Here is a 54,297-nt window from a genome sequence, read left to right as displayed (position 1 = left end):
GCCGCTGCGGAACCGGCTGCCTGGGTCACAGCGCTTGCTGCACCACCGACCACACTGGCACCGGCCTGAACGCCACCGCTGATCACGCTGCTGACCGAACCGACCACCAGAATCGCGGTCACCAGTGTGGCCACGCACCACGCCAGGAACCCATGAGCGGTGTCGCGGAAATACACTTCGTCACCGTGCATGTTCGCCCATTTCACTCGCAGGCGACCGGCAATATAGCCACCCAGACCGGAAGCAATGATTTGCGTCGCCGCCAGCCAGACAATCGTCGTAATACCCAAGCCCTTGGCGCTGATGCCCTCACCGGCCCATGGTGAAACCGCAGAGAATCCCAAACCGAAGCCGAGCAGCACCAAAATCATCGACAGTGCTGCAGCCGCCGCCGCACCGGCGAAGATCGCCCCCCAGGACACGCCTGAGACGTTGCTCGACTCTCCTTCGTAGGCAGGATAAAACCCATCAGAGGATCTATTCATTGTTGTAGTGCTCCAGGCATGAAAAATGGTGTTACAACTCGTCGAAACATGAATTGCAGTGACCGTGCCAGTCGCCAAGAATTAATAAGTCATTAAATTTCAACCAGTTATAAAAGATGAACTTCTTAGGACGTTGCAATTTGCAAAGTGCAGCCGATTTCAGCGGGTTTTATGCATTGGCATCGATTGCAGCAGGCGTCGACATTTGCGTGTGCCATAGCCCGAAGATGAAAGTTAATTTAAAGCGTCGCGGAAAATTCTTGGCAAAATGCTGCCATTCCGTTTGAACCGATCAAGGCCTGCCCTATGACTCGCATATTGACCATCGAAGACGACGCCGTGACCGCCCGGGAAATCGTCGCCGAACTCAGCAGCCACGGCCTCGACGTGGATTGGGTCGACAATGGCCGCGAAGGCCTCGACCGTGCCGTGAGCGGCAACTACGACCTGATTACCCTCGACCGCATGTTGCCGGAGCTCGATGGTCTGGCCATCGTCACCACCCTGCGCACCATGGGCGTGGCGACGCCGATCCTGATGATCAGCGCCCTCTCCGATGTCGACGAGCGCGTGCGCGGCTTGCGTGCCGGTGGCGACGATTACCTGACCAAACCCTTTGCCACCGACGAGATGGCCGCGCGGGTCGAAGTGTTGCTGCGCCGGCAGAACAGCGGCGCCACTCAAGCGACGACGTTGCGGGTGGCGGATCTTGAGCTGGATCTGATCAGCCACGAAGCACGCCGCGCCGAGCAGGTGCTGACGCTGCTGCCGACCGAATACAAATTGCTGGAATTCCTGATGCGCAACAGCGGACAGATTCTGTCGCGGATGATGATTTTCGAAGAAGTCTGGGGTTATCACTTCGACCCCGGCACCAACCTGATCGACGTGCACATCGGCCGTTTGCGCAAGAAGATAGACGCGGCGGGCAACGTTCCGCTGATCCGCACGGTACGGGGCTCGGGTTATGTCATTGCCGAACCCGTCTGACGGCTGGCGCTCCTCCAGCAGCCGCTTGCTGGCGCTGTACAGTTCGCTGTTCGTGGCGTGGAGCGCGATCCTCATGGGGGTCATGTACTACGAGGTTTCCGGCTACCTCGACAACCTCGCCAAACATTCGCTGATGCAACGTCAGCACCTGTTTTCGCACTTTCGCGGCCAGCAACTCGATGAAGCGCTCGCCGCGAGCATGACCTTCGATATTCGCGGCATCGACGCTTACGGTCTGTTCGACGCTGAGGACCGCTACCTCGGCGGCGCCTTGCAACAACTGCCGGAAGGCCTGCCGCTGGACGGCAAGATCCACATGCTTTCCGAATGCGCCGACTCCGATGATCCGACCCTGCCCGCCGACAGCTGCGATGCCGTCGCGACGCAAACCCGCGATGGTCGCTGGCTGGTGCTGCTGCGCGATAACGGCTCGCTGTTCGCCGTGACGCGGATCATTTTGCATGCGTTGTTCTGGGGCGTGTCGCTGACCATTCTTCCGGGGATCGCCGGTTGGCATCTGCTGCGGCGCCGCCCGTTGCGGCGCATTCGTGCGATTCAGGACAGAGCGCAAGCCATTGTGGCCGGCGACCTGACCCAGCGTTTGCCGCTATCCAACCGCCGCGATGAACTGGACATGCTCGCCGCCATCGTCAACGCGATGCTGGAGCGCATCGAGCGCCTGATGAATGAGGTCAAAGGCGTCTGCGACAACATCGCCCATGATCTGCGTACCCCGCTGACTCGCTTGCGCGCGCAGTTATATCGCATGCAGCAACAGGCCGGTGAAGGTTCGCAGGAAGCCGCGCAACTGGATCTGGTGCTGGCCGAGGCGGATACGCTGATGGCGCGGTTTCGGGGTTTGTTGCGGATTTCCGAGCTGGAGGATCGTCAGCGCCGTTCAGGGTTTGTCGAACTGGACCCCGTGTTGCTGCTCGAAGAACTTCACGAGTTTTACCTGCCGCTGGCCGAGGAAGGCGAGCTGCGCTTCGAACTGAACATGCCGGAGACCTTGCCGCCGCTCAATGGTGATCGGGCGTTGTTGTTCGAGGCCTTGGCGAATCTGCTGAGCAACTCGATCAAATTCACGCCCGCCGGCGGCACGGTGATTTTGCGTGGAGTGAATGATGCCGGGCACACGCGGATTGAAGTACACGACTCAGGCCCGGGGATTCCCGAAGCCGAACGCGAGGCCGTATTCCAGCGTTTCTATCGTGCCGAGGGCGGGCAGCCGCAAGGTGGTTTTGGCCTGGGATTGTCGATTGTCGCGGCGATTGTCAGCTTGCACGGCTTCAGCCTGGAAGTGCGCAGCAGTGACTTGGGTGGGGCGAAACTGGTGCTGGATTGTCGGCAGAGCCTGATCGCCAACACCTGACCGCTCCTTGGAATGCAATCCCTGTAGGAGTGAGCCTGCTCGCGATAACGGTGTATCAGTCAAAGAAGATATCGACTGACCATGCGCCATCGCGAGCAGGCTCGCTCCTACATTGGATTGTGGCGTTCTTCAGGCCGGGTAATTGGCCCGCAGTGCCTCTAGACCGCCCTGGTAGATGCCGCTGAACAACGCCACCACTTCCTCATCGCTCACGCCTTTGGCGGTGAAACGCCCCGACCACGTGACCCGTGCCCCCTGCCCTTGGGCTTCAACCTTGATCGTCGCCAGGTAGTCGGTGGCCGGGAACGGTGCCTGTTCAATCGAATAGCTGTAGGTCCTGGCGGCGTTGTCGAACGTTTGCAGACGTTCAATCACCACGGCACCATCGGCGGTTTGCAGGGTGCGTACACGCCCGCCGTCGCTGAGTTCGCTGTTGGGAATGAACGGCAGCCAGTCCGGCAGCGTGTTGAAGCCGCCGATCAATTGCCAGACCTGATCGGCCGAAGCCGGGATATCGATGGTTGCGGATGCAGTTGCCATAAAAACGTCTCTCGTAAGGAATTCAGATTGTCAGGCTGTCGACCACACCACCGTCGACCCGCAAAGCGGCGCCGGTCGTGGCCGAGGACAGCGGTGAAGCGATGTAGGTCACCAGATGTGCGACCTCTTCGACATCGGCCACGCGCTGGATGATCGAGGTCGGACGCGCCTTGCGCACAAAGGCATCGGCCTCATCGCGCAGGTTGCGACCGGACTCGGCAGCGGCGTCCTTGAGCATCTCCTCCAGGCCATCGGTGAAGGTCGGCCCCGGCAGAATCGCATTGACCGTCACGCCAGTGCCAGCCAGACGTTTGGCCAAGCCATGGGACACCGCCAGATTGGCGCTTTTGGTCACGCCATAATTGATCATGTCGGCCGGCGTCGCCACCCCGGATTCCGAAGACAGGAAAATCACCCGGCCCCAGCCCTGCTCGACCATCGCCGGCACATAATGCCGCGACAGACGCACACCGGAAATCACGTTGACCTCATAGAAGCGCGCCCACTCGCTGTCCGGCGCGTCGAAGAAGTCGACGTCATTAAAGATGCCGAGGTTATTCACCAGAATGTCGGCTTTCGGTTCTGCGGCGAAGAGTTTCTCCGCGCCTTCGGCGGTGCCCAGATCCGCCGTCAAACCGCGCAACTGGGCGCCAGGCACCTTCTGACGAATGCTCGCCAGTGCCTGCTCGACCTTGGCCGTGTCGCGGCCGATCACTACCACCGTAGCGCCGGATTCAGCCAGCGACTGGCTGATGCCCAAACCGATACCAGCGGTGCTGCCGCTGACAATGGCGAGTTTTCCACTCAGATCAATCTTCATGCTTTCACCTCATCGATTGGCAATGGTGCACGTTCGGACACCAGTTGCGCGTCACGCATGGCCTGCCAGAAACCAGCAGGAATGGTCGCCGACAGTGCGGCCACGTCTTCGGCGATGCGACCCGGTTTGCTCGCACCGGGAATCACCGCTGCAACCGCTGGATGAGCCAGCGAAAATTGCAGGGCAGCGGCTTTCACATCGACGTTGTAAGCCGCAGCGATGCGTTTGATCTGTTCAACCCGGGCGACGATTTCAGGGTTGGCCTTCTGGTATTCGAAGTGCGCACCGCCGGCCAGGATTCCTGAGCTGTAAGGGCCGCCAACGACAATCTCAACGTTTTGCGCCAGCGCCGCCTCCATCAGGCGTTGCAATGGACGTTCGTGGTCGAGCAGCGTGTAGCGCCCCGCGAGCAGGAAACCGTCCGGCTGCGCCTCGGTCAGATCCAGCGTCAACTCGCACGGCTCGACCTTGTTCACGCCCAGGCCCCAGCCCTTGATCACGCCTTCTTCACGCAAACGGGTCAGCACTTTGAACGCGCCGGTGCGGGCCTGATTGAAATATTCCAGCCATTGATCGCCGTAGAAGTCCTGAGCAATGTCGTGCACCCAGACGATGTCGAGACGGTCGGTTTGCAGGCGTTTGAGGCTGTCCTCGATTGAACGCAGGGTTGCGTCGGCGCTGTAGTCGTTGACGATCTTGTTCGGGCGACCGTGTTCGAACACCCCGCTCTTCTCGCCCAGATCGCGGGCAGCGGCGTCTTCGACTTCATCGAGAATCACCCGGCCGACCTTGCTGCTCAGCACATAGTCGTCGCGCTTGTATTGTTTCAGTGCTTCACCGAGGCGGATCTCCGACAAACCCGAGCCGTAGAACGGCGCGGTGTCGAAGTAGCGCACACCGGCATCCCACGCGGCATGCACGGTGGCCTGCGCTTCTGCTTCGGGGATGGCGCGGAACATGTTGCCCAGTGGGGCGGTGCCGAAGCCCAGTTGGCCGGGCAGTTTGTCTTTCAAGCTCATTGGATTGTCCTCATTCGTTGCGTGGTCTGCGTGACCGTTGAGCAGATCCTAGATTGCGACACCGAGACCGTCCAAGACATAATGCGCAGTACTTGAGTCCCTAGAGGTCTGACATGATCGACATTCGCCAATTGCGCTACTTCGTCGCCGTCGCCGAGGAAGAGCACGTCGGCCGTGCTGCCGAGCGGTTGCATATTTCCCAGTCACCGCTGAGCCGGCAGATCGCCCAGCTCGAAGAGCGCCTGGGCCTGACGCTGTTCGAGCGCAGCCAGCAACGCATTCGTCTGACCCGCGATGGCCAGACCTTCCTCGCTGAAACCCGCGCCCTGCTGACCCACGCCAATCGCCTGGAATCCCTCGGCAAGCGACTGGGCCGGGGCGAAGAAGGCGGGTTGTGCATCGGCTACATCGAAAACGCCATGCACGCCGGCGTCCTGCCCAATGCCCTTCGCGTGCTGCGGGTGGAACGGCCGAACGTACATGTCGCGCTGTACAACCTCAGTTCCGCCGAGCAACTGGAAGGCTTGCGACAGCGTAGTCTCGATATTGCCTTGGTGAGTGAGCCGCCGACCGATGACGATCCGGATCTGCTCGGATTTCAGGTACTCGATGATCCGATGCTGTTGGCGTTGCCGGAACAGCATCCGTTAGCTGGCAAGGTCTCATTGAGTCCAGAGGATCTGGCCGATCAGGAATGGATCGGCGTGCAGCCAAGGCAGGATGCGAGCGATGAGTTCGTCAGCGCGTGCATCCGTGCAGGCTTTACCCCGGATGTGCGGATGCAGGCGACCGAGCCGTTTACCGCGCTGGGGCTGGTGGCGTCGGGGTTGGGGATTGCCATGATCCAGAAGGGTTTGAGCCATAACGCCCCACCGGGGGTGGTGCTGCGCGAGGTGCCGTGGCTGGCGTTTACTACTCCGCTGTGGGCGGCGTGGCACCGGATCAATTTGCGGCCGTTGGTGGAGACGTTTCGCAAAGTGCTGACAGGCACCGCCCCCTGACTTCAGGAATGACTGGTTTCACTACACTGAAGAATCCGCACATCGGAGGCTTTGGGCATGAACCGTAACGACCTGCGCCGCGTCGACATGAACCTGTTGGTGATTTTCGAAACGCTGATGTTCGAAAAGAACCTGACCCGCGCCGGGGAAAAACTGTTCCTCGGCCAACCGGCGGTCAGCGCTTCCCTCGCCCGTCTGCGCGATCTGTTCGACGATCCGCTGCTGGTGCGCAACGGCCGCACCCTCGAACCCACGCAACGGGCGCTGGCGATCCTCAAGGAGCTGCAACCGGCGATGGACACCATCTCGGGTGCCGTCAGCCGCGCCAAGGATTTCGACCCGCTGGCCAGCCGTGACGTGTTTCGCATCGGTCTGTCCGACGACGCGGAATTCGGCCTGCTGCCGCCGCTGCTCAAACAGCTGCGCGAAGAAGCACCGAACGTGGTGGTGGTGATCCGCCGGGTGAATTTTCTGTTGATGTCGTCAATGCTCGCCACCGGGGAAATCTCCGTGGGCGTCAGTTACACCACCGAACTGCCGGCCAACGCCAAGCGGAAAAAGCTGCGCGATTTACGCTGCAAGATCCTCCGTGCCGACGACCGTCCCGGTGCGCTGACCCTCGACGATTACTGCGAGCGCCCGCATGCGCTGGTGTCGTTTTCCGGGGACCTGGGCGGGGCCATCGACAACGATCTGGCGCGGGTCAATCGCAGCCGTCGCGTGGTGCTGGCGGTGCCGCAATTCGCCGGGTTACGGGCGATTCTCGCCGGCACCGACATGCTCGCCACCGTGCCGGACTTTGCGGCGTGTGCACTGGTTGAAGGCAGCAAGGGTTTGCGTGCCGACGACCCGCCGTTCGACATCGTCCCCTCGGAGCTGTCGATGGTCTGGAACGGTGTTAACGACAACGACCCTGCGGAACGTTGGTTGCGCTCGCTGATTGCCCATCACATGTCGGCTCCGCTGCCGCTGGAGGCGCACTGAACGCTTTGAAATTCGGGTCGACCTCGCGCAGATACACCGGCAGATCGGTCATCGGCGGCATCTGCGGAATCTCGAAATACATCTGGATCACCCAGCCACGGTGATAGCTGTTGTGGTTGATCACATGCAGGAAAATCGCCCCGGCGTTCATGCTGCCGCCGTCGCCGGAGACGAACTTGAAATCGATCTCGCGATTGAGTGAAGCCTCGGTCTGTTGCTGGCTCCAGGTGCTATACCAGCGATCGACGTCCTGCTGGGCCTGGCGCAATTCGCCGAGATCGGCGTGCACCAGATCATGGGAAGACTGAAAGCCATGGTCTCGCCCCTCAAGGTGCGCCTGCCAGATGCGGTCAACCACGTAGATGTGGTTCAAGGTGCCGATCAGGTTCTTGAAGATCGTTTTGCGCTCCTTGGTGATTTCCTCAGGAGGCAGTGCTTGGAGGCTGTCGAACAGGCGTTGATTGGCCCAGGATTTGTAATCAGCGAACAGGTGGGCAGTGGCCAGGTTGATCATCATGAGGCTCCGCAGGCACAAAAAGGCTGAGCCTAGGATAGCCCGAGTTGGCGCGGGCGCCGTGGGGCCTGATCGTCGGTCACGATCTACCCCACAGCAATCGTGGTGTGTCAGGCCTTGTGCAGGTGAAGCTGACCGGCACTGTCGACTTTGACGCAGATCGCCTCGTAACTGGCCAATGTCGCATGCGACGTTTCGAGTGGATGCTGGTGCGTCGTGGTGATGATCATCAGCGGCGCGCCGGCGGCTTCGGCGGCCTGGATGCCGACAGTAGCGTCTTCGAAAATCAGGCAGTCGCGCGGCTCAAGTCCCAGGCGTTTGGCGGCCAGAATATAACCGGACGGATCGGGTTTGCCGGCCTTCACATCCTCGGCAGTGATCATCACCGCAGGCTCGGGAATGCCCGCCGCTGCCATCCGCCGCAAGGCCAGATCCCGCGGCGCCGAAGTGACCATGGCCCAGCGCTCGTTGGGCAGGCGCTTGAGAAACGCTGCCGCACCGGGAATCTCGACAATGCCTTCAACGTCGCCGATTTCCGCCTCGGTGATGAACGCCGCTTGTTCTTCGGCATTCACTCCCGGCAAGTTCAGGCGATTGATGGTGTCGATGGCCCGCGCGCCATGAATGGTCGGCAAAAACGATTCGACGTCCACGCCATGCCGCACGGCCCAGGCTGACCAGATCCGCTCGGCGGCGGCGATGGAATTGAGGACGGTGCCGTCCATGTCGAACAGGAACGCGCCGAACGCGCGGTCAAAAACACAATCGTGAGCAGACAAAGGGTCGCATCCTCTGGCAATGGCAGTCAGGTTGGCCGGGCAATGTAGCATCTGCCTGACCGACGAACCCAGTGCTTCAGTGCAGAAGCGGCGCCTTGGACTTCAGCGCACCTACCACGCAGTCGAGCAATTGACCGATGGCCCAGGGCTTTTTGATAAACGCCACGGGGTACTTGACCCCGGACGTCTCCGGCGTTTCATAGCCGGACATGACCATCACCGGTTTGTCCGGCCAGCGGTCGCCAACCAGATTGGCCAGATCCGCACCATTGAGGGTGCCGGGCATGGTGATATCGGTCAGCAGCAACGCCACTTCCGGCGCATGCTCCTCCAAATATTGTGATGCGGCGTCAGCACTGGTCTGCGGCGCAACCCTGAAACCTTCCTCCTGAAGAATTTCGCAGAGAAACTCCAGAATCAACGGATCATCCTCAACCACCAGAATCAATCCGTCAGGAAGGTGCGTGTCCGCCGTCGGTGTTGGGCACATGGAACTGCACTCCCTGAATTGCATTAACGATTTAGCGGCTTGAATCCGCTGCTTATCTGGTATGAGCGGCGGGTTCTGCAGAAATTCATTTTTGATACAGGTGTTTTCCGAATAGTCGTTTTTGTCCATTGGCGACAGGCGTTCGCGAGGGCGTAATTGTGGTTAAAATGCCCGCCCTTTTGCTTGCCGACCGTGACCGATGAACCCTGAAGCCCTCGCCACCCTCCACGCCCATTTGCTGCCCGCGCTCGCGGCGGCACCGAGCGAGACCCGCCGCCTGTTCCACGGTCGCGGACGTTGCTGGCCGGGGCTGGAGCAGTTGACCGTGGACTGGCTGCAAGGCGTGGTGCTGGTGTCGTTGTTCAAGGAGCCGGCGCCTGAACAGCTTGAAGACCTCAAGCGCTTGCTGCTGGACATCAGTGGTTCGAATGAGTGGCAACAGGCCGGCGCGCATACCTTGTTGATTCAGCACCGTTACCTGCCGCAGAGCACCGCACAATGGCTGGTCGGTGAAGAGATCGACGAAATGACCGTCGTCGAAGGCGGCTTGCAATACCGCGTCGATCTCGGTCGCAAGCAGAACGCCGGGCTGTTTCTCGACATGCGTTACGGGCGCAATTGGGTGCGCGAACAGGCAGACGGCAAGCGCGTGCTGAACCTGTTTGCCTACACCTGCGGTTTTTCCGTGGCGGCTATCGAGGGGGGCGCCAGCCATGTGGTCAACCTGGACATGTCGCGCGCAGCGTTGAGCCGTGGACGCGACAATCATCGGTTGAACGGGCATGACCTGAGCAAAGTCAGCTTCCTTGGCCACGACCTGTTCAAGTCCTGGGGCAAGGTGATCAACAGCGGCCCGTATGACCTGGTGATCATCGACCCGCCGTCGTTCCAGAAAGGCAGTTTTCTGCTGACCAAGGATTACCAGCGCGTGCTGCGCCGTTTGCCGGAACTGCTGACCGCTGACGGTGTGGTGCTGGCGTGCATGAATGATCCGGCGTTCGGTTCAGACTTCTTGATTGATGGCGTGACGCAGGAAGCGCCGAGTCTGCGCTTCGAGCAGCGGTTGGAGAACCCGCCGGAATTTCCTGACATAGATCCCGAAAGCGGCCTGAAGGCCCTGGTTTTCCAACGCACTCACTGACACAACAATATCCCCTGTAAAAGCTGCCGCAGGCCCGAGCCTTCGGCAGCTTTTACAGAGGTTACTTGGCCATTTGGGTGCCGAGTTCTCGGGCGACATTCAGTTGCTGCCCGGGATCACGCAACTCCGACTCCGGCAGCAACGTCGAAGTCAGCACCGTCGCCCCGCAGTAATCGAAAATCCCGTGTTCGATCTGCGCCTTCATCGCCGCGCCATAGCCATGACGCTCATAGGTGCGCGCATCCGCCCCGGCGAGTTGGACCAGATGCACGCGCATGCGCTGAAGCAGCTTCACATGGCTGAGGTCGCCGCCGAAATCAAACGCCCAGCCATTGCTGAAAACCCGGTCGATCCAGCCCTTGAGCAGCGCCGGCATCGACCACCAATACACCGGGTACACCAGCACCAATGTGTCGGCGCGATCAATGCGTGTCTGTTCGGCCAGCACATCTGCAGGCGGCTGAGCCTCGCGGTGATGCACGGCAAAATCCGAAGCGCCGAAGCGGGGTTCGAAGCCTTCAGCGTATAGGTCGGCGAATTCGAAGGTGTTGGCTGGATCAGCCAGTGTCAGGCCTTCGGCGATCTGCGCCGCCACGCCATGAGTCAATGAGCGAGGATCGTGATGCGCGATAACAATCAATGCGTGCATGGGAAATCTCCTGTTGGTGAAGACAGACCAAGGCTTATATACTCTTGGTAAGTTACGGAAAGTAAGTTACGTTTGGTATATAGCGATGTCAACCCACGAAATGTCCGAAGAGAATTCCCCCGCCCAACCGCGCCGGCGTCTGTCCCGTGAAGACCGCCTGCGCCAGTTGCTCGACGTTGCCTGGCAGATCATCCGAGTCGAAGGCACCGATGCCCTGACCCTCGGTTACTTGGCCGAGAAGGCTGGCGTGACCAAGCCGGTGGTCTACGACCACTTCGTCACGCGTGCAGGATTGCTGGCGGCGCTGTACCGGGATTTCGATGCCCGTCAGACCGTGGTGATGGATGCCGCTATTGCTAACTGCGAGCCGTCGTTGGTCGGCACCGCGTCAGTGATCGCAAGTGCGTATGTCGATTGCGTATTGCTGCAAGGCAACGAAATTCCCGGGGTGATTGCCGCGCTGGCCAGCACTCCGGAACTTGAGAAGATCAAGCGTGAGTACGAGGCGATCTTCCTTGAAAAGTGTCGGAGCGTCCTTGCGCCTTTTGCCAATGGCGGGCAGATCACCCAAGCGGGACTGCGGGCGATGCTCGGCGCCGCCGAAGCGCTTTCCCATGCGGCAGCCAACCGCGAAATCAGCGCCGAAGAAGCCAGCGACGAGCTTTTCGCAACGATCATTGCGCTGGTTGAAAGAGCGGCCGCCCGCGCGACTATTGCTACTTGAGCCCCCCGGCGCTTGAGCCTTACGGGCTCCACTTCCTCCCCATCAAAGAGCTTTGCGGCTCTTTTTTTGTCTGCGTAAATCAGCGCTAAGGTTCGTTGTCACTGCGAATAGACTGCCACGCCGCTTGCGCCAGCAACTCGCGATACGCCGTTGGACTGCCCTTCACCCTTCCTGCCAACCAGGCTCGGCAATAACTGTCGGCCTGGCCGATGATCAGCGACGGCAACAGTTCGGCAGGCAGCGCCTTGAGTTCAGCGGCGCGCCCGGACTCGGCCAGCCACTCACGCAGACGCACATTGCGCGTCTTGTTGCGCTCGGCCAATTCTGCCTTGAACGGGCCCTTGGTCACGGCAAACCGCGCGTGATACTGAAACCGCGCCCATTCCGGTTGGCGCTCGACCCAATCGACATAGCTGAACACCAGCGCCTGCACGCCTTCTTCCGTGGTGTTTGCCGCGTCCAGATAGGCGTCACGCAGGCGCGCCTGATCTTCAAGGGCGGTAAAGAACAGCGCCGCCACCAGGCCTTCCTTGTTGCCGAAATGGTGGTAGATCGCACCGACGCTGGTATCGCATTCGGCGCGGATCATGTCGATGGTGGTGGCTTCGATGCCCTGCTCGTTGAACAGGCTCAGGGCCTTGCGAAAAATATCGCGCTTGAGTTCGGCCCGGCGGCCCGGGTAGCTGCGTTCAAGTAAATCTGCGGTGTCCATGCGGCTCAAGCCTGAAATATGGAGTTGAAAAGGCACGCCGTGCCTATGGCAAAAACGCGCCTAGGTTGACAGATTTCCCACAGACAGAATACCGTTCCGTTACAGAACGATATTCTGTAACGGAACATAATTCCGTAAAACGCTTCCATTGAGGTTTCTCCATGAGCCAGTTTCTCAGCATGTTCAATAGCGCAGGCCCTCAGGCCTTCAGCCAGATGGCCTGCCAGGTTGCACCGTACTTCAGCAGCATCAACCCGCTGGTGACCGAGTTGCGCGCGAATGCCGCGACAGTGCAAGTGCCGTTTCGCCGCGAGATCACCAATCATTTGGGCACCGTGCATGCGATCGCCATGTGCAATGCGGCGGAACTCGCGGCCGGGATGATGACTGACGTCTCGATCCCAGCCGGCGCCCGCTGGATTCCCAAGGGCATGACCGTGGAATACCTGGCCAAGGCGAAAACCGATGTGACGGCCGTGGCCACTGGCGACGGCGTCGATTGGCAGAGCGAAGGCGACAAGATCGTCACCGTGGACATTCACGATACCGAGGGCAAACACGTGTTCACGGCGCGGATCACCATGAACGTGAAACTTGCCTGAACACTGCGGCCACAAAAAAGCCCCTGCTGCCGGACTCGCAACAAGGGCTTTCGGGATGCCTATGGCTGATCAGTGAACGGTCAGCCGTTGGCGGACAAATTCCTCGGTGTGACGGGTGGTTTGATCGAGATGCCTGTCGCGCTGCTTCTCGGCATCGAGCATGGCGCGCTTGCCGTTTTTCTGTAGCAGATAGGTGTGGATCTGCTGCACCTCCAGCGAACGGTAGATCGGCATGGTGTCGATGAACCCATGCAAGCCGTTGCTGCGGTAATGCCGCGTACTCATCAGCACTTGCGTCTCGCGCTGGCCGATCACCTCAAAGCCCAGTGCCTCGAAATACGGGACTTTGCCGACAGTGCAGGCCAGTTCGGCGTGGGGATAACGCCCGACCATTTCACTGATCATTGCCCGCGCCACGCCCTGACGCCGATGCCCTTCGCGCACGGCCATGTAAGCGACGCTGCACGCCTCCCAATCGCCCTGCACCGGCAGGTACAAAAGGAAACCGACGACTTGCTCCGGGTCGTCGTCATCGGTGGCAACCAGCAATTCCACATCAGTACCCTTCTCGCCATTCAACGCTTCCAGATACAGATGCACCTCATAGCCGACCGCGTACTGATAGACGTTGTACAGCAGATTGCTCGGGCCAAGGCCCACGGCGCTGATGTCGGTCAGGTAGTCGACGACCATCTGCAGAATCTGGCTGTTGACGCCTTCGGGGCATGGGGTTTTGTAGTGGGTGATGCGTGGCATGGCGAGCGACCTCCGGCGGAAAACCGCGACATCATACCTTGTGCGCCTCGTGGCCTATATTCGTGCTGATTGAACACGCTCACTTGATCCGATAGTGAAAGGTATTGCGCACCGCCGGCACTGACACGGCGACGCCGTCGATGATCCGCGGCTGATAACGGAAGGTTTGCGCCGCGGCCATCGATGGGCGAATAAACAATGGATGGCAGCCGTCCAGCACCTTGGGGTTTTCGACCCGGCCTTGCGGGTTGACCGTGTATTCCACGGAGCAATCACCTTCGATGTTTTTATCCAGTGCCCGCTCCGGATATTCCGGCGCTTCTTTGCTCAGCGGCAGGTATTGGCGGCTGTCGGCCAGCGCTTGCTGGCGCGCACGTTCGGCCTGCTGCGCCTGCTGTTGAGCCTGGGCGGCCTGTTGCTGCGCAGCCTGTTGCTGCGCCAGACGTTGTCGGGCGGCGTCGTCTTCACGCTTGCGCGCTTGCTCGCGTTGTTGCTCGGCCAGTTGCTCGCGTTTGCGCTCTTCCACTCGCTTGCGCGCCAAGGCCGCTTGTTCGATTTTTTGCGTTTGCGGTGCTGGCTCGACCTTTGGCTTGACGGGTTCGACCGGCGCCGCCGCGACCGGCTCTATGACCGGTGCAGGCGTCGGTTCAGGCGCGGGAGGTTGCGCGACGGGCGGTGCCACCATCACTAATTGCGTGGTCAGCACCCGAGGTGGCGGAACCTGCGGGATCGGCGGCGACCAGGCGTTGATCAGCAGCACCAGCACCACGACGTGCAAGGCCACCGCCAGCGTCGCCGCGAGGCTGTGTTGCCAGAAAGGGTTGCGCGGCATCGGCGCTGAAATCGTTGCAGGACTGTGCATGATCATCGCCGTCATTGCGGGGCCTCGGTCACCAGCCCGAGGTTAGTGACACCACCCTGTTGCAACGCCGCCATGGCCGCCACAACACTGCCGTAACCGGCGTCCTTGTCGGCGCGGATGTACACCTGCGTGTCAGCACGCTGCGCGACGATCTGCTCGACCTTGGCGCGCATTTCATCAAGGGCCACGGCACTGTCGGTCTGATGTTGGGTGTCGAGTTCGCCGCCCAGATTCCAGTAATAACCACCCTCGGCTTTCATCGACAACGTCAGGATTTGCTGGCGCGTGTCGGTAGCCAGGGCTTCGCTGGCGATCTTCGGCAGCTCGACCTTCACGCCCTGCGTGAGCACTGGCGCGGTGACCATGAAAATCACCAGCAGTACCAGCATCACGTCGATGTACGGCACCACGTTCATTTCGGCCTTTGGCCCGTGCTTGCGTTGCGGCCTGACTAGCATCGTGTTTCTCCTTTCAAGCCGCAGCGGCGAGGTTCAACGGCGAGCCGTGCAATTGCCGATGCAGGCGCACTTGCAGCTCGTTGCCAAAGGCGTAGTAGCGGGTGAGCAAAGTCTGGCTGCGTGCCGAAAAGCGGTTGTAGGCGATGACCGCCGGGATCGCCGCGAACAGGCCGATGGCCGTGGCGATCAACGCTTCGGCAATGCCCGGCGCCACCGTCGACAGCGTCGCTTGCTGCACCTGAGACAAACCAAGAAACGAATTCATGATCCCCCACACGGTGCCGAACAGACCGATGTAAGGGCTGACCGAACCGACCGTGGCGAGAAACTGCAAACCCTTTTCCAGTTGCACTTCCTGCTCGCTGATGGCGACGTGCAGCGCGCGTTCCACGCCTTCCTGCACCGCATCGGCGTTGCCGTCAGCGTGCCGGTTCAGGTGATTGAACTCGGCAAATCCGGCATTGAAAATCGGCTCGATCCCGGCCTCGGCCACCGCCACCTGCGCCGACTCGCGATACAGCGGCAACAACTCCGGGGTGTGGCGGAAACGCTGGACGAAATCATTCAGGCGTCGCTCGCGTTGTTGCAGCACGCGACTGCGCAGCACGATCAGATACCAACTGAGCATCGACGCCAGCAGCAGAATCAGCATCACGGCCTTGACCAACAGGCTCGCATCGCTGATCAGCCCCCAGATTGTCATGTGTTCGAGTGTGGCCTGCATGGTGAAACTCCTTGTGGGCAATGGCGGTCGTCGCCAGAGACGTCGACCGCGTCGCTATTCGATGGAAAACAAATGACCGATTGATGACAGATCAGGGCAACTTCAGCGCCTGGGTGACGTCATCCCACGGCACGAACTTGAAGTTCTGACTTTGCTCGGGCATACGCTTGCGGCCGTCCTGCACCACCAGCAAGCCTTTGCCCCACGGCCCGCCGAGGTTGGCTGAAGTGACTTCCAGACCGTCGGTTTCCGAGGCACCGTCTATCCCTGCATCCGCGTTGAGGCCAACCCGGAACGCACCGCGCACGGCGAATGGCGGTTCGGCATCCAGCAGCAGATAGCTGTCGTTGCCCTGGCTGGACACCACCAGATAGTCGCGCGCCGCGCTCTGATACAGCGCCAGACCTTCGACATCGGCATGCAACGGGCCACCGACCTTGATCACACTGGCGAGGGTCGCAGGCTGATCGGCGCGGGCATCCACGGCCCAGACGCCGACGTCCTCTTCACCGAGAAACAGGCGCTGACGCTGGTCGTCGGCGACACACCCTTCGGGCTGGCTGTCGACTTTGAACTGGCGCACCAACTCACCCTGCACCTTGCCGTTCGGCGCAGCGAGGCGGTATTGCAGGAAGGTGCCGTCCTTGTCGTTGGCGATCGCGTAGATCTCGCCGCTGGCGGGCTGGAACAGGCAAATGCCGTAGATGTCTTTGAGTGGCGTTGGCACTTCGCCGATGTCGCGCAACTCGCCACTGCGGCGGTCGATGGCGAACAGGCTGAGGCTGTTGTGATCGCGATGGCTGGCCACCGCCAGATCGACGGTCTGCTCGCCGAGTTTGAAGTTCGGTCGCACGTCGACGTTGTTCAAACGCCCGACCGGCAACTCCTGCACCAATTTGCCTTGCAGGTCATACACCAGCAGACCTTGCTTCTTGTTGGTGCCGAGCACGCGGCTGAGGGATGGCTGCTGCGGATGCACCCAGATCGCCGGATCGTCCGCCGCATCGCCCTGGCGTGCCACCGGGTCGCTCTGCACTTGCGCCGCGACGCTCGGCAGCACTGGCGGCAATGCCAACGGTGTCGCGCGCCAGTCGAGGTCGCCTTGATAGACACGGCCATCATCATCGTCGCGGATCAACACTTGCAGGCCTTTGACGGTTTCGCGCAGGGCGAGGTTTTCCGGTTCTTTAAGGCCAGGCACAGGCAACGTTGCCTGCACCGTCCAGCGCTCACCCTGTTGCTGAAACAGATGCAATTGCGCAGCTTTCGGATCGAGGCCGACAATGCCGCCAGGCACCAGCGCGACGGCACCCGCCTCACCTTTGATCTGGCCGAACGGTTCGCGCATGGCCACTGGCGAACGCGTTACATCGCCTTCAGCCTGCGCCGGGTAAGCCCACCAGCCGACATTCTCTTCGTTGACCACCAGTTGATGCGCGGCGTCATCGACCCGGCAGAACTTCGCCGACGGTGGCAGCGGCAAACCGCGCACCCGTTGCGCCTCCGCGTTCAGCTTCGCGCCCTTGCCCACCAGCCATTGCTCGCCCTTGCCCTCCTCGCCCACCAGAAACACGAACAAGTTGTCGGCGTCATCGCGATACAGGCACACGCCGTTGACCGCAAAATCCCGCGCGGGCAAATGCAGCGGCGTGCCCCAGGTGCGCTTGGCCGGATCAAGTCCGACCACCAGTGCCTGCTGGTTGGCGTTGTCGAGGCTGGCCACCCACACCCGGCGATCATCGGCGCGGCTGTCCAGACTGCTGAAAGAACCCTTCAGGTGCGCCAGTTCCGCGCCTTGGTCATCGAGTAACAACAGGCCGTTGACGGGACTGACGCCCAGGCGCAGGTCACCCGGTAAAAAACTCAGTTCTTCAAGCTTCAGTTTCGGCGCCCAAGGGGTGAGCGTCAGGCTTGGTGTGGCGGCCAGCGTCTGGCCGGCAGCCAGCGCGATCAGTGCGCCCAACAGCCAATTTTTATGTCGCAGAGAAATACTCATGAACCGGCAGAATCCTTGTCGTGCATGGATCGACGGCGGCACCCGGCCGCCCTCCGAGGCTTAGAAGTGGGTGAAGGTCAGGCCGAGCTTGTAGGTCGGGCCGTACTCTTCGTACTGGCCGTTGTAGGAGCGGTGGCCGGTGGATACGAAGTACGGCTCGTCAGTGAGGTTTTGCGCCTCGAAGCTCAGTTGCAGGTTTTTGCTCAGCGAATAGCGCGCGCTGAAATCGACAAAGGTTTGCGCATCGACGTGCAGGTCGTGGGCCTTGTCGTTAATCGAGGCCAATTCGTAGAGGTAGTCGGATTTGTAGTTCGCCGACAGGCGCAGGCTGACCTTGTCGTTCTCCCAGCCGAGCATCAGGTTGCCCACGGTGTCGGACTGGCTCGGCAGATCAATGCTGCGTTTGCGGTTGCGCCCGCTGGCCGCGTCGAAGCCTTCGATCTCGGCGTCAGAGCGGCTGAAGGTGGTGTTGGCACCCAGCAGCAGGCCGTTCCACGGCGCCGGCAGCCAGTCGAATTTCTGTGAGTAGGCCAACTCCAGGCCATAGAGTTTGGCGCTGTCGCCGTTGGCAAAGGTGTTCGCTTCGGAGAAATCGGTCCAGGCGCCCGTGCCGGCCAGGTCGGTGTTGTAGACGAAGTTCTTGATGTCTTTGTAGAACACGAACGCCGACACCGTACCGGCATGCCCCATGTAGTGTTCGATACCGAGGTCGAGGTTGCTCGACTCCAGCGGTTTGAGGTCCGGGTTGCCGAACGTTGCCTCGTCGTCATCAATGACAAAACCCGGCGCCAGTTGACCGAAGGTCGGGCGCACCACGGATTTGGTCCACGCCGCGCGAACCTGGGTGTTTTTGTCCAGTTGATAGCGCGCGTGCAGGCCCGGCAGCCAGTGGTGGTAACGACGCTTGGTTTCGGTGGCCTCGAAGTCGCCGTCAGTGGCGCCAGTGCCTTTGGCTTCGAACTCGGTGCCCTCGTAACGCAGACCTGCGATGAAGCGCCAGTCGTCGATGTCGATCGTGTTCATCAGGTAGCCGGCGTTGATGTCCTCACGCATCTTGAAGTCGTTGACGGTCGATTCGGTCTCGTCATAGAAGTCGTCGCGGTTGAGCCCGCCGATCAGGTTCTTGATCGCGCTGCCGCTGATGCCCGGCCCGAACTGGCCGAGACGGTAATCCACCGAGCCCTTGGCGAAGCGGCTGAGGTTGAGTTGATCGTCGCTAAAGCCGAGGTCATCGAAGTCCTCGTAGACCCAGGCGTCGAGGTCGTTGTCCTTGTTGCGGCGGCTGACTTTGCCGCCGAACTTGACCTGAGACGCATAGCCGCTCAAGTCATAGTCACGGGCCAGATCCAGGCGCAGATTTTTCTCGGTGTCCTTGGTGTTCTGCTTTTCCCAGTCGACCTTGTCGAGGCTGAAGTTGTTGGCGTCGTAGAAGCCTTGGCCAATGATCGGCCGTGGCTTGTCGTTGCTGTAGAAACCGCTGTCGCTGAAATCGTCATTGCCCGCGAACGCCGCATTGGCGATGTGGCCGGGGCTGTCTTCGCTGGAGCGGCTGTAACCGGCCTGGCCGCTGAGGGTCCACAGACCGAACATGCGCTCGCCGCCGAACACGTAGGACTGAATTTCCTGGGTTTCTTCGCGCTGCTTGAGCTTGCGTGAGCCTTCGGCATCGCCCAGTACACCGGCGGCTTGCGGCTCGGCGAATTCGATGCTGGTGGAGTTGCGGGTTTCGCTGTCCTTGTAGCGGCTGTAGAGGGTGCGCAGGTAATAGCTGCTCAGGTCGTCGGGCTTGTAATCGAAGTTCAGACCGCCGCCGGTGCGTTCGCGGCTGATGTCGTAGTCACGCTGTTCGAACTCTTCCAATTGCGCACCGCGCTGGAAATCCCAGGCGCCGCCGGTTTCGACGTTGTCGGAACCGAAATCGCGCTTTTGCCAGCTCAGCGCGGCAGCCACACCGAAGTTGTCGATGCCGTCACCGAGGCTGAAACGGTCACTGATTGCGCCGGAAAATTTCGGGCTGGTCTGGTGGCTGTTCTTGTCGTAGCTGGCTTCGGTGCCGCCGGTATAGAACAGGCCTTTGTGATCGAAGGCCGAGAGGCTTCTGACGTCGACCGTGCCACCCAGCGAATTGGCGTCCATGTCCGGGGTCAGGGTTTTGATAACTGACAGCGACTGCACCAGCTCCGAGGGCAACACATCGAGGGCTACGGCGCGGCGCTCGCTTTCCGGCGACGGCACCAGCGTGCCGTTGATGGTCACGCTGTTCAGGTCCGGCCCCAGGCCGCGCACGCTGACAAAACGTCCTTCACCCTGATCACGTTCAACGCTGATGCCCGGCAAACGCTGCGCCGCTTCAGCGACGTTTTCGTCCGGCAACTGCGCCACGCCGTCGGCATGCACCACGCTTTCGATGCTGTCGGAGCGGCGCTGCTGCTTGAGCGCCGAGTCAATGCTGGCGGCCTGGCCGACGACTTCGACGTGCTCGACATTGGCGGTGGCGTCGGCGGCGTGCAGGCGCTCACTGGCCATCGCCATGGCCAATGCGGTCAGGGCGAAACTGAAAAGCCCGACGGTGCCGCTGCGCGGATGACTGCTGCGCTGGTACATGATTGTTCTCCCCCAAAGAGTCCGGTCAGGCCAGGCAAACGGCCCGGCAACTGAGAGGGCAAGCTAGGGGCGGCGGATGACGCTTCTGTGACAGGGTTGACGGTCGAGCCTTGTAAACCGGGCATTTGCTGCGGTTTGTCTGTGCAAATGAGCTGAAATGACCTCTTCCACTCACCACGGCACTTTTAGGAGTGAGCCTGCTCGCGATTGCGTTTTTCCAGTCACCATTAATATTGGCTGACTTGACGCTATCGCGAGCAGGCTCACTCCTACAGGGGACGTGGTGTTCTTGAAGAAATATTGCACTGGCCGATGAGCTGATTCGACCTCCCCACGCCGTCACCCGGCTGTCACAAACATCTGCTGTGCTGACGCGCATTGCTTCTTCGCCAAAGGATCGCGGCCATGTTCTCAGTGCTCAAACCTCACCGTTGGAAACTCGCTGCACTGCTGCTGGCGGCCAACCTCGGTCTGCTTCTGCATCTGGCCTGCGGCGACCTGAAGTCATTCAGTGAATGGGTCTGGCTGGACATCATCGGCGAAGGCGGCTCGGCGCTGTTGGCACTGGTCTGGCTGGGGCTGGTACTGAAAAGCCGTCCGGCCGGGCGCGTGACCAATTATCTGGCGCTGGGCCTGAGCTGCATCTTCTTTTCCTGGTGGATCGACAGCCTCGACGAATTCATCCGCCTGCCTGACAGCATCACCTGGGATCACTGGCTGGAGTCGGGGCCGATGCCGGTGGGCATGATTCTGCTGACCATCGGCATCTATCACTGGCACCGCGAACAACTGGCGATCAGCGCGCAAATGGAAAAACGCGAGCGGCTGTTCCGCGAGCATCGGCTGTTCGACAAGCTCACCCCGCTGGGCGGTGCCGACTATCTCAAGCGGCAACTGGCCGACAGCCTTGGCGAGAGCATCGCGCACCAGCAACCGCTGTCATTGCTGGTGCTGGATCTGGACAACTTTGCCGCGATCAATCAGGCCTACGGACATGCCGAGGGGGACGCGGTGTTGCAGGCCCTCAGCCATTTGCTGCTGCTCAATCTGCGCCGTCAGGATTTGCTCTGCCGATTGGCCGGTGATCGCTTTGTGGTGTTGCTGCCAAACACCGGCGAGCGTCAGGCGCAACTGCTCGCGCAAGAGCTGCAAGCCGCCGTACACGCCCTGGCGCACAAGACCCGACAGCATGGCGAACGCCTGCAACTGGCGGCCAGCACGGCGGCGGTCATGGCCCTGGACGAGACGCCCGAAGTGCTGCTCAAACGCCTAAACCTGGCACTGGCCCGCGCCAAGTCGCCCTTAGCCAAAAGCGCCTGAGGCCGACCATGACCGTTAAATCCACTTGGTACGAAGCCGACAGTCGCTTCATCCCCGGGCATTACCAACCCGCGACATTGATCGATCTGGCCCTGTCTCGCGATATCGACAGCCATCGTCTTTTGCGCGGTACAGGCCTGTTCCACGAAGACATTCTGGCCGGTCAGACGCGCCTCAGCCCGCAGCAGTTTCTCGGCCTGATCGACAACAGCCGCCGCTTGCTCGACGCCGATGACAGCAGCTTCCTCTTCGGCCAGCGCTTGCTGCCCGGTCACTACGGCGCCGCCAGCCACGCCTTGCGTCACGCGCAAAACCTGCATCAGGCGCTCGATACGCTGGTCCAGCAACAAGCCCTGCTCAGTCCGCTGATGACGCCGCGCCTGCTGCTGGATGAGCGCTTTGCGTACGTCTATTGGCTGGACAGTTGCGGTGCCGGCGAACAATGGCGGTTTTTGCTGGAAGCGGGCATGACGTCACTGGTGGCCATGAGTCAGTGGCTCAGCGGCGAACGTCTGCCATGGGAATGCAGTTTCAGCCATGCCGAGCCGCGTTACGTCGAACAATATTGGGTGCATCTGGGCGAGCAGACTCAGTTCAAACGCCCGCTGGATTTGATGCGCATTCCCCGCGAGTTTCTCGCCCGGCCCTGGCCCGACGCCTCGGCGACTGCCGGCCAGGTCGCCCGCCAGGAAGCCGTGCGGCAGATCGAGCAACTGGGGTTTGCCGAAAGCTTCACCGATTGCCTGTACCGCCACTTGCAAGATCAAGTTCGCCAGCCGCCGAGTCTGGAACAAGCCGCGCAGGCATTCGCCATGAGCCCGGCCACCCTCAAACGCAAACTGCAAAAACACGACACCGGGTTCCAACAACAAGTGGATCTGGTGCGCAAGCATGTCGCGCTGTACCTGTATCAGGTCAAAGGGCTGAGCAACGAGGAAGTGGCCGATTACCTGAGCTTCAGTGATCCGGCGAACTTCCGGCGCTCCTTCAAGCGCTGGACCGGCAGCACACCGAATCTCATCCGCCAGTTGTTCGGCAGCCATTGATCCTGCGCATGACCTGAAGTCACTGCTGGGGCGCCACGACCCGAAACTTGATGGCGATGTCCTTGGACACCACCGTGTCCGCCCACTCCCCCGCGCCGAGGCCAAACTCGTCGCGTTTGAGCAGCAACTCACCGTCGAAAATGCCGATGGCGCTGTCCGGCTTCAACTCCACCGGCACTTGCACCTCACGGGTGATGCCTTTGAGAGTGAGCTGGCCGGCGACCAGGTAGCGGTTTTCGGCCACTTGCGTGAAATGACTGGATTCGAATAGCGCCACTGGGAATTGCTGCGTGTCGAACCACGCCGGTTTCACCAATTCAGTGTTGGCGTCTTCACTGCCGGCGTCGATGCTGCTGAGGTCGATGCGCAACGTGGTGCGGGCGCTGGCGAGGTTATCGGTGTCAAAGTCCAGCGTCGCATCGAACTTGCCGAAGGTGCCATACATCCGCGAGCCCATCTGGTTATAGGTGAAACTGATCTGGCTGGCGGTGGTGTTGACGCGGTTGTACTCGACAGCCTGCACGGCCGGGGTGGCGCACAGGTAAAACGCGACAGCCAGCAGCAATCGGATCGACATGGAATTTCTCCGGGCAGCGCTGCCGTCGAGGGACTTGGTTGACTTAAGCAAACAACCGGCGGTTACGCCAGGCGCTAGACCAGCCGCTCGATCTTCTGATGCTGCCAGACCAGTTTGTAATACAGAGTCTGCAACACCAGCATCCCGAGATACGCCACCGGAAACGCCATCCACACACCCTGCAAACCATACTGGCCATCCAGCCAATACGCAGCCGGCAACTGCACCCCGACTACACAAATGATCGCAATCACCACCGGCACCAACACCGTGCCGCTGGCGCGCATGATCCCGCCGATGATCGCCTGGAAGCCGAACACCAACAGACTCCACAACATGATGTGCAGTAGATGCTCGGCCATCGCCCGGGTCGATTCTTCGGTCAGGAACAGGCCGAGCAACCAGTGCGACAACAGATAGCCCAGCACGATCAGGCCGCCAGTGAGGCACACATTGATCAACAGACCGGTGCGCAGAATCGGCCCCATCCGTTCCAGCCTCCCTGCCCCGATGGCCTGCGCCCCGAGGATAGAAGCGGTGATCGCAATCGACAGCGCCGGGAACTGCACATAGTTGACGATCTGCGTCACCGCGCCATACGCCGCTGTCGCTTGCGAGCCGTGCTGGTTGACCAGGGCCAGAATCACCAGCTCTGAAAGTGACAAGACAATCATCTGCACGCCGGTCGGCAGGCCGATGCGCAGCACCTTGCCAAGAATCGCGCCGTCGAAGCGCAGCGCCGCAAAAAACTCCCGGTCCGGCGCCAGCGGATGACCCTTGCGAATCAGCCGCCACGAAAGCCACGCCATCGCCGCCAGGTTACCCGCGAGCCCCGCATACGCCGCGCTCTGAATCCCCAGTTGCGGCAGGCCAAACCAGCCGCGAATCAGTGCCGGCGTCAGTGCCAGCCCGACGCACGTCGACACCACCAGCGCCAGCAACGGCGACAGCGTATCGCTTACCCCGCGCAGCAACTGCGTGAACAGCACGAACACCAGCAGAGACGGCAGAATCCACATCATCACATGGGCATAGGCCACCGCATCGTCCAGAACATCCGCCGGCGTCCCCAACCCCGTCAGCGCCTGTCGCGCGAACACACTGCCCAACACCGCCGCCACCAAACCGATCGATCCCCCCAGCAACAGCGTCGCCCCTGCAATCGCCTTGACCAAGTGCGGCTCGCGCGCGCCCCACGCCTGACCGATCAACACCCCGGCACCCGCGCCGAGGCCAATCACCAGGGCGATGAAAAAGAACACCACGGGAAACATCCCCGATACCGCCGCCAGCGCCTGGGTGCCAAGCATCTGGCCGATGTAGATGCTGTTGACCGTGCCCGACATCGATTGCAGAAAGTTGGACAGCACCATCGGCGCCAGGAACAGCAGGTAGGTGTGCCAGAGGGGTTTGGTGACGCTGGGGGTTTGCATTGAATAGAGGTCCATCTCGACGGCGGGAGGGCTTATGAAGGATAGCTTCGGTGAGTTGGGGACAGGGTGCAATTAACATTTCAGGTGGGTGTTGATTGTTGCGTTCATCGTCTGAGTGACGGCCATGGATCTGTAGGTGACCGTTCGTAGCTGTGGTAAACAACAGCCCATTACAATCTCAGCCATTGAGGCTCTGTTCATGCCCCACTCTCGAAAACTACTGACCAGCACCCTTCTTGCTTTGTTCGCCTGCACCGCTCAAGCCGCCTCGCCCGCTCCAGCACCTGAGGCGCTGAAACCGTTGCTGGAAACACTGAACGAACGCCTGAACATCGGCGATCTCGTCGCGTTGACCAAATGGGACAGCGGCAAGCCGATCCAGGACAGCCCCCGCGAGGCGCAAGTCATCGCCAATGCCCGCACGCTGGCCGCCGAGCGCAAGCTCGACCCGGAAGCTGTAGCGCAATTGATCGCCGCACAAATGGAGGCCAACAAACTGGTGCAATACGGTTTGCTCGCGCAGTGGCAAGCAGCGGGCGCCGCACCCGACACGCAGCGTCCTGATCTGGGCAAGCAGATCCGCCCGCGTCTGGATGAGCTGCAAACCCGGTTGCTTGCGCAATACGCCGACTTCTTGCCTTATCGCCATGACCCGATTTGCCCGGTCTGGCTGGCGAAGGCGCGCACGGGTCTGACCCACGATGCGTTGCATGAGCTGGCCTTGACCCGCGCCACCGGTGAGCTTTGCGTTCGCGCGACGGCCCCGTAATCCGGCGTTCGGGCAAACATTGCTGGCGTCGATAGTCACCATCACGTCAATGAAGTTCTCATAAAAAATCCGCGGCGTAAGATCGGCTCCATACCAACCAACAACACCCCGGAGCACACGATCATGAAACGCCAAACCCTTCTCAGCATCGCTTTCTCGGTTTTCGCAGTTAACGCTTTTGCCGCAACCCCGACTCACACCATGGTCGCTGAAGGCGGCTCGGATCGGTTGATTGAAAGTCGTGTGGCTGAGGGTGGTTCGGATCGTCTGATCGAACGCCGTGTTGCCGAAGGTGGCGCTGATCGTCTGATCGAACGCCGCGTTGCCGAAGGTGGCTCCGATCGTCTGATCGAACGCCGCGTTGCCGAAGGTGGCTCCGATCGTCTGATCGAACGCCGCGTTGCTGAAGGTGGCTCTGATCGTCTGCAAGAACGCCGTGTTGCCGAAGGTGGCTCTGATCGTCTGCAAGAACGCCGTGTTGCCGAAGGTGGCTCTGATCGTCTGATCGAACGCCGTGTTGCCGAAGGTGGTTCGGATCGTCTGCAAGAGCGCCGTGTTGCCGAAGATGGCTCCGATCGTCTGATCGAACGCCGCGTCGCATGAATCAATAGCTCTACCGCAGTCCCCCTGAAAAGCCCGGCCTGATCAGCCGGGCTTTTTTGCACCCGCAGTTTCGACGCGTTTCATGAACTACGTCGCTGGCAGCCCATCGACAATGTCGCATACCATGGCGCCACTCAAATAAAGACAGACATCGCCCATGCTCAAAGCCAGTCTGCGCAGCCACCTGACCCTGTGGTTCGCCGGTTTGTCCCTGCTGACGCTATTGAGCGTGGGCTTCTATGTCGGGCATATCGCCACCGAACAGATGAAACAGGCCAGCGGCAATGCGCTGTTGAATACCGCACGGTCGGCGGCGACGCTACTGGGCGAGCAGTTACGTGAACGGCAGCTTGAGGTTTATATGCTCAGCCGGGCGCCACATCTGGAGCGTGGCGATCTGGATAACCCGGCGATACTGAAGTCGATGCAACTGCGCACCCAGGCCCGCAACGAGTATGCGTGGATGGGTGTGACCGATGCCAAAGGCCAGGTGCATCAAGCGGTGAATGGTTTGCTGGTTGGTCAATCTGTACAAGCGCGCCCCTGGTTTCAGTCCGGATTGCGCGGCGAATACACCGGCGATCCCCATGAAGCCGTGCTGCTGGCCAAGTTGTTGCCGGGTACGCCCAATGGCGAGCCGTTGCGTTTCATCGATTTTGCCGCACCGATTCATGACGCCGAAGGTCAGGCGATCGGTGTGCTGGGCGCACACGCGCACTGGAGTTGGGTGACACGTATTGTCGAATCGGCAGCGTTTTCACATAAAAACTCCTCGCCGGATATCGAGGCACTGATCATCGATCACGACGGCAAGGTGCTGTACCCGGAAGCAATGATGGGCCAGCAACTGGCGGCTGGTGATTCGGCGTTGCCGGGCTGGTCGGTGGGTAACGGCTATCTGACCAGCATGGTGACCGTACCCACGCCATCGGGCACCGCGCTGTCGTGGTCGATTGCCGTCCGTCAGCCACTGGAAACCGCGCTGCAACCGGCGCGCCTGCTGCTCTACAAATTGCTGTTCCTGGGCGTGTTCGCAGCGGTGGTATTCGCCTTGGTGGGGTATTACCTGGCGCTGTACCTGAGCCGTCCGATCGAACAACTCGTCCGCTCGGCCAGGCAGGTTCAGAACAATCAGCCCGGCGCGCACTTCCCGCTTCAGCATCCGGTGCGGGAGATTGCTCAGCTCGGTCAGTCGATTGATGCGATGACGCAATCGCTGCTCGGCAAGGAACGCGAACTGCAAGAAGCCAATGCTTCGCTTGAGGCCACCGTGGCGCAACGCACCGCCGCGCTCATGCAGGCGAACGCAGAACTGTTGAGTCTGGCGACTCACGATGCCTTGACCGGCGTCTACAACCGCCGTCGCTTCGACGAAAAACTCACAGAATACAGCCTGCTGTCCCGGCGCACGGGGCGCCCTTTTGCCCTGCTGCTGATCGACGCCGACCACTTCAAACGCATCAATGACACTCACGGTCACGCGGTGGGTGATGATGTACTGCAACAGTTGGCGCAGTTGATTCAAACCAACCTGCGCACCACCGACTTCGTGGCGCGCTACGGCGGTGAAGAGTTCGCCGTACTGCTGCCGGAAATCGCCCAACCGGATACCCCGGAAGTGGTCGCCGAGAAGATTCGCTCAGCGGTTGCCGATGCGAACTTCCTTGCCATCGGTCAGGTGACGGTGAGCATCGGCGTCGGCCTGGCGGATCCGGCGGACAACAACCAGACAGCGCTGATCAAACGTGCCGATCAGCAGCTGTATCAGGCGAAAGCTGCGGGTCGTAATCAGGTGGCTAGCAGCGTTTAACGTACAGCGCCGCCCCCCTGGAGCTGCCGCAGGCTCGGGCCGCGATCGGACGATGTTTTGATCTTGATTTAAAAAAACAAAGTCAAAAGATCGTCCGATCGCGGCCAGAGCCTTCGGCAGCTCAGGGACCGTCAGGTGTTGGTTTTGAGTTTGGTCCACAACCGCGTCGTCAGCCGCGCAATCTTCGCCGGCAGTTCTTCCACGGTGAACAACTTTTCCATCACCGCTTTCGGCGGATAAATCGCCGAATCGCCCTTCACGTCCGGGTTAAGGAACTCACTGGCCGCCGCGTTAGGGTTGGCGTAGTGGATGCTGTTGCTGATGTTGGCGATTACCTTGGGTTCGAGCAGGTAGTTCATGTAGGCGTAGCCGTTCTTCTCATGGGGCGCGCTTTTTGGCATGACCATCATGTCGAACCACAACGTCGTGCCTTCGTCCGGGATCGAGTAAGCGATATCGATGCCGTTCTTCGCTTCTTTGGCACTCGCCGCAGCCTGGACGATATCGCCGTTGAAGCCGATTACCGCGCAGACGTTGCCGTTGGCCAGATCGCTGATGTATTTCGAAGCGTGAAAGTACTGAATGTACGGACGGATTTTCAGTAAGGCCTGCTCAGCCTTTTTGTAATCATCCGGTTCGTGACTATGCGGTGGCAGGCCCAGATAGTTGAGGGTGATCGGCAGCACTTGGGTCGGGTTATCAATGAATGCCACACCACACTGACTGAGTTTTTTGATGTTCTCTTCATCGAACAACATCTTCCACGAGCGGGTGATATCAGTGTTGCCGAAAATCGCCTTGATCTTCTCGACGTTGTAACCAATGCCGGCGGTGCCCCACATGTAGGGATAGCCGTATTGATTGCCGGGGTCGTTGACTTCAAGTTTCTGCATCAACAACGGATCGAGGTTTTTCCAGTTCGGCAGCTGCGCCTTGTCCAGTTTCTGGATCGCTCCGGCCTTGATCAGGCGCGAGAGAAAGTGGTTCGACGGACTGACCACGTCATAACCGGTATTGCCGGTCATCAACTTCGACTCCAGCACTTCGTTACTGTCATGGATGTCGTAAGTGGTCTTGATGCCGGTAGCCTGGGTGAAGTTGGCCAACGTGTCCGGGGCGATGTAGCTATTCCAGTTGGAGATGTTGATGGTTTCTTCGGCATAAACGGATACCGATGTAGCCGCGAGTACGACCGTCAGAGAAAGTGGATGGATGCGCATGTTCTATCACCTGTGTTGAGTGGCTTTTGTTCTTGTGCGATATGCGGAAAATTCAGATTTCAGTTCTGGCCCTGACCGCCTCCACGCGCATGCGAAGCATGGCACCGATATCGAAGAAGGGGCGCGGCGGTAGCCAACCGGGCTCGGCCCGCTGCATCACCGATTGCAGCAATGGCGAATCGACGCCCGAGGCCAGCTCCGCCAACAACCGACCCCACAACGTCCCCCGCGCCACGCCGGAACCATTGCAGCCCGCCACGGCAAACACGCCCTCTTCAACCCGGTCGAAATACGCCTGGCCGCTGCGGCTCGCGCTCAAATGGCCGGTCCAGGTGTACTGAATGTCTTGCTCGCCGAGGAACGGAAAACGCCGTTGCAGTCCGCGAACATGGTGCTGACGGCGTAGCGCGAGTTCGCTGTTGGAAAGATCGCGAGTGCGGTATTCGGCGGTGTTGCGGATCATCACCCGGCGATCCGGAGTCAGCCGCACCGTGGCGCCGAGGGGCCGGGTCGACAACACCCCCCAAGGCTCCACCGCGCCGATGGCCTGAAATTCCTGATCGCTGAGCGGCCGCGTGAGACTGGCGCTGAGTTCCATCGGGAACGTCGCACTGTCGGCAATGCCGACCCGGGGAATGAACGCGTTCAGGCAGACCAGAATCTGTTTGGCTTCGATGCTGCCATCCATCGTATGGGCGCGCAGCCGTCCCTGGCTCAGGCGCTCGATACCGGTGATGTCCGTGTTTTCGTAAACCGTGATGGTGTCCGGCAATGCGTTGAGCAAACCTTTCACATATTTGGCCGGTTGCAGCAATGCGTTGCCGTGGCCGCACCAGATCGCCGCTTCGTAGTGGCGAGTGCCAAGTTTCTGCGCAAGGGCCGCGCCTTGCACAAACTCTGCGCGGGCGCCGAGGGCGCGCAGCGTCGCCAATTTGGCATCGACATGGTCGAGCTTGGCCCGGTCGTTAACGGCGAAGTAGTAGCCGCTGTCGCGAAAATCGCAGTCGATCGCATGACGAGCGATCCGCTGGCGCACTTCTTCGCTGGCCGCACGGGAAATCATTGTGTCGACTTCAAACCCGGCGAAACCCTGAGCGCCGATCAACTCGCTTTGTGCAGGATGTTCATGGGCCACGACAAAACCCGAATTGCGCGCCGAAGCACCTTGAGCTGCCCGCTGCCGATCAACCACCACAATGCGCGCCTGAGGATGCATTTCGGCGAGGGTATGCGCGGCACTGAGGCCGGTGATCCCGGCGCCGATGATCAGCCAGTCGGCTTTTTGCGCACCACTCAGGCGACCGCGCTCCGGCGAGCTGCCAGCCTGCGCGATCCAGCCACATACGTTTTCCATGCACCACCTCATTCGACTGTCGTTCTGCGCCTTGCTTCTGCCTGGCGTTCATGCGTGAATCGCATACGCCGATGGAGAAGTCCGCCGCCAGAGCTAGAATCTATAAGGTCTTTGCCGGACCGACCAACGCTATAAAATCATTGAGCCATTCTGAAAACGCATGGATAAAATTCGCCACGCTCCCTCACTGCAAGCCATGCAGGCGCTCGTAGAAGTCGCCAGTTGCGGCAGCTTCACCACCGCCGCGCAAAAGCTATGCCTGACCCAAAGCGCCGTGAGCCGACAGATCCAGCAACTGGAAAGCCACTTCAATGTCGCTCTGTTCATCCGCACCAGCCGCAGCCTGCGCCTGACCCCGGAAGGCGAACAAGTGCTGGCCAGCGCCCGCAGCATCCTTGATCAATTGAAAACCCTCGAAGAACGCCTCGCCCCCCAGAAGCGCCCATTCCGCATCCGCATGCATGTGTCACTGGCGGTGCGTTGGCTGCTGCCGAAACTCAACGACTTTTATCTGAGCCATCCCGAGGTGTCGCTGGCGATTGAAACCGTCGCCACCGAAGTCGTCGAACCGGGCAATGACAGTGACGCCTACATTCTTTATCTGCCGCAGCCGTCGACCGACCCGGATTGCCTGACGCTGTTCGAAGAAACGCTGGTGCCGGTGTGTTCACCCAACCTGGCAAACGCGCCGCGCTCGGTAGAGGAGTTGCTGCGTTTTGCCTTGCTGCATCGTTCGGCGGATCGCCAGGCATGGATCGAATGGCTGGCCGCGAATGACGGCAAACCGCTGGAGGATTACCGGCACATCCCGTTCAACCTCGATGAGTTGGCGCTGGATGCGGCGGCGCGGGGATTGGGCGTGGCAGTGACGGACATGACGCTGGCGGCGGAGTCGCTCGAGCGCGGGATATTGGTGGTGCCGTTTGGTGAGCCGTTAAGAACTGGCGGGATTTATTCGCTTTGTCCGCAGCCTTCGGCGGCATCGCACCCGCAATGCACACTGGTGATGCGCTGGTTTGCCGAGCAGGCCATGAACCCAATTGCCCTGTAGGCGCTGCCGCAGGGGATCGAGCGGGTTGTTATTGCGGAAACGTCTGCAGATACGCCAGCAGATTTTCGAGTTTCTCCTCATCACTCAGCCCCCAGAAAATCATCCGCGTGCCCGGCACCACGCCTTTTGGATCTTTCAGGTAAGCCTTCAGCGTTTCGTGATCCCACGTCACTCCTGAATTCTTCATCGCATCGGAATACACGTAGTTCGCCGAGGTCCCGGCTGGCCGGCCGATGATGCCGTTGAGTTGCGGGCCGAACCCCGGACGCGCGGACTCGCCGACTTGATGACAGCCGCCACACAAACGCGGAAAGATTTTCGCGCCTGCTTCAGGGTCGCCTGCGGCGTTGGCGGCGGTGCTGAGCAGGCCGGTAGTGAGGATCAGGGCAAGGGAAAGTGAAGCGGTGTTTTTCATCAGGCGATCCAAGCGGTGTCGTGCAATTGAGGCAAGGCTAACACTTTGTGTTTTACAGATAAGCACCAGCGACCTTTCTGACAGTGATCAACGCCTGACGCAATACCTCCATGTCCACCGACCCCAGCGCCAGCCTAATCGCATGCGGTACGTGCGTCGCCACCGAAAACGGTTCGGCGGTGGTGACTGAAATCTGTTGCTGCATCAACTCCACGACAATCTGGTCGGCGCGTACGTCTTCCGGCAGCGGCAGCCACAAAAAGTACGAGGACGGGTGAGTGATGCAGGGCAATCCGTGGAGCAATTCGGCGGCCATTGTCTGACGGGCTCGCGCATCATTACGTTTTTGCTCCTCAAGCTGAGTGACGGTGCCATCATCGAGCCAACCGCAAGCAATCGCCGTCATTATTCCGGGAGTGTTCCAGGTGGTGGCGCGGATGATGCGCTCCAGCGCAGGCACCATGGGCGCAGGCGCCGCGATGAAACCGACGCGCAGACCAGTGGCGATATTCTTGGAAAGTCCCGACACGTAAACCGTGCGCTCCGGTGCCAGGTCGACCAACGTTCGCGGTGGGTTTTCCGCCAGAAAGGCGTAGGCCGCATCCTCGATAATCGTCAGATCATGCCGACGGGCAATCGAGACCAGTTGCTCGCGCTGCTCAAGAGGCATGACCCAGCCCAGCGGATTGTGCAACGTCGGCATGCTGTACACGGCGCGCACCGAGCGGCTGCGGCAGAGTTTGTCCAACGCCGCCAGATCAGGCCCTTGCTCGTTGATCGGGATTGCCACCACTTCCAGATGAAGTGCTTCGGCCAGCACTTTGAACCCGGAATAGGTCAGCGCATCCGCCGCAATCACATCACCCGGTTTGAGCAGCGCCATCAACGCAACCGCCAGCCCTTGCTGGGCGCCGTTGACGATCAGCACTTGCTCGGCCTCGACGCTAACGCCGCGGCTCAGCAAATGACGCGCGACCGAAGCGCGCTCATGCTGGCGGCCGGCGTGGGGTTGATAACGCAGCAGCGATTCCAGGTCCCCGGACAACGCCAATTGCCGCAACGCCGTACGCAACAGATCAGCCTGCCCGGGCAATGACGGGTAGTTGAAATTGAGATCGATCATGCCGACCGCCACGTCCTTCTGATCAATGCCCTGCCCTGGCGACAACGAGGTTTCCCGCACAAACGTGCCGCGCCCGGTTTCGCCGCTGACCAGGCCCATCGCCTCCAGCTCGGCGTACACCCGCGAGGCGGTGACCAGCGCCAGCCCTTCCCTTGCTGCCAGTTCTCGATGAGTCGGCAGTCGCGTACCGGGCGCCAGGCGTCCAGAGCGAATGTCCGCCGCATAGGCATCAACAAGGGTTTTATAGCGGGAGCGCGGCATGTCGGGATGTATCCATGACAATTTTTTGATTGTGCTGATTTTCGGCCGCAGGATGGCGGCAACGCAACCCCACCTTTGAGCGTGACCTCGTATGGAACGGACATCAAACCTGACAAACCCGGCTCTCGAAAAAACCAGCGGCTGGATCAACGGCTTTATCGGCGTGGTGATCTTCAGCGGCTCGCTGCCTGCCACGCGCTTGGCGGTGCTGGAGTTCGACCCGGTGTTTCTCACCGTTGCGCGCGCGGCCATCGCCGGGGTGCTGGCAGTGATTCTGTTAGGGCTGTTTCGTGAACGGCGTCCGGCGCGCGGCCAGTGGCTGTCGTTGTTCATCGTCGCGATGGGTGTGGTGCTGGGTTTTCCATTGCTGACGGCGTTGGCGCTGCAACACGTGACGTCGGCACATTCGATTGTGTTTGTAGGATTGCTGCCACTGGCGACGGCGATTTTTGGCGTGTTGCGTGGCGGTGAACGTCCGCGAGCGGTGTTCTGGTTTTTTTCGGTGCTGGGTAGCGCTTTGGTGGTTGGGTTCGCCTTGTCGCAGGGGCTGACCGCTTCGCCCACTGGTGACTTGCTGATGCTCGCGGCGATTCTGGCCTGCGGCCTCGGTTATGCCGAAGGCGCAAAACTGTCTCGCACTCTTGGTGGCTGGCAGGTGATCTGCTGGGCGCTGGTGTTGTCGCTGCCGCTGATGGCACTGCTCAGCCTGTGGCTGGCGCCCGCCTCGTTCAACCACATCAGCCTGTCGGCATGGCTGTGCCTGGCTTATGTGTCGCTGTTCAGCATGCTGATCGGGTTTGTGTTCTGGTATCGCGGACTGGCGCAGGGCGGGATCGCGGCGGTTGGGCAACTGCAGTTGCTGCAACCGTTTTTCGGCCTGGCACTGGCGGCGACGTTGCTGCATGAACAGGTCAGCGTCGGCATGCTCGCGGTAACGCTGGGGGTAATTCTGTGTGTGGCGGGAGCGAAGAAATTCGCCAAATAAAACTCAGGCTCCTGCCTTCCACTCCCGAGGACTGAGCCCGGTCTTGCGCCGAAATGCCCGGGCCAGCGCCGAAGGGCTTTCGTAACCGACTTCTTCGGCGATCAGCGCAATCGGCTTGCCCTCGCGCAGGCGTTTTTGCGCGAGGCTGACCCGCCAGCTCAGCAGATAATCCGCCGGGGGCTGGCCGACGACGCGACGAAACTGTTCGGCAAACCCGGCACGTGAAAGGTTGGCCGCTGTCGCCAGATCGGCCACGCTCCACGCTTTCGCCGGGTGTTCATGCATCAGATTCAAGGCGCGAGACAGGCGTGGATCGGCCAGCCCGGCCATCATTCCCGGTTGTTGATCACGACGGCTGATGAGATGACGCAACAGCAGAATCACCAGCAATTCGAACAGCCGATCCATCACCGCCACGCGCCCGCAATGACCTTCGAAAGCTTCCTTGAACAGCCATTCCAGGGTGCTGTTCAATTCCGGGATTTCGCTGAGTTTGAGCACCAGATAATCCGGCAGCGCCGCTGCCAGAGCATTGCCCGAACCGCCATCAAACGTCAGCGATGCGCAGACCAGTTTCGTCTTCATGGTCTCATCGGCCACCATGCGATGGGCAAAGGGTCTTGGAAAGAAAATCAGTGCGGGCTCATCAAGTCGGATCTCGCGCTGATTGCCCGGTTTGAGCAGCAACTCGCCAGCTTGCAACAGATGCACATGACCATTCTGCTCGCCCTCATGAACGCTGACGCCGCAAAAGTCGCCGCTGTGAAAAGTGCCGGCATGTACAGCGAAATGGCTGAGCAAGGTGGAAAGGCGATCCATGGGCGACTCCCGAGCGAATATCTGGACGATCTGTCGCATATCCTCGACGATCCGCAGCCAAAGCACCAGACGCGCTGATTAACATCAACTCCATCGCCGGCGCACTTCGCGCCCGTCTTTCGGAGAATCACCATGAGCCGCATCAACGCTATCAGCCTCGAATCCGCCACCGACGCCACCCGCCCAGCGCTGGAAGGCGTGAAGAAGAAAATCGGCTTCCTGCCGAACGTGTTCAGCACACTGGCCAAGGCACCGGTCGCCCTTGAAACCTACCTGCAAGCCTCGACGATACTTGGCAAAACCTCGCTGAACGCTAAGGAGAAAGAAGCGGTTTACCTCGCCACGTCCCAGGTCAACGGTTGCGATTACTGCCTGTCGGCCCACACTTTCTTCGCAAGCAAGGCCGGGCTGTCAGCGCAGGACATCCTCGCGGCACGTCAGGGCGAACTCAACGCCTACGCCGCCCTTGCCCAGCAAATCACCCAAAGCCGCGGCCACTTGAACGACGAGCAGATCGCCGCCGCCCGCGCTGCCGGGATCGATGACACGAAGATCATTGAGGTGATAGCGCTGGTGGCGGTGCAGTCGCTGACCAACTACCTGAACAACGCGGCGCTGACCGATATCGACTTTCCGGCGATTTGAAACCTGGCCACACACAAAACCAATGTGGGAGCTGGCTTGCCAGCGATAGCGGAGGGTCAATCGACATCGATGTCGACTGATCCAACCTCATCGCTGGCAAGCCAGCTCCCACAGGAATTAGGTTGCTACTGCAAAGGCGTTTAATCGTGATCAACGCCCGCGCGTTTTAACAACTTCTTGCAACGTTCCGACAGATGAAACACCTGCAAATGCTTGCCAGCCTTCTCATAGCGTTCACGCAAGGTTTTCAGCGCGGCGATGGCCGAGTAATCGACAAAGCTCAGATGCCGGCAATCCAACGTCACCCGCGCCGGGTCATTGGCCGGGTCGAACCGGTTGAGAAACGGCGTGGTCGAGGCGAAGAACAACGTGCCGTGCAGCCGATAGAGCTTGCTGCCATCGGCTTCCAGATGCTCATCGGCATACAGTTCACGCGCCTGTTGCCAGGCAAAATTCAACGCAGCGATGATGATGCCGCACAGCACAGCGGTGGCCAGATCGGTGAACACGGTGATGGTGGTCACAGCGATGATCACCAGCACATCGTTGAGCGGCACTTTGTTCACCACGCGCAACGAGGCCCAGGCGAAGGTCTGTTGCGACACTACAAACATCACACCCACCAGCGCCGCCAGCGGAATACGCTCGATCAGCGGTGACAGAAACAGGATGAACAGCAGAATCAGCACGCCAGCCACCACGCCGGACAGACGCCCGCGCCCGCCGGAACTCAGGTTGATCACGGTCTGGCCGATCATTGCGCAACCGCCCATGCCGCCGAATGCGCCGCAGACCATGTTTGCCGCGCCGAGCGCCACGCACTCGCGATCAGGGTAGCCACGGGTTTCGGTGATTTCGTCGGTGAGGTTGAGGGTCAGCAGGGTTTCCAGCAGACCGACCAGCGCCATCAGAATCGCGTAAGGCGCGATGATGCCGAGGGTTTCCAACGTCCACGGAATGTCCGGCAAGGCGAAAGTCGGCAAGCCGCCGGCAATGTGCGCCATGTCGCCAAGGGTGCGGGTCGGCAGGCCGAACAGGTAGACCAGCAGACCCACGCCAAGAATCGCCACCAGTGCCGGCGGCACCGCGCGGGTCAGACGCGGCAGGATATAGACGATGGCCATGGTCAGTAGCACCAGCCCGGTCATCAGGTACAGCGGCGTGCCGCTGAGCCAGTCTTCACCGTTCTTGAAATGCTCCAGTTGCGCCAGCGCAATAATAATCGCCAGACCGTTGACGAACCCGAGCATCACCGGGTGCGGCACCATGCGCACCAGTTTGCCCAGACGCAATAACCCGAACGCCATCATGATCAAACCGCCCAGCAACACGGTCGCCAGCAGGTATTGCACACCGTGTTGCACCACCAGCGCGACGATCACCACCGCCATCGAACCCGCCGCACCGGAGACCATCCCAGGCCGGCCACCGAACAGCGCGGTCAGCGTACAAATGATGAAGGCGCCGTACAGGCCCATCAGCGGATTGAGGTGGGCCACCAGCGCAAACGCAATGCATTCGGGCAACAGGGCAAACGAGGTGGTGAGTCCGGCCAGGACATCGGCGCGCAGACGAATCGGTTTCATGGTGTACCTGACTGAGCGGCCGAAGAGTGTGGCCGCAATGTTTTGCGGAAAAAGAGGGCTGCGGATGTTACGGAATTGTCCGGGATCGGGCCAGTGATCGCTGACACCGATCGACTCGCGCATTATGCTGGCGCGCTCCTGCACTCATCGAGTTCGAACATGTCTTCATTGCTGACCGCCCGTGAGGTTTGCCAGCGTTTGCGCGAGGCTGCGCTGGGCGTGCTTGCGTTCAGACTTTGCGAGACACCCTCCGAGGCCGGACTGGTCGCAGTGGATATCGAAGGCTGGCATCTACTGCTGGATTTTGAGGGTGAACGGTTGCATCACTGTGAATACGCCCGCAGCCCCAATGGCCATGAGGGTGCGCTTGAGACGTGGCAGCGTTATGGCACCGATCCGGTGAGTTTGCTGAGCACTTGGGAATTGACGCAGATGGAGAGGTTATTGGCGGGGATAATAAAGACGGTTGATCAATGATGGCACTCTGCCCATAATTCGCCCCCCCTCTATTCCCACGCAAGGAACTGCCGTGAAGAAGTCGCTGTTGTTGATCCCGATGTTGGCGCTGTTGCTGCAAGGCTGTGGCATGACCATGACCCGCTACGAGCCGAGCTTTGAGAACGTCCAGAAGCTAAAGCAAACTCCGCCACTGCATGCGATCAGCAATCCTCAGGTCACCGCCGAATTCGGTGAAGGTTCGCTGGTGGTACGTGCCAACCCTGTCCGTTCGCCGTCCGGCAGTATCCCGGCGCACATTCAGGACGCGATAACCGAAGAATTGCGCAAGGCCGGCCTGCTCGATCCGCAAGCCCAGCGTCAGCTGAAAGTGCTGGTGGTGAAGAATGAACTCACCGCTGGAATGGGCACGGGTACCGGCAAGCTTGCGGCGCGCTTCACCTTGCTCAACGGCAACGATGTCGTGTACGACGCGACCAAGGATGTCAGCAGCCAATGGAGCAGTAGCTTCTTCGGTTTTATTGCGATCCCCAACGCGGTCAACGCTTACAACCCGATGTTGCGCGATCTGCTGAAGGATCTGTACAGCGACCCGCAGTTCATCCAGGCATTGAAGTAACAGACAAAAAAAGAGCCGCAATCGCGGCTCTTTTTTTGGCTTCAGGCCCGTGGAGTAGGGCTTTCGAGTGCCGAGTACTTCAGGTTCTTGTTATCAACCATTTGTTTGAGCAGCGCATTGACCTGACGGGTGAACGTGTCATTCACCGCCTCTTTTGGTGTGTTGGCCATCAGCGGGATAAACCAGATGCCGATCCAGGTACCGACCGCGTCGTGATTGCTTGCGGTGGGCAGGGCCTGCCCTTGTCCATCCACGCTTTCCAGGCTCAGGGTGTACTGATCGGTGCCATAGGCCGGGATCACCCCCATGCTGAAACCACTGATGAACGCCAACACCATGGAGCCGGCGTTCGGCGGATGGTTGTACATCTTCAGGCGCAGGCTGTAATCGCCCGGCTGCTTCTGGAATTCATCCAGGGTGACACGGCCGAACAGGCCGGAATCAGCGAGTATTTTTTGTAGCTGTGGCTTCAGTTGATCGCGCGCTTGCGGTACTTCCACAGCGGAAGCACTTTTCGGCTCGCCCTGATAGAAGTCGAAATCGACATAGACGTTTGGCTTGTTGGCGTAGTTGGCCATCGAAGGCAATGTCACCGGCGCCACTTCGTCTTTGGTGAAACTGGCACAACCGCCCAGCGCGAGCACCAGGCCCAGCGCCAGAATTTTCCCGAATTGCATGATGTCCGTCCCTATATGAACAATGCCAAATGATGGCAATGAGCCTTCATGTCGAAAGCCGGGCGGATTCTAGAGACAGTGACCGTCTGGGGAAAGACCGAATTCGGGAAAATGACAAAAATATTTGCTCAGCCCTGCCGTAAATCGAGGAGATAGGTGTAGTAACCCGTATCCCTCACATACCCCAGTGACTCGTACAAACCTTGTGCGGTGAAGTTATCGGTTGCTGTTTCCAGCACCAGACTTTTCGCGCCTGTCTCCACGGCGAAATCGCGTGCAGTGTTCATCAGCAATCTGCCAACACCATGTCCACGGGCGGCCGGCACAGTGAACAGATCGCTGAGCAGCCAGGTGCGGTGAGCGTCGATGGACGAAAAGGTCGGGTACAACTGGACGAAACCCAACGCCTCGCTGCTCTCATCCTGAGCAAGAAAAATCGCTGATTCGTTGCCGGCCATGCGCTCGGCAATGAACGCTCGCGATTGCTCAAGGTTCGACGGTTGTTCATAGAAACCGCGATAGGCGTCGAACAATTTTGCCACCGCGTCCAGATGCGTGGCATTGGCTCTTAATACATGAATAGTCATTTCAACACCCTGCTTTCACATCGATGCTCGAACCAGCATAGCGCTGCCCGTCGAATATGCCCCGGTGGATCCTCAGCACTTGATGCAGTTCATTTGGTCGGCGACCCGCACCTAGACCTCCAACGGCGGGTAGATGGGAGAGATTAGTGGGGGTTTGTTTGTGACTTGAGGAAATCCTCGGTCTAGCACCCTGTAGGAGTGAGCCTGCTCGCGATGGAGCCCGGTCAGTCGATGATGCCTTGGTTTACAGAACGCTATCGCGAGCAGGCTCACTCCTACAGGGATTTGTGATCAGAACACGATATCGGCGGCAGGTTTTACATCGATCCGCGCCACGGAACCGGTCAGGTGTGCCAGATCCTTGTTGTGTTCGGCAATGATGTCTTCGGCGCTCATGTTGCCGTTGTCGACGGTGGAATGTGCATCTGACACGAGCACCACGTCGTAGCCCAGTTGATGGGCCTGGCGCACGGTAGCGTTGACGCAATAGTCGGTTTGCAGGCCGCAGATCACCAGTTTTTCAAAGTCTTCGCTCGGCAGCAGTTTGCGCAGGTCGGTCTGGTAGAACGAGTCCGGGGTGGTTTTGCGTACGCGCAGATCTTTGGCGGACGTCTCAAGCCCTTCGGCCAGTTGCCAGCCTTCAGCGCCGTGGGCCAGCGGGCTGTCCGTTTCCTCATGCTGAATCAGCACCACCGGAACCCCGGCCTTTCGGGCGCGGGTGCTGAGGTCGTTGATGGTGCCGATCACGCGCTGGATGTCGTGGCACTGGTATTCGCCCGAGCAAAGTGCGCGTTGGACGTCGATGATCAGTAATGCGGTGGTCATGGTGGGCCTTCCTTGATCGATCCTTGAGACAGGGGCGGACGTGCGCCCGCCCCCTTTTTACGCCTCTCAGTAACCCAATGACAACCCGGTGTTGCGCCGTGGATCGTTGGAACCGTAGAAGCGGTTTTTGCCTACCGGCTTACCCTCCAGTGATGGCGCGCCGACCAGAATCGCGGCGATATGGTTGGCGTCCTGCGGGCCGGCAAATTTGTGGCCCCAGCTCTCGAGGAGCTTCTTCGTGTCCGGGCTGGCGGCGAAGTCTTCGAGGTTGGTTTCTTCCGGCATCCACTGCTGGTGAAAACGCGGCGCATCCACCGCTTCCTGCAAGCCCATGCCGTAGTCGATGACGTTGAGCATGGTCAGCAAGGTGGCCGTGATAATCCGGCTGCCACCCGGCGTGCCGACCACCATCACCACTTTGCCGTCCTTGGTGACGATGGTCGGACTCATCGACGACAGCGGCGCCTTGCCCGGCGCGATGGCGTTGGCTTCGCCCTGCACCAGACCGTACATGTTCGGCACGCCAACTTTCGAAGTGAAGTCATCCATTTCGTCGTTGAGAATCACCCCGGTCTTGCTCGCCATCACACCCGCACCGAACCAGTCGTTGAGCGTGTAGGTAACCGAGACCGCGTTGCCCCACTTGTCGACAATCGAATAATGGGTGGTGTTGCTGCCTTCATGGGGCGCAACGCCGGGTTTCAGTTCAGCGGAGACGCCGGCCTTTTGCGGCTGGATGGCGTTACGCAGTTTGGTCGCGTAATTCTTGTCGAGCAGATGCTCGATCGGGTTCTTCACGAAGTCCGGGTCGCCGAGGTAACTGTTGCGATCAACATAGGCGTGGCGCATCGCTTCGATCTGGTAGTGCATGCCCTGGGCCGAATGGAAGCCCAGATCCTTCATCGGATAGCCTTCGAGAATGTTCATGATCTGGCAGATCACCACCCCGCCAGAGCTTGGCGGTGGCGCTGAAACCACATGGTAGCCACGGTAATCGCACTCCACCGGAGCCAGTTCGCGGGTCTTGTATTTGTCGAGGTCGGCCTGGGTGATGATGCCCTTGTTGGCCTGACTGGAGGTGACGATGGCATCGGCCACCCAGCCTTTATAGAAACCGTCGGCGCCCTTTTCGGAAATGGTCCGCAGGGTTTTGCCGAGATCTTTCTGCACCAGTTTTTGCCCGACCTGCATCGGCTCGCCGTTGCTGAGGAAGATCGAACCGGAATCGCGCATGTCCTTCTTGAACACGTCCGTGGCGTACTCCAGCAACTCCACGTCACCCTGCTGCAACTCGAATCCGTCTTCAGCCAGTTTGATCGCCGGGGCGATCATCTCCTTGCGCTGCTTGGTGCCGTACTTGCTAAGCGCCAGCTCCATGCCGGACACAGTGCCCGGCACGCCGACCGCCAAGTGGCCACGGGTACTCAGATCCGGAATGACGTTGCCATCCTTGTCGAGGTACATGTTGGCGGTCGCGGCCAGAGGGGCCTTTTCGCGGAAATCGAGGAAGGTCTTGCGCCCGTCCGCCAGTTGAATGGTCATGAAACCGCCGCCACCCAGGTTGCCCGCTGCGGGATAGACCACCGCCAGCGCATAACCCACCGCGACCGCCGCGTCGACGGCGTTACCACCGCTTTTCAACACATCGACACCGACATGAGTGGCCAGATGTTGCGCGGTGACCACCATGCCGTTTTCTGCGGCAACCGGTGCCACCGAGGCGGCGTGAGCCATAAGGCAGCTGAGTGCCAGTGAGGTCGCTATCAGCGATTTGGCCAAAGGTTCGTACTTCATGAGTCGATCTCTTTTTTGTTTTCAGGGTCTGTGCAAAACAGAGGTGAACGCTTCAAAAGCAACAAGCAGTATGGTCGGGTTTGCGGTTTGCGCCTTCCCGGTCAGGCAGTATGCTGGGCGCTGTTGCCGTGCTGATCCGGAGTTCTTCCCCATGCCCTACACGTTCATCACCCTGCCCTCGCCGGTCGGCGAGTTGAAGCTGGTCGCGAACGATTCACGACTGGCGGCCATCCTCTGGGAAAACGAAAAACCCGACCGGGTGCGCCTTGGGCCGATGAGTGAAGCGCCGGACAATCCGATCCTGCTGAAAACCGCGCGGCAACTTGAAGAATATTTTGCCGGGACGCGAGATCGCTTCGACCTGGAGCTGGATTTTGCCGGCACGGATTTTCAGAAAAAGGTCTGGGCGGCGCTGCTGACTATCCCGTTCGGCGAGACTCGCACGTATAGCCAGATCGCTCTGCAGATCGGCAATCCAAGTGCCGTGCGGGCGGTGGGCGCGGCAAATGGGCGGAACCCGATCTCAATCGTTGCGCCGTGTCATCGGGTAATTGGCGCATCGGGGAAATTGACCGGGTTTGCCGGGGGGCTTGAGGCTAAAGAGCGATTGTTGACGTTGGAAGGTGGTGACTGGTCAGCGGTTGGCAAAACTGGTGAGCTATTTTAAAGATCAGAAGATCGGAGCCTTATCGATCGAACAGGTTATTCATCGCCGCATACTGCAACAGCATGATGGTCTTGGCGTCGCAGATCTCGCCGCGCAGGAAGGCCGCCAAGGCTTCATCGAATGACCACTCCAACACTTCCAGCTCTTCGGTCTCTTCTTCCAGACCGCCGCCTTCGCTGACCTTCGACGCCGAGTCGTACTCGGCAATAAAGAAGTGCAGCTTCTCGGTGACCGAACCGGGGCTCATATAGGCCTCGAAGACTTTCTTCACGTCATGCACGCGATAGCCGGTTTCCTCTTCGGCTTCGTCGCGAATGCGCTGCTCTGGCGCCGCCCCCTCCAACAACCCCGCCGCCACTTCGATCAGCAGACCGTCATGACCATTGACGAACACCGGCAAGCGGAACTGACGGGTCAGCACCACAGAGCGCTTCTCGCGATTGAAAAGCAGAATCGCCGCGCCATTGCCGCGGTCATACACTTCGCGCGTCTGGCGCTGCCACTCGCCGTTATTGCGGTGGTAGTCAAAAGTGATTTTCTTCAAGAGATACCAGTCGTGGGACAACACCTGAGTCTCGATGATATTGACCCGTTCGGCTGTGTTAGCCATGACGCCTCATCCTTTTGTCATCAGAAAGCGTTCATAGTCGATTAATCGAACCGACAAAAAAAGCCCGGCAGCGCTACCGGGCTTTTTTTATTCACAACTAACGGGCGACGTGCAGCACCGTTTCATCCACCTCTTGTGCGCTTGCCTGCACTCCGGTGATCAGCGGCCCATAACGCCGACTGAACTCCCAGTTGTATGGCACACGATCCTTGCTGACGCCGTTGTCCCAGTTCACCGACCATGTCATCAGGCCCTTGATCGGGTGTCCTTTGATCGCCAACCGTTTGAGCACATTGCCTACAACGGTCTTGTCGATCACATAACCGGTAGCAGCCGCGTCGACGTTGGCGGGCAGACCAATGACGAACTTGTCCGCCGCGATCTTCGTGAAACCACGCGTGCCGGTCACCAGACTTTCCGTCAGGTAATAGAGGAAATCCTCTTTCAGCTCATCGTTGTTCTGCGCGATCCACGCGCCGGCACCGTTGTTGGCCTCCGGCACCCAGACCCCGTCGCCACCCTGGTTGTAAAACTGCGGGGCGATGAAGTCGTAGTAGCCTTCCAGCGCCTGCAAGTAACCGACGTACTTGCCGCTGCTGGTGAGGTACGGAAACTCCGGGGCCATGCTGATGATGAAGTGCTTGCCCTGGCCCGCGTAGTGATCCTTGACCAGTTTCAGCGCAGCCGGCAGGACGGTCTTGTTGGCAGCGAAATCAATCGCGCTCTGTTCAAGATCGATGTCCAGGCCGTCGAAGCCGTAGGTTTCCACCAGACGGATGATTTCATTGGCCAGTGGTTGTTCCTGGCCGCTGTGCAACTCGATGTGCGCATCCGCGCCACCCAGGGAAATCAACACCGCCCGCCCCTGACTGTTGAGCACGCCGACCTGACGGCGGAACTCGGCATCGGTCACGTTGAACGGCTTAAAGGTCGGAATCCCGCTGCCCTTCATGAAGGCCACGGCGACCACGTTGTACTCCTTGGGGACCTCCTCCAGCGCGATGTTGGCAAAGCGGCCTTGGCGATATCCGTCGCTCGGTCCCGCCGGCCAGTTGTGCCAGAAGCCCATGAGGATCTTTTTGTCGGCAATGCTCGGCATCAATGACGCCGCATCGCTCGCCGCGTTTTGCATTAAAGAGAAGTCGATATTTGACATGTTCTAATCCTTCAGAACGTGTGGGTTTTGACGACGCTGCGTCGTTATTTGAAGTCGACGTCGAAGGCCTGATAGAACGCGTTGCCGGTGTTGGCGACGATCCACATCAAGACGATAACGTGATGGCCTTGCTTGTTCGCCGGAAGTTTCACCGAGTGATTGACCTTGGCCTTCAGCTCCGCTGAATGGCTGTAGTAAGGCACCTGAGTGTAGAAGTCCTCGAAGAACGGCTGCGCTTCCAGTTGCGCACGGGTGATGCGTTGTTTCGGGTCCCAGCCATCCTTGGTGATCAGCCAGCGATAGCCACGGGTTGTGTGCGGCGCGGTGTATTCCCATTTGACTTCGAGGGTCTGACCCGGGGTGACATTGAGCAGCGGCCAGGTGAACGGACGACCGAGCTTTTGGCTCATCTCCTCATTGGTGAAGTTCACGCAATCACGCGGATCGGTTTTGCCGCCACTGAGAATGTAGCCGTCGGCCGGCGGCGCGACACTGGCAGAGTCGGATTCGTAGGGCGCTGGAAACGGCCCGGCCACCAGCGCCGGGAAATTCTTGCCGCCTTCCATTTCATTGACCTGCCAGGCACCGAGCAATCCTTGCTCGATAGCGACCGCGCCGCGGCTCGCCGGGGAGGTGACACGACCGTGTCGCAGTTGGGTTTGTGCTTGTGGTTGATTCATGTTTTTCACTCCGTTGATTTAAGAACTCTCCTTTCCGAGGAGAGGCCTTCAAGCTAACGGAGGTGATTTTTTTGTCCATCGGCGGTTTTGTCGCAGATCTGTCCGACACAATCAGTAAAACAGCGAAAATACTGGATATAAAAACAGTATATTGTGGCGAATCGCACTCGACGCGTAGCCAAAGGCGTACACGTCGAAGTTACGAAATCCCGCATGGGTGACTCACGGTAACTGCGCCTGAAACTCCTTTTCGTACTGTCCGGCGAGCTGTTCTTTCTGTTTTTCGTCGAGTAACTTGCCGGCCATCTGGAAGAATTTCTGCTCCTCTTCCTTGAGGTGGTGATGAACCTTGTCCGAGAGTTTTTTCGCAGTGGCCAGCCATGCCGGGCTGGACATCTCGGTCTCGTCGAGCTCTTCCATCATTTCGTCCATTTCGTGATGTTCGGAAATGGCATGTCGGCTGAGGTCGACACCGTCGTCGAACTTCATCAGCGGGATATAGAAGTGGCGCTCTTCGGCGGTTTCGTGGGCTTTCAGCTCGGCTTTGAGCTGCTTGTAGGCCTCGACGCGCTCCGGCGTATCGCCACTGGTTTCGATCAGGGTTTTGGCGTAGGTGCGCTGGCGGTCGTGGCTTTCGCGAAGGGCTTCAAAAATGTTCATGGGGTGTCCTCATCAACCGCGTGCTGGAATGACGCTGTAAAGGCTAGACCTCGGCGCTTGCGCGACGGTTCCACCTGGGTTGAAACACAGCCACCAGCCGAGATAGGCTGCGGCTTCATGGCTATCAAGGAAGCGCAAATGAATATGCGGATCGAGTTGTCGCAACACTCCACGGAAGAAGAACGCCAGGCCATTCTGGCACCGCTGCATGCCTACAACGTCGCCAAGGCCGGGATCGCGAAATCGGAACCGCTCACCCTACTGGTGCGCGACGATCACGACCAGATTCTCGGTGGGCTCTATGGTCGGCTGGTGTGCCAGTGGTTGTTCATCGATTTGCTGTCAGTGCCTGAAGAAGGCCGAGGTCAGGGTATTGGATCGAAGCTGATGCGCATGGCCGAAGACCTGGCGCGGGAGAAAGGCTGCATCGGGGCATGGCTCGACACTTTCGACTTCCAGGCGCCGGAGTTCTACAAGAAACTCGGTTATAGCCAGTTTGGGGAGATCGTCGATTACCCGCCGGGGCACAAGCGGCATTTTTTCCAGAAGCGCTTGATTGATTGAATTTGATAGCCCCTTCCCGAGCAGGCTCGCTCCCACATTTGAAATGCATTCCAATGTGGGAGCGAGCTTGCACGCGAAGGGGGCAGTCGCCTCAACACATGATCAGAGGCAGGTCGCCAACGCCGCCAACCGGCGCTTGGCCACGAAATCGTCCTTCTGCGCGTAGTAACTCAACGCCGTGCCCGACGCCTCCGTGCTGACATCGACAAACGATTCTGCCGAACGCGTGTAGACCGTCGAACCGGACTTTTTGCCCGGTTGCAGATAAGCCCCGGCGTCCACTCCGAACACCGCTTCGTCCTGCCAGGCAAATTGCACGCACTGGGCGACGACTTTCTCGGGCTTGTTCGAGGTCAGGGTTTTGTAGGGCGTTTTAGTGCGAGCATCGTCCATCATCGAACCCGCGCAACCGGCCAGCACCGTAGCGGCCAGCGCCACCATCAGAATTCGCATTGCATTCGCTCATTCAGAAAAAAGCGGACTGTATCACCGCAGCAGCCCGAATCGTTCTGCTTTACTGCATTTATAGCGCGACACACGCGAGCCGCTGCGGCAACCTAAGGTCATCAGCCTCACAAGGAAAACACATGGCGCCTACCGAGCAGCGACATGAACACGCCCTGAAACTGTTTCTCGACGCACGCCCCGAACTGCGCGAAACCCTCGACCATCTCAATCCGCTGTTGGCTCAGGCCAAGGGTGAAACCCAGGCACAGTATCGCGAAGAACGCCTGCATGAAGCGTTCGAGGCCGAGGCGGAAAGCCTAGGGTTGTTTGCCTGGGAACTGACCTTGCAACTGACGGCAGCAACGCCTGAGGAATATCAGGCTCAGCGTCTGGACGTTCATCGCGAGGTGGCGGAAATGGCCGGCATGGACTGGCTGGAGTATTGCGAGTTGTATGGAATAAAACCGTAACCGCCGCTCAAGGAAACAATCGACGATGCTGCCTTCCGCCTCGACTCACCGCGCCAGTCCCGGCCATCTGCATTCGAAAAAATGGCGTGGGCGCGTGGGACTGGCGCTGGTGGCCAGCCTTTCGGTGCTGGCGGGGATGACCGACGCCATCGGTTTCATGGCCAGCGGCGACTTCGTCTCGTTCATGAGCGGCAACACCACGAGGCTGGCGGTGGCGATCAGTGACGGCGATCTTGGGCTGACCGTGCGCCTGGTGATTCTCGTCGCAACCTTTATTGTCGGGAATGCCTTGGGCGTTCTCGTCGCGCGTCTCGGCGGACGACGGGCGCTGCCGCTTCTCCTGTGTATCGCCACCCTGCTCTGCGCGGCGGCAGCCTGGCCGTTTGACTCGCAACTGCCGGCACTGCTGGCGGCGATCATTGCGATGGGCATGCTCAATGCGTCGGTCGAGGAAGTGAATGGTCTGCCGGTCGGTCTGACGTATGTCACTGGCGCACTGTCGCGGTTCGGCCGAGGACTGGGCCGCTGGATGCTCGGCGAGCGGCGCAGTGGCTGGCGCGTGCAACTGGTGCCGTGGAGCGGGATGTTCGTCGGCGCCATTCTGGGCGCAGTGCTGGAGCATCATCTGGGACTGAAGGCGATGTTTGTCAGCGGTTTGCTGGCGGCATTGATCGGGCTGCTCTCGCTTAAAATCCCCCGACGCTGGCAGTTGGGTTACATGCCGCGCTGACCGATGTCTGCCTCCCCGTGGGCGGGTACGCAACTTGGGTTTCGCGACCGCCTCGATAAAGCTTTATCATGGCCGCAGTTTTGCTGACCGAGTCCGTCATGAAGTTCGCCATCGCACTGTTTTCCGCCGCCCATGCGCCCTCCTCGCGCCGTGCCCTGCTGTTTGCGCAGGCTGCACTGGCCGGTGGGCATGAGATTGTCCGGCTGTTTTTCTATCAGGATGGCGTCTACAACGCCTCTGACGCGGTGGTTACTCCGCAGGACGAACTGGATCTGCCCAAGCAATGGCGCACCTTCATCAACGAGCAGCAACTGGATGGCGTGGTGTGCATCGCCGCCGCTCTGCGCAGGGGCGTGCTGAATGACGAAGAAGCCAAGCGCTATCAGCGTGACGCCGTCTCCGTCAGCGCGCCGTGGGAGTTGTCCGGCCTCGGCCAGTTACATGACGCGGTGCAAGACGCTGACCGCCTGATCTGTTTCGGAGGCGCGTGACATGGCCAAATCCCTGTTGATCATCAGTCGCCAATCGCCATGGTCCGGCCCCGGTGCCCGCGAAGCGCTGGACATCGTGCTGGCCGGCGGTGCCTTCGATCTGCCGATCGGTCTGCTGTTTCTCGATGACGGCGTGCTGCAACTGGCCGCCGGGCAAAAGGCCAAGGCCCTGCAACAGAAAGACCTGAGCGCCAACCTGCAAGCGCTGCCAATGTTCGGCGTTGAAGAGCTGTTTTATTGCATCGACAGCGCCACCAGCCGTGGCCTGAACACGCTGTCGCTGGACGAAGCGCAACCGCTCGCAGCCGAGCAAATCACCGCCCTTATTGACCGTTACGACCAGGTGATCACCCTCTGATGTCGACTTTGCATGTGTTGTCTCATTCCCCGTTCGGCGACGATCGCCTGACCAGTTGCCTGCGAGTGATCGGCCATGCCGACGCTTTGCTGCTATCCGGCGACGCGGTATATGCCCTGCAACCGGGCACCGCTCCTTTCACCGCACTGCAAACTCGGCGGGTGAAACTGTACGTGCTGGCCGAAGATGCAGAGGCCCGCGCTGTACAGGTTCCAGAATGGGCAGAAACCATCGACTACCCGGCCTTCGTCGAACTGTCGATCAAACACGACAAGGTCAACAGCTGGCTATGAATTGCATGAACGTCGGCGCCCGCGCCATCGAACTGGACAAGGACGGCTTCCTCGTCGACCTCAGCGACTGGTCACACGACGTCGCCAGTGCCCTGGCCGCCGCCGAAGATATCGAGTTGACCCCCGAACACTGGGAGGTGCTCGAACTGCTGCGTAGTTTCTACGATGAGTTCCAACTGTCCCCGGCCACTCGACCGCTGATCAAATACACCGCGCTGAAACTCGGCCCGGACAAAGGCAACAGCCTGCACCTGAACCGACTGTTCAAAGGCACCCCTGCCAAACTCGCCGCGAAACTGGCGGGCCTGCCCAAACCGACGAATTGCTTATGACCGATTTCCCAGCGCTGACCCTCGAAACACCTGCCGAGCACCCGTTCGCTCAATTCGTCCGGATCCTCGGCAAAGGCAAGCGCGGCGCCCGCGATCTGACTCGCGAAGAAGCCCGGCAAGCCATGGGCATGGTGCTGGACGACAAGGTCGAGGACACCCAACTCGGCGCCTTTCTGATGTTGCTGCGGCATAAAGAAGAAAGCGCCGAAGAGATGGCCGGTTTCACCGAAGCCCTGCGCGAACGTTTGGAGGCGCCAGCCTTGAACGTCGATCTGGACTGGCCGACCTATGCCGGCAAGAAGCGCCATCTGCCGTGGTATCTGCTGGCGGCCAAGTGTCTGTCGCAAAACGGTGTGCGCATCTTCATGCACGGCGGCGGCGCACACACCGCCGGGCGCTTGTATACCGAACAGCTGTTGGCCGAGCTGAATATCCCGCTGTGCCGTAACTGGCAGCAGGTCGGCACGGCGCTGGACAACGGTGGCCTGGCATTCATGCCGCTGATCGACTGGGCGCCACAACTGCAAAAGATGATCGACCTGCGCAATACCATGGGCCTGCGCTCGCCGATCCACTCGCTGGCGCGGATTCTCAATCCGCTGGGCGCGCGTTGCGGGTTGCAAAGCATCTTCCACCCCGGCTATCAGGCCGTACACCGCGATGCCAGCGGTTTGCTCGGCGACACGGCGATTGTGGTCAAGGGTGACGGCGGTGAAATCGAGATCAACCCCGATGCCGACAGCCATCTTTACGGCACCAGCGGCGGCGAGAGTTGGGACGAGGAATGGCCGCAGTTGTCGGCACAGCGCCACGTCAAACCGGCCTCGCTGGACGTCGAACACTTGAAAGCCATGTGGCGCGGCGACGTGGTCGACAGCTACCCGCAAATGGCGCTGATTTCGACCATGGCCCTGGCACTGCGCGGTCTCGGCCATAGCCGCGAGCAGGCTTTCGAAACCGCCGAACAATACTGGGCCGCGCGGAATAAATCGATTTAACCGATCATTCGAGCCCGATTTTTGCGCTTTTTGTTCGAACTCATCGGAATAGACTCGACTCCAACGATTATTGGTTTCAGGAGTCTTGAACATGGGTTTGTTAGTCGATGGTCACTGGCAGGACAAGTGGTACGAAAGCAGCAAGGACGGCGCGTTCCAGCGCGAACAGGCGCAACGCCGCAACTGGGTCACCGCTGACGGCCAACCTGGCTCTAGCGGTGAAGGCGGTTTTGCCGCCGAAGCCGGACGCTATCACCTCTACGTTTCGCTCGCCTGTCCGTGGGCGCATCGCACGCTGATCCTGCGCAAACTCAAAGGCCTGGAAAGTCTGATCGACGTTTCCGTGGTCAGTTGGTTGATGCTGGAAAACGGCTGGACCTTCGACAAGGCTCTCGGCTCGAGCGGCGACAAGCTCGATCACTTCGACTTCATGCACCAGCGCTACACCGCCGACACACCCGACTACACCGGCCGCGTCACCGTACCGGTGCTGTGGGACAAAAAGCTCAAGCGCATTGTCAGCAACGAATCGGCGGAGATCATCCGCATGTTCAACAGCGCGTTTGATGATCTGACTGGCAATGATCTGGACTTCTATCCTGCTCCGCTACGCGGTGAGATTGATGCGCTGAACGAGCGAATCTATCCAGCCGTAAACAACGGCGTCTATCGCGCCGGGTTCGCCACGTCACAACAAGCGTATGAGGAAGCGTTCGATGAGGTGTTTGCCGAACTCGATCATCTGGAGCGGGTACTGGGTGCCAACCGTTATCTGAGTGGTGAATACCTGACTGAAGCGGATATTCGCCTTTTCACCACGATTATTCGCTTCGACGCGGTGTATCACGGGCACTTCAAGTGCAACCTGCGGCGCATTGCCGATTATCCGAACTTGTCGAACTGGCTGCGTGAGTTGTATCAGTGGCCGGGGATTGCCGAGACGGTGGATTTCCAGCACATCAAAAATCACTACTACGGCAGCCACAAGACCATCAATCCGACGGGGGTTGTGCCGAAGGGGCCGGAGCAGGATTTCACTGTGGCTCATGATCGGGCGCGGTTGGGTGGGAAAGGAGTTTGGCAGAGGGGTTAACAGCTAAAAGCAAAAGATCGTCCGAAGGCTCGGGCCGCGATCGGACGATCTTTTGATTTAGCTCAGACCTGCGCCTGAGCCCCTTCAAACCACGCCAGTTTCTCGCGCAGTTTCACCACTTCGCCGACGATCACCAGCGTCGGGGCATGCACTTCATGCTCCGCCACCATTCGCGGCAAATCGGCCAGCGTGCCAGTGAAGACCCGCTGATTGACCGTGGTGCCCTGCTGAATCAGTGCCGCCGGGGTATCCGCCGAACGGCCATGCTTGATCAACTGCTCACAGATCACCGGCAAACCCACCAGTCCCATGTAAAACACCAGCGTCTGCGCCGGAGCGACAAGGTCGGTCCATGGCAGATCGGTGGAACCGTCCTTCAAGTGCCCGGTGACAAAGCGCACTGACTGCGCGTAATCACGGTGGGTCAGCGGAATCCCGGCATACGCCGCACAACCGCTGGCTGCCGTAATACCCGGCACCACCTGGAATGGAATTCCGTGGGCTGCCAGCTCTTCGATCTCTTCGCCGCCCCGGCCGAAGATGAACGGATCACCGCCCTTCAACCGCACTACACGCTTGCCGGCCTTGGCCAGATCGACCAGTTGCTGGTTGATCTGATCCTGAGGCACCGCGTGATCGGCGCGACGCTTGCCGACGTAAACCCGCTCGGCATCGCGACGGCACAGGTCAAGAATGGCCGGCGCGACCAAACGGTCGTACAGCACCACATCGGCCTGTTGCATCAGACGCAGCGCACGGAAGGTCAGCAGATCCGGGTCACCCGGCCCTGCTCCCACCAGATACACCTCACCTGTGGTGATGTCGGCTTCGCCATCAATCTTCGCTTGCAGCAGACGCTCAGCCTCGGCGCCCTGCCCGGCCAGTTGTCGATCGGCAATCGGCCCTTGAAAGACGTCTTCCCAAAACCCGCGACGCTGCTGCACATCCGGAAACAGGCTTTTCACCTGATTACGGAAACGCGCGGCCAGCCCAGCCAGTTGGCCATAGGTGGAAGGAATCCAGGTTTCAATCTTGGCGCGAATCAAGCGCGCCAGCACCGGCGCATCGCCGCCGCTGGAGATTGCGACGATCAGAGGCGAGCGATCGACGATCGCCGGGAAGATCACGCTGCACAGGGCAGGTGCGTCGACCACGTTGACCGGCACGCAACGCCGATGAGCATCGGTGGAAACCTGGGCGTTCAGCGTTTCGTCATCGGTGGCGGCAATGATCAGCACGCAACCATCCATATCCGCCTCAACGTAACCGCGCAACAGACACTCGCCACCACTGGCGACAACCAATTCACGCAGTTGCGTTTCGATTTCAGGTGCGACCACCCGCAGCAGCGCACCGGCTTCGGCCAGCAGGCGGGATTTGCGCAAGGCAATTTCCCCACCACCGACGACCAACACACGACTGCCGCGCAGGTTGTGAAACAGCGGCAGATATTTCATTTAGCCGATGACCTCAAGGCCACCCATGTACGGCTTGAGCACGTCCGGCACACGGATCGAACCGTCCGCCTGCTGGTAGTTTTCCAGCACCGCAACCAGGGTACGACCGACCGCCAGGCCGGAACCGTTCAAGGTGTGTACCAACTCAGGCTTGCCGGTTTCCGGGTTGCGGAAACGCGCTTGCATGCGGCGGGCCTGGAAGTCGCCACAGTTGGAGCACGACGAGATTTCACGGTATTTGTCCTGGCTCGGAATCCACACTTCGAGGTCGTAAGTCTTGACCGCACTGAAGCCCATGTCGCCGGTGCACAGTGCCAGGGTGCGGTAAGGCAGGCCAAGCAGTTGCAGAACTTTCTCGGCGTTGGCGGTCAGACCTTCCAGCGCTTCCATCGAGGTCGATGGCTCAACGATCTGGACCATTTCAACCTTGTCGAACTGGTGCTGGCGGATCATGCCGCGAGTATCGCGACCCGACGCGCCGGCTTCACTGCGGAAGCACGGGGTGTGCGCAACGAACTTGATCGGCAGCAGTTTCGAATCGACGATTTCGCCAGCGACGATGTTGGTCAGCGACACTTCAGCGGTCGGGATCAGGTACAGATCGGCTTCGCCTTCGCGAGCGATCTTGAACAGGTCTTCTTCGAACTTCGGCAGTTGACCGGTGCCTTGCAGTGCTGGCGCCTGAACCAGATAAGGCGTGTAAGCCTCTTCGTAACCGTGCTCGTTGACGTGCAGGTTGATCATGAACTGCGCCAGGGCGCGGTGCAGACGGGCGATCGGGCCACGCAGCAGGGCAAAACGTGCGCCGGACAGCTTGGCGGCGGTTTCAAAATCCAGCCAGCCGAACTTCTCGCCCAGTGCAACGTGATCCTGTACCGGGAAATCGAAAGCAGTCGGCGTGCCCCAGCGGCGTACTTCGACGTTGTCATCTTCGTCCTTGCCGACCGGAACGGACTCGTGCGGCAGGTTCGGGATGCCGAGCAGGATCGAGTCCAGTTCGGTCTGGATCGCGTCCAGCTCGACTTTGCCGGCGCTCAATTCGCCCGCCATGCGCTCGACGTCCGCCATCAGCGGCGCGATGTCTTCGCCGCGCT

Annotated in this window: 60 protein-coding genes and 1 pseudogene (1 of these 61 only partly in view); 27 read left to right on the top strand and 34 right to left on the bottom strand. The window is 60.0% G+C overall.

Annotated elements, in window-relative coordinates; genetic code table 11:
* A protein-coding gene (locus tag ACIOVB_RS11180; protein ID WP_401267595.1) for a hypothetical protein crosses the window boundary here: on the bottom strand, positions 1–485 show its 5' portion. It extends 457 nt beyond the left edge of the window; only the first 485 of its 942 coding nucleotides appear in the window; it begins with the start codon at positions 483–485; its stop codon lies off the left edge, out of view.
* A gap of 306 nt (positions 486–791) precedes the next feature.
* Here ACIOVB_RS11180 and ACIOVB_RS11175 point away from each other — a divergent pair, with 306 nt between their 5' ends.
* Both ACIOVB_RS11175 and ACIOVB_RS11170 read left to right on the top strand, forming a co-directional pair.
* On the top strand, positions 792–1,475 hold the full coding sequence (locus ACIOVB_RS11175; protein WP_187678398.1) for a response regulator transcription factor: 684 nt from the start codon (positions 792–794) through the stop codon (positions 1,473–1,475).
* Positions 1,453–2,847, top strand: coding sequence for a sensor histidine kinase (locus ACIOVB_RS11170; RefSeq protein WP_401267593.1), 1,395 nt, complete (start codon positions 1,453–1,455; stop codon positions 2,845–2,847). The genes ACIOVB_RS11175 and ACIOVB_RS11170 overlap by 23 nt, the downstream gene beginning before the upstream one ends.
* Before the next feature lie 129 nt (positions 2,848–2,976).
* Here the strand turns inward: ACIOVB_RS11170 and ACIOVB_RS11165 are convergent, their stop codons facing one another.
* From ACIOVB_RS11165 to ACIOVB_RS11155, 3 genes are read right to left on the bottom strand one after another with little or no spacing between them, the layout of a single operon-like run.
* Complete coding sequence (locus ACIOVB_RS11165; RefSeq protein ID WP_401267590.1) at positions 2,977–3,387, bottom strand: SRPBCC family protein; 411 nt, start codon at positions 3,385–3,387, stop codon at positions 2,977–2,979.
* Positions 3,388–3,409: 22 nt separating this feature from the next.
* Positions 3,410–4,207, bottom strand: a complete 798-nt coding sequence (locus tag ACIOVB_RS11160) for an SDR family NAD(P)-dependent oxidoreductase (RefSeq protein ID WP_401267587.1) — start codon at positions 4,205–4,207, stop codon at positions 3,410–3,412.
* Positions 4,204–5,226, bottom strand: a complete 1,023-nt coding sequence (locus ACIOVB_RS11155) for an aldo/keto reductase (protein WP_401267584.1) — start codon at positions 5,224–5,226, stop codon at positions 4,204–4,206. Before ACIOVB_RS11155 ends, ACIOVB_RS11160 begins: the two co-directional genes overlap by 4 nt.
* A gap of 113 nt (positions 5,227–5,339) precedes the next feature.
* Between ACIOVB_RS11155 and ACIOVB_RS11150 the strand changes: the two genes are divergently transcribed.
* Both ACIOVB_RS11150 and ACIOVB_RS11145 read left to right on the top strand, forming a co-directional pair.
* Positions 5,340–6,227, top strand: coding sequence for a LysR substrate-binding domain-containing protein (locus ACIOVB_RS11150; RefSeq protein WP_401267582.1), 888 nt, complete (start codon positions 5,340–5,342; stop codon positions 6,225–6,227).
* 57 nt (positions 6,228–6,284) lie between these two features.
* On the top strand, positions 6,285–7,211 hold the full coding sequence (locus tag ACIOVB_RS11145; protein WP_401267579.1) for a LysR substrate-binding domain-containing protein: 927 nt from the start codon (positions 6,285–6,287) through the stop codon (positions 7,209–7,211).
* On the opposite strand, the gene ACIOVB_RS11140 is transcribed toward ACIOVB_RS11145, so the two are convergent.
* From ACIOVB_RS11140 to ACIOVB_RS11130, 3 genes are all read right to left on the bottom strand, one after another.
* Complete coding sequence (locus ACIOVB_RS11140; RefSeq protein WP_187678491.1) at positions 7,126–7,725, bottom strand: DinB family protein; 600 nt, start codon at positions 7,723–7,725, stop codon at positions 7,126–7,128. The two genes, ACIOVB_RS11145 and ACIOVB_RS11140, sit on opposite strands and share 86 nt — an antisense overlap.
* Positions 7,726–7,835: 110 nt before the next feature.
* Complete coding sequence (locus ACIOVB_RS11135) at positions 7,836–8,504, bottom strand: HAD family hydrolase (protein WP_401267576.1); 669 nt, start codon at positions 8,502–8,504, stop codon at positions 7,836–7,838.
* A 76-nt stretch (positions 8,505–8,580) separates the two neighbouring features.
* Entirely contained in the window at positions 8,581–8,994 is a 414-nt protein-coding gene (locus tag ACIOVB_RS11130) for a response regulator (RefSeq protein ID WP_401267657.1), read from the bottom strand.
* A 199-nt stretch (positions 8,995–9,193) separates the two neighbouring features.
* Between ACIOVB_RS11130 and ACIOVB_RS11125 the strand changes: the two genes are divergently transcribed.
* Complete coding sequence (locus tag ACIOVB_RS11125; RefSeq protein ID WP_401267574.1) at positions 9,194–10,135, top strand: class I SAM-dependent methyltransferase; 942 nt, start codon at positions 9,194–9,196, stop codon at positions 10,133–10,135.
* 61 nt (positions 10,136–10,196) lie between these two features.
* On the opposite strand, the gene ACIOVB_RS11120 is transcribed toward ACIOVB_RS11125, so the two are convergent.
* The gene (locus ACIOVB_RS11120) at positions 10,197–10,784 is read right to left on the bottom strand and encodes an NAD(P)H-dependent oxidoreductase (protein ID WP_401267572.1); all 588 of its coding nucleotides are present in this window, start codon (positions 10,782–10,784) and stop codon (positions 10,197–10,199) included.
* Between the two features lie 85 nt (positions 10,785–10,869).
* Here ACIOVB_RS11120 and ACIOVB_RS11115 point away from each other — a divergent pair, with 85 nt between their 5' ends.
* Complete coding sequence (locus ACIOVB_RS11115) at positions 10,870–11,508, top strand: TetR/AcrR family transcriptional regulator (RefSeq protein WP_401267569.1); 639 nt, start codon at positions 10,870–10,872, stop codon at positions 11,506–11,508.
* Between the two features lie 85 nt (positions 11,509–11,593).
* Here the strand turns inward: ACIOVB_RS11115 and ACIOVB_RS11110 are convergent, their stop codons facing one another.
* On the bottom strand, positions 11,594–12,220 hold the full coding sequence (locus ACIOVB_RS11110) for a TetR/AcrR family transcriptional regulator (protein ID WP_401267567.1): 627 nt from the start codon (positions 12,218–12,220) through the stop codon (positions 11,594–11,596).
* A gap of 161 nt (positions 12,221–12,381) precedes the next feature.
* Here ACIOVB_RS11110 and ACIOVB_RS11105 point away from each other — a divergent pair, with 161 nt between their 5' ends.
* Positions 12,382–12,822, top strand: coding sequence for a hotdog fold domain-containing protein (locus ACIOVB_RS11105; RefSeq protein ID WP_401267565.1), 441 nt, complete (start codon positions 12,382–12,384; stop codon positions 12,820–12,822).
* A 69-nt stretch (positions 12,823–12,891) separates the two neighbouring features.
* On the opposite strand, the gene ACIOVB_RS11100 is transcribed toward ACIOVB_RS11105, so the two are convergent.
* The 6 genes from ACIOVB_RS11100 to ACIOVB_RS11075 all read right to left on the bottom strand — a co-directional run bounded on the left by ACIOVB_RS11100 (position 12,892) and on the right by ACIOVB_RS11075 (position 20,222).
* Entirely contained in the window at positions 12,892–13,578 is a 687-nt protein-coding gene (locus ACIOVB_RS11100; protein ID WP_401267562.1) for a GNAT family N-acetyltransferase, read from the bottom strand.
* 79 nt (positions 13,579–13,657) lie between these two features.
* Positions 13,658–14,455 carry an energy transducer TonB gene (locus ACIOVB_RS11095; protein ID WP_401267560.1) on the bottom strand — a complete coding sequence of 266 codons (798 nt, stop codon included), beginning with the start codon at positions 14,453–14,455 and terminating at the stop codon, positions 13,658–13,660.
* Positions 14,452–14,898, bottom strand: a complete 447-nt coding sequence (gene tolR, locus ACIOVB_RS11090) for a protein TolR (protein WP_401267557.1) — start codon at positions 14,896–14,898, stop codon at positions 14,452–14,454. The genes ACIOVB_RS11095 and tolR overlap by 4 nt, the downstream gene beginning before the upstream one ends.
* Positions 14,899–14,911: 13 nt before the next feature.
* A complete protein-coding gene (tolQ, locus tag ACIOVB_RS11085; RefSeq protein ID WP_305438528.1) occupies positions 14,912–15,622 on the bottom strand; it encodes a protein TolQ in 711 nt (236 codons plus the stop codon).
* Positions 15,623–15,713: 91 nt separating this feature from the next.
* Positions 15,714–17,618 (bottom strand): phytase, encoded by a 1,905-nt coding sequence (locus ACIOVB_RS11080; RefSeq protein WP_401267555.1) that lies wholly within the window; start codon positions 17,616–17,618, stop codon positions 15,714–15,716.
* Between the two features lie 60 nt (positions 17,619–17,678).
* Positions 17,679–20,222 (bottom strand): TonB-dependent receptor, encoded by a 2,544-nt coding sequence (locus ACIOVB_RS11075; RefSeq protein WP_401267552.1) that lies wholly within the window; start codon positions 20,220–20,222, stop codon positions 17,679–17,681.
* A 405-nt stretch (positions 20,223–20,627) separates the two neighbouring features.
* Between ACIOVB_RS11075 and ACIOVB_RS11070 the strand changes: the two genes are divergently transcribed.
* Together ACIOVB_RS11070 and ACIOVB_RS11065 are read left to right on the top strand one after the other, a co-directional pair.
* The gene (locus ACIOVB_RS11070) at positions 20,628–21,542 is read left to right on the top strand and encodes a GGDEF domain-containing protein (protein WP_187678421.1); all 915 of its coding nucleotides are present in this window, start codon (positions 20,628–20,630) and stop codon (positions 21,540–21,542) included.
* An 8-nt stretch (positions 21,543–21,550) separates the two neighbouring features.
* Positions 21,551–22,588, top strand: coding sequence for an AraC family transcriptional regulator (locus ACIOVB_RS11065; RefSeq protein WP_187678422.1), 1,038 nt, complete (start codon positions 21,551–21,553; stop codon positions 22,586–22,588).
* Positions 22,589–22,607: 19 nt separating this feature from the next.
* Here ACIOVB_RS11065 and ACIOVB_RS11060 read toward each other — a convergent pair whose 3' ends face one another.
* A complete protein-coding gene (locus ACIOVB_RS11060; RefSeq protein ID WP_187678423.1) occupies positions 22,608–23,165 on the bottom strand; it encodes a YceI family protein in 558 nt (185 codons plus the stop codon).
* 74 nt (positions 23,166–23,239) lie between these two features.
* Positions 23,240–24,598: an MATE family efflux transporter gene (locus ACIOVB_RS11055; protein WP_401267548.1), complete on the bottom strand. Its 1,359-nt coding sequence runs from the start codon at positions 24,596–24,598 to the stop codon at positions 23,240–23,242.
* 199 nt (positions 24,599–24,797) lie between these two features.
* Between ACIOVB_RS11055 and ACIOVB_RS11050 the strand changes: the two genes are divergently transcribed.
* The 3 genes from ACIOVB_RS11050 to ACIOVB_RS11040 all read left to right on the top strand — a co-directional run bounded on the left by ACIOVB_RS11050 (position 24,798) and on the right by ACIOVB_RS11040 (position 27,780).
* Positions 24,798–25,367: a chorismate mutase gene (locus ACIOVB_RS11050; RefSeq protein WP_401267545.1), complete on the top strand. Its 570-nt coding sequence runs from the start codon at positions 24,798–24,800 to the stop codon at positions 25,365–25,367.
* A 123-nt stretch (positions 25,368–25,490) separates the two neighbouring features.
* Positions 25,491–25,970: a phage infection protein gene (locus tag ACIOVB_RS11045; protein ID WP_401267543.1), complete on the top strand. Its 480-nt coding sequence runs from the start codon at positions 25,491–25,493 to the stop codon at positions 25,968–25,970.
* 157 nt (positions 25,971–26,127) lie between these two features.
* Positions 26,128–27,780, top strand: a complete 1,653-nt coding sequence (locus ACIOVB_RS11040; protein ID WP_401267540.1) for a diguanylate cyclase — start codon at positions 26,128–26,130, stop codon at positions 27,778–27,780.
* 131 nt (positions 27,781–27,911) lie between these two features.
* On the opposite strand, the gene ACIOVB_RS11035 is transcribed toward ACIOVB_RS11040, so the two are convergent.
* Complete coding sequence (locus tag ACIOVB_RS11035; protein WP_401267537.1) at positions 27,912–29,000, bottom strand: polyamine ABC transporter substrate-binding protein; 1,089 nt, start codon at positions 28,998–29,000, stop codon at positions 27,912–27,914.
* A 52-nt stretch (positions 29,001–29,052) separates the two neighbouring features.
* Positions 29,053–30,354, bottom strand: a complete 1,302-nt coding sequence (locus ACIOVB_RS11030; RefSeq protein WP_401267534.1) for an NAD(P)/FAD-dependent oxidoreductase — start codon at positions 30,352–30,354, stop codon at positions 29,053–29,055.
* 160 nt (positions 30,355–30,514) lie between these two features.
* On the opposite strand from ACIOVB_RS11030, the gene ACIOVB_RS11025 reads away from it, so the two are divergent.
* Positions 30,515–31,405 (top strand): LysR substrate-binding domain-containing protein, encoded by an 891-nt coding sequence (locus ACIOVB_RS11025; RefSeq protein ID WP_401267532.1) that lies wholly within the window; start codon positions 30,515–30,517, stop codon positions 31,403–31,405.
* A gap of 28 nt (positions 31,406–31,433) precedes the next feature.
* On the opposite strand, the gene ACIOVB_RS11020 is transcribed toward ACIOVB_RS11025, so the two are convergent.
* Both ACIOVB_RS11020 and ACIOVB_RS11015 read right to left on the bottom strand, forming a co-directional pair.
* Entirely contained in the window at positions 31,434–31,820 is a 387-nt protein-coding gene (locus ACIOVB_RS11020; RefSeq protein ID WP_401267529.1) for a c-type cytochrome, read from the bottom strand.
* Between the two features lie 52 nt (positions 31,821–31,872).
* On the bottom strand, positions 31,873–33,204 hold the full coding sequence (locus ACIOVB_RS11015) for a PLP-dependent aminotransferase family protein (RefSeq protein ID WP_401267527.1): 1,332 nt from the start codon (positions 33,202–33,204) through the stop codon (positions 31,873–31,875).
* Positions 33,205–33,295: 91 nt separating this feature from the next.
* Here ACIOVB_RS11015 and ACIOVB_RS11010 point away from each other — a divergent pair, with 91 nt between their 5' ends.
* Positions 33,296–34,189, top strand: coding sequence for a DMT family transporter (locus ACIOVB_RS11010; protein ID WP_401267525.1), 894 nt, complete (start codon positions 33,296–33,298; stop codon positions 34,187–34,189).
* Positions 34,190–34,192: 3 nt separating this feature from the next.
* Here ACIOVB_RS11010 and ACIOVB_RS11005 read toward each other — a convergent pair whose 3' ends face one another.
* Positions 34,193–35,008, bottom strand: coding sequence for a cupin domain-containing protein (locus tag ACIOVB_RS11005; protein WP_401267523.1), 816 nt, complete (start codon positions 35,006–35,008; stop codon positions 34,193–34,195).
* Between the two features lie 132 nt (positions 35,009–35,140).
* On the opposite strand from ACIOVB_RS11005, the gene ACIOVB_RS11000 reads away from it, so the two are divergent.
* Positions 35,141–35,653, top strand: a complete 513-nt coding sequence (locus tag ACIOVB_RS11000; RefSeq protein WP_401267522.1) for a carboxymuconolactone decarboxylase family protein — start codon at positions 35,141–35,143, stop codon at positions 35,651–35,653.
* A 140-nt stretch (positions 35,654–35,793) separates the two neighbouring features.
* Here the strand turns inward: ACIOVB_RS11000 and ACIOVB_RS10995 are convergent, their stop codons facing one another.
* Positions 35,794–37,239, bottom strand: coding sequence for a SulP family inorganic anion transporter (locus ACIOVB_RS10995; RefSeq protein WP_401267519.1), 1,446 nt, complete (start codon positions 37,237–37,239; stop codon positions 35,794–35,796).
* Between the two features lie 159 nt (positions 37,240–37,398).
* Between ACIOVB_RS10995 and ACIOVB_RS10990 the strand changes: the two genes are divergently transcribed.
* Both ACIOVB_RS10990 and ACIOVB_RS10985 read left to right on the top strand, forming a co-directional pair.
* Positions 37,399–37,716: a hypothetical protein gene (locus ACIOVB_RS10990; protein WP_401267516.1), complete on the top strand. Its 318-nt coding sequence runs from the start codon at positions 37,399–37,401 to the stop codon at positions 37,714–37,716.
* Between the two features lie 52 nt (positions 37,717–37,768).
* Positions 37,769–38,314, top strand: a complete 546-nt coding sequence (locus tag ACIOVB_RS10985) for a hypothetical protein (RefSeq protein ID WP_401267514.1) — start codon at positions 37,769–37,771, stop codon at positions 38,312–38,314.
* A gap of 41 nt (positions 38,315–38,355) precedes the next feature.
* Here ACIOVB_RS10985 and ACIOVB_RS10980 read toward each other — a convergent pair whose 3' ends face one another.
* The 4 genes from ACIOVB_RS10980 to ggt form a co-directional block, all read right to left on the bottom strand.
* Positions 38,356–38,991 carry a hypothetical protein gene (locus tag ACIOVB_RS10980; protein ID WP_401267512.1) on the bottom strand — a complete coding sequence of 212 codons (636 nt, stop codon included), beginning with the start codon at positions 38,989–38,991 and terminating at the stop codon, positions 38,356–38,358.
* A gap of 128 nt (positions 38,992–39,119) precedes the next feature.
* On the bottom strand, positions 39,120–39,578 hold the full coding sequence (locus tag ACIOVB_RS10975; RefSeq protein ID WP_401267510.1) for a GNAT family N-acetyltransferase: 459 nt from the start codon (positions 39,576–39,578) through the stop codon (positions 39,120–39,122).
* Between the two features lie 291 nt (positions 39,579–39,869).
* On the bottom strand, positions 39,870–40,403 hold the full coding sequence (locus ACIOVB_RS10970; RefSeq protein WP_401267507.1) for a cysteine hydrolase family protein: 534 nt from the start codon (positions 40,401–40,403) through the stop codon (positions 39,870–39,872).
* Between the two features lie 66 nt (positions 40,404–40,469).
* Complete coding sequence (ggt, locus tag ACIOVB_RS10965) at positions 40,470–42,197, bottom strand: gamma-glutamyltransferase (protein ID WP_401267504.1); 1,728 nt, start codon at positions 42,195–42,197, stop codon at positions 40,470–40,472.
* A gap of 151 nt (positions 42,198–42,348) precedes the next feature.
* On the opposite strand from ggt, the gene ACIOVB_RS10960 reads away from it, so the two are divergent.
* Positions 42,349–42,864 carry a methylated-DNA--[protein]-cysteine S-methyltransferase gene (locus ACIOVB_RS10960; RefSeq protein WP_401267654.1) on the top strand — a complete coding sequence of 172 codons (516 nt, stop codon included), beginning with the start codon at positions 42,349–42,351 and terminating at the stop codon, positions 42,862–42,864.
* A 19-nt stretch (positions 42,865–42,883) separates the two neighbouring features.
* On the opposite strand, the gene ACIOVB_RS10955 is transcribed toward ACIOVB_RS10960, so the two are convergent.
* The 4 genes and pseudogenes from ACIOVB_RS10955 to ACIOVB_RS10940 form a co-directional block, all read right to left on the bottom strand.
* Positions 42,884–43,474 carry an NUDIX domain-containing protein gene (locus tag ACIOVB_RS10955; RefSeq protein ID WP_401267501.1) on the bottom strand — a complete coding sequence of 197 codons (591 nt, stop codon included), beginning with the start codon at positions 43,472–43,474 and terminating at the stop codon, positions 42,884–42,886.
* A 157-nt stretch (positions 43,475–43,631) separates the two neighbouring features.
* A pseudogene (locus tag ACIOVB_RS10950) lies at positions 43,632–44,630 on the bottom strand (chitinase); the annotation flags it as partial.
* A gap of 44 nt (positions 44,631–44,674) precedes the next feature.
* Complete coding sequence (locus tag ACIOVB_RS10945) at positions 44,675–45,310, bottom strand: lytic polysaccharide monooxygenase auxiliary activity family 9 protein (RefSeq protein WP_187678447.1); 636 nt, start codon at positions 45,308–45,310, stop codon at positions 44,675–44,677.
* A gap of 222 nt (positions 45,311–45,532) precedes the next feature.
* Complete coding sequence (locus tag ACIOVB_RS10940) at positions 45,533–45,970, bottom strand: hemerythrin domain-containing protein (protein WP_401267497.1); 438 nt, start codon at positions 45,968–45,970, stop codon at positions 45,533–45,535.
* Positions 45,971–46,108: 138 nt separating this feature from the next.
* Here ACIOVB_RS10940 and ACIOVB_RS10935 point away from each other — a divergent pair, with 138 nt between their 5' ends.
* Complete coding sequence (locus tag ACIOVB_RS10935; RefSeq protein WP_187678449.1) at positions 46,109–46,534, top strand: N-acetyltransferase; 426 nt, start codon at positions 46,109–46,111, stop codon at positions 46,532–46,534.
* Between the two features lie 102 nt (positions 46,535–46,636).
* Here ACIOVB_RS10935 and ACIOVB_RS10930 read toward each other — a convergent pair whose 3' ends face one another.
* Positions 46,637–46,987 (bottom strand): hypothetical protein, encoded by a 351-nt coding sequence (locus ACIOVB_RS10930; RefSeq protein ID WP_187678450.1) that lies wholly within the window; start codon positions 46,985–46,987, stop codon positions 46,637–46,639.
* Between the two features lie 134 nt (positions 46,988–47,121).
* Between ACIOVB_RS10930 and ACIOVB_RS10925 the strand changes: the two genes are divergently transcribed.
* From ACIOVB_RS10925 to ACIOVB_RS10890, 8 genes are all read left to right on the top strand, one after another.
* Entirely contained in the window at positions 47,122–47,451 is a 330-nt protein-coding gene (locus ACIOVB_RS10925) for a DUF6388 family protein (RefSeq protein WP_401267494.1), read from the top strand.
* A gap of 25 nt (positions 47,452–47,476) precedes the next feature.
* Positions 47,477–48,181, top strand: a complete 705-nt coding sequence (locus tag ACIOVB_RS10920) for a YoaK family protein (protein WP_401267492.1) — start codon at positions 47,477–47,479, stop codon at positions 48,179–48,181.
* A 98-nt stretch (positions 48,182–48,279) separates the two neighbouring features.
* A complete protein-coding gene (gene tusD, locus ACIOVB_RS10915) occupies positions 48,280–48,672 on the top strand; it encodes a sulfurtransferase complex subunit TusD (protein ID WP_401267489.1) in 393 nt (130 codons plus the stop codon).
* A 1-nt stretch (position 48,673) separates the two neighbouring features.
* Positions 48,674–49,030 (top strand): sulfurtransferase complex subunit TusC, encoded by a 357-nt coding sequence (gene tusC / locus ACIOVB_RS10910; RefSeq protein ID WP_187678454.1) that lies wholly within the window; start codon positions 48,674–48,676, stop codon positions 49,028–49,030.
* Positions 49,030–49,323, top strand: coding sequence for a sulfurtransferase complex subunit TusB (tusB, locus tag ACIOVB_RS10905; RefSeq protein ID WP_401267486.1), 294 nt, complete (start codon positions 49,030–49,032; stop codon positions 49,321–49,323). Before tusC ends, tusB begins: the two co-directional genes overlap by 1 nt.
* The gene (locus tag ACIOVB_RS10900; protein WP_401267484.1) at positions 49,320–49,655 is read left to right on the top strand and encodes a TusE/DsrC/DsvC family sulfur relay protein; all 336 of its coding nucleotides are present in this window, start codon (positions 49,320–49,322) and stop codon (positions 49,653–49,655) included. The genes tusB and ACIOVB_RS10900 overlap by 4 nt, the downstream gene beginning before the upstream one ends.
* Positions 49,652–50,653, top strand: a complete 1,002-nt coding sequence (locus tag ACIOVB_RS10895; protein ID WP_401267481.1) for a glycosyl transferase family protein — start codon at positions 49,652–49,654, stop codon at positions 50,651–50,653. Before ACIOVB_RS10900 ends, ACIOVB_RS10895 begins: the two co-directional genes overlap by 4 nt.
* Positions 50,654–50,744: 91 nt before the next feature.
* Positions 50,745–51,746 carry a glutathione S-transferase family protein gene (locus ACIOVB_RS10890; RefSeq protein WP_401267479.1) on the top strand — a complete coding sequence of 334 codons (1,002 nt, stop codon included), beginning with the start codon at positions 50,745–50,747 and terminating at the stop codon, positions 51,744–51,746.
* 62 nt (positions 51,747–51,808) lie between these two features.
* Here ACIOVB_RS10890 and cysG read toward each other — a convergent pair whose 3' ends face one another.
* A complete protein-coding gene (gene cysG, locus ACIOVB_RS10885) occupies positions 51,809–53,203 on the bottom strand; it encodes a siroheme synthase CysG (protein WP_401267477.1) in 1,395 nt (464 codons plus the stop codon).
* The coding region (serS, locus tag ACIOVB_RS10880; protein ID WP_401267475.1) for a serine--tRNA ligase at positions 53,204–54,297 on the bottom strand (1,094 nt) is incomplete at its 5' end.

The sequence above is a fragment of the Pseudomonas sp. NPDC087639 genome (genome assembly GCF_044743385.1).
Lineage (GTDB): Bacteria > Pseudomonadota > Gammaproteobacteria > Pseudomonadales > Pseudomonadaceae > Aquipseudomonas.
The sequence above is the reverse complement of the archived record's forward strand: the minus strand, read 5'-3'. Positions and strand labels throughout refer to the sequence as shown.

Bases quoted from the DNA above. Each gene is read 5' to 3' on its own strand.
- ACIOVB_RS11175 (WP_187678398.1), top strand. From the start codon at position 792: ATGACTCGCATATTGACCATCGAAGACGACGCCGTGACCGCCCGGGAA.
- ACIOVB_RS11170 (WP_401267593.1), top strand. From the start codon at position 1,453: ATGTCATTGCCGAACCCGTCTGACGGCTGGCGCTCCTCCAGCAGCCGC.
- ACIOVB_RS11165 (WP_401267590.1), bottom strand. From the start codon at position 3,387: ATGGCAACTGCATCCGCAACCATCGATATCCCGGCTTCGGCCGATCAG.
- ACIOVB_RS11160 (WP_401267587.1), bottom strand. From the start codon at position 4,207: ATGAAGATTGATCTGAGTGGAAAACTCGCCATTGTCAGCGGCAGCACC.
- ACIOVB_RS11155 (WP_401267584.1), bottom strand. From the start codon at position 5,226: ATGAGCTTGAAAGACAAACTGCCCGGCCAACTGGGCTTCGGCACCGCC.
- ACIOVB_RS11150 (WP_401267582.1), top strand. From the start codon at position 5,340: ATGATCGACATTCGCCAATTGCGCTACTTCGTCGCCGTCGCCGAGGAA.
- ACIOVB_RS11145 (WP_401267579.1), top strand. From the start codon at position 6,285: ATGAACCGTAACGACCTGCGCCGCGTCGACATGAACCTGTTGGTGATT.
- ACIOVB_RS11140 (WP_187678491.1), bottom strand. From the start codon at position 7,725: ATGATCAACCTGGCCACTGCCCACCTGTTCGCTGATTACAAATCCTGG.
- ACIOVB_RS11130 (WP_401267657.1), bottom strand. From the start codon at position 8,994: ATGTGCCCAACACCGACGGCGGACACGCACCTTCCTGACGGATTGATT.
- ACIOVB_RS11125 (WP_401267574.1), top strand. From the start codon at position 9,194: ATGAACCCTGAAGCCCTCGCCACCCTCCACGCCCATTTGCTGCCCGCG.
- ACIOVB_RS11120 (WP_401267572.1), bottom strand. From the start codon at position 10,784: ATGCACGCATTGATTGTTATCGCGCATCACGATCCTCGCTCATTGACT.
- ACIOVB_RS11115 (WP_401267569.1), top strand. From the start codon at position 10,870: ATGTCAACCCACGAAATGTCCGAAGAGAATTCCCCCGCCCAACCGCGC.
- ACIOVB_RS11110 (WP_401267567.1), bottom strand. From the start codon at position 12,220: ATGGACACCGCAGATTTACTTGAACGCAGCTACCCGGGCCGCCGGGCC.
- ACIOVB_RS11105 (WP_401267565.1), top strand. From the start codon at position 12,382: ATGAGCCAGTTTCTCAGCATGTTCAATAGCGCAGGCCCTCAGGCCTTC.
- ACIOVB_RS11100 (WP_401267562.1), bottom strand. From the start codon at position 13,578: ATGCCACGCATCACCCACTACAAAACCCCATGCCCCGAAGGCGTCAAC.
- ACIOVB_RS11095 (WP_401267560.1), bottom strand. From the start codon at position 14,455: ATGACGGCGATGATCATGCACAGTCCTGCAACGATTTCAGCGCCGATG.
- tolR (WP_401267557.1), bottom strand. From the start codon at position 14,898: ATGCTAGTCAGGCCGCAACGCAAGCACGGGCCAAAGGCCGAAATGAAC.
- tolQ (WP_305438528.1), bottom strand. From the start codon at position 15,622: ATGCAGGCCACACTCGAACACATGACAATCTGGGGGCTGATCAGCGAT.
- ACIOVB_RS11080 (WP_401267555.1), bottom strand. From the start codon at position 17,618: ATGAGTATTTCTCTGCGACATAAAAATTGGCTGTTGGGCGCACTGATC.
- ACIOVB_RS11075 (WP_401267552.1), bottom strand. From the start codon at position 20,222: ATGTACCAGCGCAGCAGTCATCCGCGCAGCGGCACCGTCGGGCTTTTC.
- ACIOVB_RS11070 (WP_187678421.1), top strand. From the start codon at position 20,628: ATGTTCTCAGTGCTCAAACCTCACCGTTGGAAACTCGCTGCACTGCTG.
- ACIOVB_RS11065 (WP_187678422.1), top strand. From the start codon at position 21,551: ATGACCGTTAAATCCACTTGGTACGAAGCCGACAGTCGCTTCATCCCC.
- ACIOVB_RS11060 (WP_187678423.1), bottom strand. From the start codon at position 23,165: ATGTCGATCCGATTGCTGCTGGCTGTCGCGTTTTACCTGTGCGCCACC.
- ACIOVB_RS11055 (WP_401267548.1), bottom strand. From the start codon at position 24,598: ATGCAAACCCCCAGCGTCACCAAACCCCTCTGGCACACCTACCTGCTG.
- ACIOVB_RS11050 (WP_401267545.1), top strand. From the start codon at position 24,798: ATGCCCCACTCTCGAAAACTACTGACCAGCACCCTTCTTGCTTTGTTC.
- ACIOVB_RS11045 (WP_401267543.1), top strand. From the start codon at position 25,491: ATGAAACGCCAAACCCTTCTCAGCATCGCTTTCTCGGTTTTCGCAGTT.
- ACIOVB_RS11040 (WP_401267540.1), top strand. From the start codon at position 26,128: ATGCTCAAAGCCAGTCTGCGCAGCCACCTGACCCTGTGGTTCGCCGGT.
- ACIOVB_RS11035 (WP_401267537.1), bottom strand. From the start codon at position 29,000: ATGCGCATCCATCCACTTTCTCTGACGGTCGTACTCGCGGCTACATCG.
- ACIOVB_RS11030 (WP_401267534.1), bottom strand. From the start codon at position 30,354: ATGGAAAACGTATGTGGCTGGATCGCGCAGGCTGGCAGCTCGCCGGAG.
- ACIOVB_RS11025 (WP_401267532.1), top strand. From the start codon at position 30,515: ATGGATAAAATTCGCCACGCTCCCTCACTGCAAGCCATGCAGGCGCTC.
- ACIOVB_RS11020 (WP_401267529.1), bottom strand. From the start codon at position 31,820: ATGAAAAACACCGCTTCACTTTCCCTTGCCCTGATCCTCACTACCGGC.
- ACIOVB_RS11015 (WP_401267527.1), bottom strand. From the start codon at position 33,204: ATGCCGCGCTCCCGCTATAAAACCCTTGTTGATGCCTATGCGGCGGAC.
- ACIOVB_RS11010 (WP_401267525.1), top strand. From the start codon at position 33,296: ATGGAACGGACATCAAACCTGACAAACCCGGCTCTCGAAAAAACCAGC.
- ACIOVB_RS11005 (WP_401267523.1), bottom strand. From the start codon at position 35,008: ATGGATCGCCTTTCCACCTTGCTCAGCCATTTCGCTGTACATGCCGGC.
- ACIOVB_RS11000 (WP_401267522.1), top strand. From the start codon at position 35,141: ATGAGCCGCATCAACGCTATCAGCCTCGAATCCGCCACCGACGCCACC.
- ACIOVB_RS10995 (WP_401267519.1), bottom strand. From the start codon at position 37,239: ATGAAACCGATTCGTCTGCGCGCCGATGTCCTGGCCGGACTCACCACC.
- ACIOVB_RS10990 (WP_401267516.1), top strand. From the start codon at position 37,399: ATGTCTTCATTGCTGACCGCCCGTGAGGTTTGCCAGCGTTTGCGCGAG.
- ACIOVB_RS10980 (WP_401267512.1), bottom strand. From the start codon at position 38,991: ATGCAATTCGGGAAAATTCTGGCGCTGGGCCTGGTGCTCGCGCTGGGC.
- ACIOVB_RS10975 (WP_401267510.1), bottom strand. From the start codon at position 39,578: ATGACTATTCATGTATTAAGAGCCAATGCCACGCATCTGGACGCGGTG.
- ACIOVB_RS10970 (WP_401267507.1), bottom strand. From the start codon at position 40,403: ATGACCACCGCATTACTGATCATCGACGTCCAACGCGCACTTTGCTCG.
- ggt (WP_401267504.1), bottom strand. From the start codon at position 42,197: ATGAAGTACGAACCTTTGGCCAAATCGCTGATAGCGACCTCACTGGCA.
- ACIOVB_RS10960 (WP_401267654.1), top strand. From the start codon at position 42,349: ATGCCCTACACGTTCATCACCCTGCCCTCGCCGGTCGGCGAGTTGAAG.
- ACIOVB_RS10955 (WP_401267501.1), bottom strand. From the start codon at position 43,474: ATGGCTAACACAGCCGAACGGGTCAATATCATCGAGACTCAGGTGTTG.
- ACIOVB_RS10945 (WP_187678447.1), bottom strand. From the start codon at position 45,310: ATGAATCAACCACAAGCACAAACCCAACTGCGACACGGTCGTGTCACC.
- ACIOVB_RS10940 (WP_401267497.1), bottom strand. From the start codon at position 45,970: ATGAACATTTTTGAAGCCCTTCGCGAAAGCCACGACCGCCAGCGCACC.
- ACIOVB_RS10935 (WP_187678449.1), top strand. From the start codon at position 46,109: ATGAATATGCGGATCGAGTTGTCGCAACACTCCACGGAAGAAGAACGC.
- ACIOVB_RS10930 (WP_187678450.1), bottom strand. From the start codon at position 46,987: ATGCGAATTCTGATGGTGGCGCTGGCCGCTACGGTGCTGGCCGGTTGC.
- ACIOVB_RS10925 (WP_401267494.1), top strand. From the start codon at position 47,122: ATGGCGCCTACCGAGCAGCGACATGAACACGCCCTGAAACTGTTTCTC.
- ACIOVB_RS10920 (WP_401267492.1), top strand. From the start codon at position 47,477: ATGCTGCCTTCCGCCTCGACTCACCGCGCCAGTCCCGGCCATCTGCAT.
- tusD (WP_401267489.1), top strand. From the start codon at position 48,280: ATGAAGTTCGCCATCGCACTGTTTTCCGCCGCCCATGCGCCCTCCTCG.
- tusC (WP_187678454.1), top strand. From the start codon at position 48,674: ATGGCCAAATCCCTGTTGATCATCAGTCGCCAATCGCCATGGTCCGGC.
- tusB (WP_401267486.1), top strand. From the start codon at position 49,030: ATGTCGACTTTGCATGTGTTGTCTCATTCCCCGTTCGGCGACGATCGC.
- ACIOVB_RS10900 (WP_401267484.1), top strand. From the start codon at position 49,320: ATGAATTGCATGAACGTCGGCGCCCGCGCCATCGAACTGGACAAGGAC.
- ACIOVB_RS10895 (WP_401267481.1), top strand. From the start codon at position 49,652: ATGACCGATTTCCCAGCGCTGACCCTCGAAACACCTGCCGAGCACCCG.
- ACIOVB_RS10890 (WP_401267479.1), top strand. From the start codon at position 50,745: ATGGGTTTGTTAGTCGATGGTCACTGGCAGGACAAGTGGTACGAAAGC.
- cysG (WP_401267477.1), bottom strand. From the start codon at position 53,203: ATGAAATATCTGCCGCTGTTTCACAACCTGCGCGGCAGTCGTGTGTTG.